The 57,671-nt window shown below is 44.4% G+C and carries 55 protein-coding genes, 5 tRNA genes and 2 pseudogenes (2 of these 62 running past the window's edge); 20 read left to right on the top strand and 42 right to left on the bottom strand.

The genetic code is table 11. The annotated features are described in order from the left end of the window. From ABK447_RS19540 to ABK447_RS19580, 9 genes are all read right to left on the bottom strand, one after another. Positions 1 to 376: the 5' portion of a rhodanese-related sulfurtransferase gene (locus ABK447_RS19540; RefSeq protein WP_007409005.1), read on the bottom strand. The gene continues 593 nt to the left of window position 1, outside the view; only the first 376 of its 969 coding nucleotides appear in the window; it begins with the start codon at positions 374 to 376; its stop codon lies off the left edge, out of view. Positions 377 to 480: 104 nt separating this feature from the next. After that, a complete protein-coding gene (locus tag ABK447_RS19545; protein WP_007409004.1) occupies positions 481 to 756 on the bottom strand; it encodes a hypothetical protein in 276 nt (91 codons plus the stop codon). A gap of 42 nt (positions 757 to 798) precedes the next feature. Beyond that, positions 799 to 1,614: a phosphatidylserine decarboxylase gene (locus tag ABK447_RS19550; RefSeq protein ID WP_094031460.1), complete on the bottom strand. Its 816-nt coding sequence runs from the start codon at positions 1,612 to 1,614 to the stop codon at positions 799 to 801. After that, positions 1,607 to 2,095, bottom strand: a complete 489-nt coding sequence (locus tag ABK447_RS19555; RefSeq protein WP_003156711.1) for a DedA family protein — start codon at positions 2,093 to 2,095, stop codon at positions 1,607 to 1,609. Before ABK447_RS19555 ends, ABK447_RS19550 begins: the two co-directional genes overlap by 8 nt. Further along, positions 2,086 to 2,619 (bottom strand): CDP-diacylglycerol--serine O-phosphatidyltransferase, encoded by a 534-nt coding sequence (pssA, locus tag ABK447_RS19560; RefSeq protein ID WP_007409002.1) that lies wholly within the window; start codon positions 2,617 to 2,619, stop codon positions 2,086 to 2,088. The genes ABK447_RS19555 and pssA overlap by 10 nt, the downstream gene beginning before the upstream one ends. Positions 2,620 to 3,095: 476 nt before the next feature. Then, complete coding sequence (purT, locus tag ABK447_RS19565; RefSeq protein WP_094031459.1) at positions 3,096 to 4,250, bottom strand: phosphoribosylglycinamide formyltransferase 2; 1,155 nt, start codon at positions 4,248 to 4,250, stop codon at positions 3,096 to 3,098. An 81-nt stretch (positions 4,251 to 4,331) separates the two neighbouring features. Next, positions 4,332 to 5,402 (bottom strand): iron-containing alcohol dehydrogenase family protein, encoded by a 1,071-nt coding sequence (locus ABK447_RS19570; protein WP_061581726.1) that lies wholly within the window; start codon positions 5,400 to 5,402, stop codon positions 4,332 to 4,334. Positions 5,403 to 5,473: 71 nt separating this feature from the next. After that, a complete protein-coding gene (locus tag ABK447_RS19575; RefSeq protein ID WP_003156718.1) occupies positions 5,474 to 5,944 on the bottom strand; it encodes a helix-turn-helix transcriptional regulator in 471 nt (156 codons plus the stop codon). Positions 5,945 to 6,208: 264 nt separating this feature from the next. After that, positions 6,209 to 6,652 (bottom strand): hypothetical protein, encoded by a 444-nt coding sequence (locus ABK447_RS19580; protein ID WP_025284165.1) that lies wholly within the window; start codon positions 6,650 to 6,652, stop codon positions 6,209 to 6,211. A 607-nt stretch (positions 6,653 to 7,259) separates the two neighbouring features. Here ABK447_RS19580 and ABK447_RS20965 point away from each other — a divergent pair. Then, a pseudogene (locus ABK447_RS20965) lies at positions 7,260 to 7,364 on the top strand (peptidoglycan-binding protein); the annotation flags it as partial. Positions 7,365 to 7,650: 286 nt separating this feature from the next. Here the strand turns inward: ABK447_RS20965 and ABK447_RS20970 are convergent. Beyond that, positions 7,651 to 7,779: a hypothetical protein gene (locus tag ABK447_RS20970; RefSeq protein ID WP_373431979.1), complete on the bottom strand. Its 129-nt coding sequence runs from the start codon at positions 7,777 to 7,779 to the stop codon at positions 7,651 to 7,653. On the opposite strand from ABK447_RS20970, the pseudogene ABK447_RS19585 reads away from it, so the two are divergent. From ABK447_RS19585 to hpaB, 3 genes and pseudogenes are all read left to right on the top strand, one after another. Then, positions 7,746 to 9,200 (top strand): annotated as a pseudogene (locus tag ABK447_RS19585) (glycoside hydrolase domain-containing protein); the annotation flags it as partial. The gene ABK447_RS20970 and the pseudogene ABK447_RS19585 sit on opposite strands and share 34 nt — an antisense overlap. A gap of 72 nt (positions 9,201 to 9,272) precedes the next feature. Then, positions 9,273 to 9,698 (top strand): hypothetical protein, encoded by a 426-nt coding sequence (locus tag ABK447_RS19590; RefSeq protein ID WP_072588752.1) that lies wholly within the window; start codon positions 9,273 to 9,275, stop codon positions 9,696 to 9,698. Between the two features lie 147 nt (positions 9,699 to 9,845). After that, a complete protein-coding gene (gene hpaB / locus ABK447_RS19595) occupies positions 9,846 to 11,291 on the top strand; it encodes a 4-hydroxyphenylacetate 3-monooxygenase, oxygenase component (RefSeq protein ID WP_025284162.1) in 1,446 nt (481 codons plus the stop codon). 55 nt (positions 11,292 to 11,346) lie between these two features. Here hpaB and ABK447_RS19600 read toward each other — a convergent pair whose 3' ends face one another. Then, complete coding sequence (locus ABK447_RS19600; RefSeq protein WP_007408994.1) at positions 11,347 to 11,589, bottom strand: DUF2651 family protein; 243 nt, start codon at positions 11,587 to 11,589, stop codon at positions 11,347 to 11,349. 334 nt (positions 11,590 to 11,923) lie between these two features. On the opposite strand from ABK447_RS19600, the gene glpT reads away from it, so the two are divergent. Together glpT and ABK447_RS19610 are read left to right on the top strand one after the other, a co-directional pair. After that, positions 11,924 to 13,258 carry a glycerol-3-phosphate transporter gene (gene glpT / locus ABK447_RS19605; protein ID WP_003156725.1) on the top strand — a complete coding sequence of 445 codons (1,335 nt, stop codon included), beginning with the start codon at positions 11,924 to 11,926 and terminating at the stop codon, positions 13,256 to 13,258. 95 nt (positions 13,259 to 13,353) lie between these two features. Beyond that, the gene (locus ABK447_RS19610) at positions 13,354 to 14,241 is read left to right on the top strand and encodes a glycerophosphodiester phosphodiesterase (protein ID WP_007408993.1); all 888 of its coding nucleotides are present in this window, start codon (positions 13,354 to 13,356) and stop codon (positions 14,239 to 14,241) included. 181 nt (positions 14,242 to 14,422) lie between these two features. On the opposite strand, the gene ABK447_RS19615 is transcribed toward ABK447_RS19610, so the two are convergent. The 3 genes from ABK447_RS19615 to ABK447_RS19625 all read right to left on the bottom strand — a co-directional run bounded on the left by ABK447_RS19615 (position 14,423) and on the right by ABK447_RS19625 (position 18,095). Continuing rightward, positions 14,423 to 14,671 (bottom strand): DUF2651 family protein, encoded by a 249-nt coding sequence (locus ABK447_RS19615; protein WP_041482172.1) that lies wholly within the window; start codon positions 14,669 to 14,671, stop codon positions 14,423 to 14,425. Between the two features lie 67 nt (positions 14,672 to 14,738). Beyond that, entirely contained in the window at positions 14,739 to 15,941 is a 1,203-nt protein-coding gene (locus tag ABK447_RS19620) for a hypothetical protein (RefSeq protein WP_099320031.1), read from the bottom strand. A gap of 534 nt (positions 15,942 to 16,475) precedes the next feature. Next, a complete protein-coding gene (locus tag ABK447_RS19625) occupies positions 16,476 to 18,095 on the bottom strand; it encodes an APC family permease (RefSeq protein WP_094031457.1) in 1,620 nt (539 codons plus the stop codon). Between the two features lie 185 nt (positions 18,096 to 18,280). Between ABK447_RS19625 and ABK447_RS19630 the strand changes: the two genes are divergently transcribed. Continuing rightward, positions 18,281 to 18,541, top strand: coding sequence for a hypothetical protein (locus tag ABK447_RS19630; protein WP_003156732.1), 261 nt, complete (start codon positions 18,281 to 18,283; stop codon positions 18,539 to 18,541). A 44-nt stretch (positions 18,542 to 18,585) separates the two neighbouring features. Here the strand turns inward: ABK447_RS19630 and ABK447_RS19635 are convergent, their stop codons facing one another. From ABK447_RS19635 to ABK447_RS19690, 12 genes are all read right to left on the bottom strand, one after another. Next, entirely contained in the window at positions 18,586 to 19,284 is a 699-nt protein-coding gene (locus tag ABK447_RS19635; protein WP_094031456.1) for a hypothetical protein, read from the bottom strand. Positions 19,285 to 19,393: 109 nt separating this feature from the next. Beyond that, positions 19,394 to 19,642, bottom strand: a complete 249-nt coding sequence (locus ABK447_RS19640) for a sigma-G-dependent sporulation-specific acid-soluble spore protein CsgA (protein WP_094031905.1) — start codon at positions 19,640 to 19,642, stop codon at positions 19,394 to 19,396. 80 nt (positions 19,643 to 19,722) lie between these two features. After that, positions 19,723 to 20,199 (bottom strand): DUF4879 domain-containing protein, encoded by a 477-nt coding sequence (locus ABK447_RS19645; RefSeq protein ID WP_007408988.1) that lies wholly within the window; start codon positions 20,197 to 20,199, stop codon positions 19,723 to 19,725. 103 nt (positions 20,200 to 20,302) lie between these two features. Then, on the bottom strand, positions 20,303 to 20,482 hold the full coding sequence (locus ABK447_RS19650) for a hypothetical protein (RefSeq protein WP_060675261.1): 180 nt from the start codon (positions 20,480 to 20,482) through the stop codon (positions 20,303 to 20,305). Between the two features lie 13 nt (positions 20,483 to 20,495). Then, positions 20,496 to 21,638: an ABC transporter permease gene (locus tag ABK447_RS19655; protein ID WP_094031455.1), complete on the bottom strand. Its 1,143-nt coding sequence runs from the start codon at positions 21,636 to 21,638 to the stop codon at positions 20,496 to 20,498. Beyond that, positions 21,635 to 22,816 (bottom strand): ABC transporter permease, encoded by a 1,182-nt coding sequence (locus ABK447_RS19660; RefSeq protein ID WP_094031454.1) that lies wholly within the window; start codon positions 22,814 to 22,816, stop codon positions 21,635 to 21,637. Before ABK447_RS19660 ends, ABK447_RS19655 begins: the two co-directional genes overlap by 4 nt. Before the next feature lie 8 nt (positions 22,817 to 22,824). After that, entirely contained in the window at positions 22,825 to 23,760 is a 936-nt protein-coding gene (locus ABK447_RS19665) for an ABC transporter ATP-binding protein (protein ID WP_094031453.1), read from the bottom strand. A 141-nt stretch (positions 23,761 to 23,901) separates the two neighbouring features. Continuing rightward, complete coding sequence (locus tag ABK447_RS19670) at positions 23,902 to 24,546, bottom strand: response regulator transcription factor (protein WP_025284154.1); 645 nt, start codon at positions 24,544 to 24,546, stop codon at positions 23,902 to 23,904. 4 nt (positions 24,547 to 24,550) lie between these two features. Beyond that, positions 24,551 to 25,681, bottom strand: a complete 1,131-nt coding sequence (locus ABK447_RS19675) for a sensor histidine kinase (RefSeq protein WP_221664228.1) — start codon at positions 25,679 to 25,681, stop codon at positions 24,551 to 24,553. 10 nt (positions 25,682 to 25,691) lie between these two features. After that, the gene (locus tag ABK447_RS19680; RefSeq protein WP_007408981.1) at positions 25,692 to 26,405 is read right to left on the bottom strand and encodes a YjjG family noncanonical pyrimidine nucleotidase; all 714 of its coding nucleotides are present in this window, start codon (positions 26,403 to 26,405) and stop codon (positions 25,692 to 25,694) included. Between the two features lie 92 nt (positions 26,406 to 26,497). Next, positions 26,498 to 27,883: an amino acid permease gene (locus ABK447_RS19685; protein WP_349909127.1), complete on the bottom strand. Its 1,386-nt coding sequence runs from the start codon at positions 27,881 to 27,883 to the stop codon at positions 26,498 to 26,500. Between the two features lie 425 nt (positions 27,884 to 28,308). Then, complete coding sequence (locus ABK447_RS19690) at positions 28,309 to 28,740, bottom strand: MarR family winged helix-turn-helix transcriptional regulator (RefSeq protein WP_011996235.1); 432 nt, start codon at positions 28,738 to 28,740, stop codon at positions 28,309 to 28,311. Positions 28,741 to 28,935: 195 nt separating this feature from the next. Here ABK447_RS19690 and ABK447_RS19695 point away from each other — a divergent pair, with 195 nt between their 5' ends. From ABK447_RS19695 to ABK447_RS19705, 3 genes are all read left to right on the top strand, one after another. After that, positions 28,936 to 29,340 (top strand): CidA/LrgA family holin-like protein, encoded by a 405-nt coding sequence (locus tag ABK447_RS19695; RefSeq protein WP_003156751.1) that lies wholly within the window; start codon positions 28,936 to 28,938, stop codon positions 29,338 to 29,340. After that, positions 29,310 to 30,002: an LrgB family protein gene (locus tag ABK447_RS19700; RefSeq protein WP_007408978.1), complete on the top strand. Its 693-nt coding sequence runs from the start codon at positions 29,310 to 29,312 to the stop codon at positions 30,000 to 30,002. The genes ABK447_RS19695 and ABK447_RS19700 overlap by 31 nt, the downstream gene beginning before the upstream one ends. Before the next feature lie 110 nt (positions 30,003 to 30,112). After that, positions 30,113 to 30,958 carry an aldo/keto reductase gene (locus tag ABK447_RS19705; RefSeq protein WP_079891478.1) on the top strand — a complete coding sequence of 282 codons (846 nt, stop codon included), beginning with the start codon at positions 30,113 to 30,115 and terminating at the stop codon, positions 30,956 to 30,958. Between the two features lie 52 nt (positions 30,959 to 31,010). On the opposite strand, the gene ABK447_RS19710 is transcribed toward ABK447_RS19705, so the two are convergent. Then, a complete protein-coding gene (locus tag ABK447_RS19710; protein ID WP_094031450.1) occupies positions 31,011 to 32,177 on the bottom strand; it encodes a DUF4885 family protein in 1,167 nt (388 codons plus the stop codon). Between the two features lie 134 nt (positions 32,178 to 32,311). Between ABK447_RS19710 and ABK447_RS19715 the strand changes: the two genes are divergently transcribed. Further along, positions 32,312 to 33,193: a hypothetical protein gene (locus tag ABK447_RS19715; protein WP_041481998.1), complete on the top strand. Its 882-nt coding sequence runs from the start codon at positions 32,312 to 32,314 to the stop codon at positions 33,191 to 33,193. A gap of 102 nt (positions 33,194 to 33,295) precedes the next feature. Here the strand turns inward: ABK447_RS19715 and ABK447_RS19720 are convergent, their stop codons facing one another. The 15 genes from ABK447_RS19720 to ABK447_RS19790 all read right to left on the bottom strand — a co-directional run bounded on the left by ABK447_RS19720 (position 33,296) and on the right by ABK447_RS19790 (position 47,355). Further along, positions 33,296 to 33,949, bottom strand: coding sequence for an ABC-2 transporter permease (locus ABK447_RS19720; protein WP_025650153.1), 654 nt, complete (start codon positions 33,947 to 33,949; stop codon positions 33,296 to 33,298). Continuing rightward, positions 33,927 to 34,799, bottom strand: a complete 873-nt coding sequence (locus ABK447_RS19725; protein ID WP_025650152.1) for an ABC transporter ATP-binding protein — start codon at positions 34,797 to 34,799, stop codon at positions 33,927 to 33,929. The genes ABK447_RS19720 and ABK447_RS19725 overlap by 23 nt, the downstream gene beginning before the upstream one ends. A 603-nt stretch (positions 34,800 to 35,402) precedes the next feature. Further along, positions 35,403 to 36,377, bottom strand: a complete 975-nt coding sequence (locus ABK447_RS19730; protein WP_025650151.1) for a TIR domain-containing protein — start codon at positions 36,375 to 36,377, stop codon at positions 35,403 to 35,405. A gap of 15 nt (positions 36,378 to 36,392) precedes the next feature. Beyond that, a complete protein-coding gene (locus ABK447_RS19735; RefSeq protein ID WP_132106656.1) occupies positions 36,393 to 38,804 on the bottom strand; it encodes an ATP-binding protein in 2,412 nt (803 codons plus the stop codon). A gap of 691 nt (positions 38,805 to 39,495) precedes the next feature. Next, a complete protein-coding gene (glmS, locus tag ABK447_RS19740) occupies positions 39,496 to 41,298 on the bottom strand; it encodes a glutamine--fructose-6-phosphate transaminase (isomerizing) (protein ID WP_007609074.1) in 1,803 nt (600 codons plus the stop codon). A gap of 431 nt (positions 41,299 to 41,729) precedes the next feature. Next, positions 41,730 to 43,076 (bottom strand): phosphoglucosamine mutase, encoded by a 1,347-nt coding sequence (glmM, locus tag ABK447_RS19745; protein ID WP_007408011.1) that lies wholly within the window; start codon positions 43,074 to 43,076, stop codon positions 41,730 to 41,732. 17 nt (positions 43,077 to 43,093) lie between these two features. Beyond that, complete coding sequence (locus tag ABK447_RS19750; RefSeq protein WP_015239058.1) at positions 43,094 to 44,533, bottom strand: YbbR-like domain-containing protein; 1,440 nt, start codon at positions 44,531 to 44,533, stop codon at positions 43,094 to 43,096. Then, positions 44,526 to 45,347 carry a diadenylate cyclase CdaA gene (cdaA, locus tag ABK447_RS19755; RefSeq protein WP_003156763.1) on the bottom strand — a complete coding sequence of 274 codons (822 nt, stop codon included), beginning with the start codon at positions 45,345 to 45,347 and terminating at the stop codon, positions 44,526 to 44,528. Before cdaA ends, ABK447_RS19750 begins: the two co-directional genes overlap by 8 nt. A gap of 165 nt (positions 45,348 to 45,512) precedes the next feature. Continuing rightward, on the bottom strand, positions 45,513 to 46,139 hold the full coding sequence (rsiW, locus tag ABK447_RS19760; RefSeq protein WP_007408013.1) for an anti-sigma-W factor RsiW: 627 nt from the start codon (positions 46,137 to 46,139) through the stop codon (positions 45,513 to 45,515). Positions 46,140 to 46,152: 13 nt separating this feature from the next. Then, positions 46,153 to 46,716 carry an RNA polymerase sigma factor SigW gene (sigW, locus tag ABK447_RS19765; protein WP_003156766.1) on the bottom strand — a complete coding sequence of 188 codons (564 nt, stop codon included), beginning with the start codon at positions 46,714 to 46,716 and terminating at the stop codon, positions 46,153 to 46,155. 230 nt (positions 46,717 to 46,946) lie between these two features. Further along, positions 46,947 to 47,018, bottom strand: a tRNA-Gln gene (locus tag ABK447_RS19770). Positions 47,019 to 47,022: 4 nt separating this feature from the next. After that, a tRNA-Tyr gene (locus ABK447_RS19775) sits at positions 47,023 to 47,107 on the bottom strand. A 19-nt stretch (positions 47,108 to 47,126) separates the two neighbouring features. Continuing rightward, positions 47,127 to 47,199, bottom strand: a tRNA-Thr gene (locus ABK447_RS19780). A gap of 5 nt (positions 47,200 to 47,204) precedes the next feature. Beyond that, positions 47,205 to 47,280 (bottom strand) — tRNA-Val (locus ABK447_RS19785). 3 nt (positions 47,281 to 47,283) lie between these two features. Further along, positions 47,284 to 47,355: transfer RNA gene (locus ABK447_RS19790), tRNA-Glu, on the bottom strand. 180 nt (positions 47,356 to 47,535) lie between these two features. Between ABK447_RS19790 and ABK447_RS19795 the strand changes: the two genes are divergently transcribed. From ABK447_RS19795 to ABK447_RS19835, 9 genes are all read left to right on the top strand, one after another. Beyond that, on the top strand, positions 47,536 to 47,988 hold the full coding sequence (locus tag ABK447_RS19795; protein WP_007408014.1) for a DUF523 domain-containing protein: 453 nt from the start codon (positions 47,536 to 47,538) through the stop codon (positions 47,986 to 47,988). An 18-nt stretch (positions 47,989 to 48,006) separates the two neighbouring features. After that, entirely contained in the window at positions 48,007 to 48,483 is a 477-nt protein-coding gene (locus tag ABK447_RS19800; RefSeq protein ID WP_053573800.1) for a GNAT family N-acetyltransferase, read from the top strand. Positions 48,484 to 48,582: 99 nt separating this feature from the next. After that, a complete protein-coding gene (murQ, locus tag ABK447_RS19805; protein ID WP_094031449.1) occupies positions 48,583 to 49,512 on the top strand; it encodes an N-acetylmuramic acid 6-phosphate etherase in 930 nt (309 codons plus the stop codon). Between the two features lie 128 nt (positions 49,513 to 49,640). Next, the gene (locus ABK447_RS19810; RefSeq protein WP_015239055.1) at positions 49,641 to 51,008 is read left to right on the top strand and encodes a PTS transporter subunit EIIC; all 1,368 of its coding nucleotides are present in this window, start codon (positions 49,641 to 49,643) and stop codon (positions 51,006 to 51,008) included. Between the two features lie 18 nt (positions 51,009 to 51,026). After that, positions 51,027 to 52,310 carry a penicillin binding protein PBP4B gene (pbp4b, locus tag ABK447_RS19815; RefSeq protein ID WP_043021528.1) on the top strand — a complete coding sequence of 428 codons (1,284 nt, stop codon included), beginning with the start codon at positions 51,027 to 51,029 and terminating at the stop codon, positions 52,308 to 52,310. Positions 52,311 to 52,356: 46 nt separating this feature from the next. Then, the gene (locus tag ABK447_RS19820; RefSeq protein WP_094031448.1) at positions 52,357 to 54,270 is read left to right on the top strand and encodes a glycoside hydrolase family 3 protein; all 1,914 of its coding nucleotides are present in this window, start codon (positions 52,357 to 52,359) and stop codon (positions 54,268 to 54,270) included. Positions 54,271 to 54,285: 15 nt separating this feature from the next. Beyond that, on the top strand, positions 54,286 to 55,530 hold the full coding sequence (locus ABK447_RS19825) for an exo-beta-N-acetylmuramidase NamZ domain-containing protein (RefSeq protein ID WP_043021530.1): 1,245 nt from the start codon (positions 54,286 to 54,288) through the stop codon (positions 55,528 to 55,530). A 137-nt stretch (positions 55,531 to 55,667) separates the two neighbouring features. After that, a complete protein-coding gene (locus ABK447_RS19830) occupies positions 55,668 to 57,263 on the top strand; it encodes an AraC family transcriptional regulator (protein WP_094031447.1) in 1,596 nt (531 codons plus the stop codon). 87 nt (positions 57,264 to 57,350) lie between these two features. Further along, positions 57,351 to 57,671, top strand: partial view of an ABC transporter substrate-binding protein gene (locus ABK447_RS19835; RefSeq protein WP_094031446.1) — the beginning only. Its footprint extends 636 nt past the window's final position; the window shows 321 of its 957 coding nt (coding positions 1–321); its start codon is at positions 57,351 to 57,353; its stop codon lies beyond the right edge, outside the window.

Consider the following 57,671-nt stretch of genomic DNA (forward strand, 5'->3'; position numbering starts at 1 on the left):
CCTGCATTTGCTCATAAAAGTCTTTCGGTTTCAAATGCTTGCCCGTCGTGACATTCGGATCAACATCATCTTCGAGACGAAGCGTCACCAATTCTTTTTTATGGCGCACAAACATTTTGCGGAATGCATGTCCGTCAGCCTCGTCAATTTTGATCGGCATGTCGGCAAAGCGCGGATCAGCTTTCAGCGCATTCATGTATTGTTCCGTCTGTTCAACCGTTCCGGACACCGTACCGTTAATGCCTTCCTCAGAAATCAAAATACGGCCTAACAGACCGAGCTCCTTACAAAACTTCAAATGCTGAGCCGTGAACTCTTCAGGCTCATCAATCTTTACATATTTATAATAAAGTAAAACTCTATATTGTTTTTCCATGATTTATACACCCTGTTCAATTATATTAATGATCGCACACTCTACTATATCATACAGGAAAACGGGCGAAAGATGAACATTTCCGTCCGGACTCTTTCTTCCAGTCACGCTTCGCCTTTTAAAACCTGCTGAAAATAAAACCGATACGTATTGCGCAAAAAGGTCTCAAGCGAAAGGCCGGCCGCGGTCTGATACTTGCCGATAATAAACGGAAAACGGTCACGGCCTTTTGCCCGCAAAAGATCGGCGCTGTCTTCAGCCAGTTCTGAGATGAGTGCCTCAACGACAGGCCGGCATGCGTCCCGCACGGCTTCAAGAATTTGCTGATCCCCTGTATGCTGGTACTGCTCTATCAGCTTTGCCAAATCCTTTTCTTCCATAATGTTCACTTCCTTACACCATATAAAAAAGAGGAGCAGCTTTTATAAAGCGGACGCCTCCTCCTGTGACTCCGCATAACCGATGATCTGGCCGACCTGTAATTCACGGCCTTCAGTCAGGTTATCCGAAGGGGTAAACATATCTTTCTCGAATACTAAAATAACGGTCGATCCAAATGAAAAATAGCCCAGCTCTTCCCCCGTCTCAAGCCTGTTTCCGGTGTTTGTCTGAACGATCGAGTTAATATTCATCGCACCTACCGGAATCATGAGCATCTGCTGGTCAGCATGGGTCAGCTCGTACACATAACGGTAATTTTTTGAGAGCACGTCTTTCCCGTACTTTAACCCCATCGTATTAACGGGATAGGAGCGTTTCCCCAGCTCGGCCAGCTTCTGATACGTGCAGCTGACGGGAGAATGGAAGCGGTGGTAATGTCTCGGGCTCAGATAAAGCACGGCAAAACACCCGCCGTTATACTTGTGATCGGCGCTTTTAAACCCCGTCAGTTCGGCGAACGAATAATCCTTCCCTTTTACCATGAAAGTTTGATTGGGTTTAATCATGCCAACCGTCTGAACGACACCGTCCACCGGGCTGACGATGGCGTTCTTCTCTTTTGCCACGGGGCGGAGATTCAAATTAATATCACGAATGAAAAATGACGCCAGTGAATCAAAGTCAGAAGCCGTACGTTCCGTTTCATTCCAGTTGATGCGATAGTGTTTGGAAAACAGCGGAATCATCGGCTTGCTCAGTTTCGATTCACAGAAGTTTTTAATGAGATAAGACGTCAATCGATTATTAGTCAGTTCAATCAATGAACGGTAAAGAACTTTAGCGGCAGTATTAAACATTGATTACTCCTATGAATTTTCCTATAGTAATAAAAATAAAACACCATAAAAACGCTCCGATGGCGGCGAAGCATAAGTAGGTTTTGAATTCCATTCTGCCGATTCCGGAAAAGTAGCAGGTCACGTGTCTGATGCCGGGGATGAAATAACCTAAAATAATGGTGTACGGCCCGTACTTCTTCATCCACCTGTCTACTTTCTCCATCCTCTTTTCCTTCAGGCCGACCCATTTCCCGAACTTATTAATAAACGGCCGGCCGGCTTTTCTGCCGATGAAGTAGCTGATAATCATCCCAAGGAGCGCTCCGATAAAGCTGATCAGAATGGAGAGCCCGTAATTCAGCACGTTTAAATGAGCGAAGTAGCCCACAAGCGTCATCATGACTTCATCCGGAATAGGCAATCCGATAATACCGAGTGTCAGCATAAGAAAAATCGCGATATATCCGTAATCGGATATTAATTGCTGAACTAATTCCATCTTCTGCTCTCCAGGTTTTCAGGCGCCTGTTTTTTAAAGTGCGGAAATTTAATGTTGCTGACCATTAAATAACCGAGCGCGATCGTTCCCGCCCCCAGAAGAAATGCGTTATTGATAAAGCTCAAAATGACAAGACACATACCCGCAAACGGAATCGGCATCCCGATAAACGTCGGCAGCTTGCTTTGTTCAATATTAAATCTGGAAAGACGGATCATCCCGCAGATACTGTAGGAAAGCGCGATTAAAATTCCGATGAACGGAATCGTATATAGTGAAACACTGTAAGCGAGCATGGACGGCGCAACGCCGAACGTCACGAGATCAGCAAAAGAGTCAAGCTCCCTTCCCATCTCCGATACCGCGTTCAGCTTACGGGCGGCCAAACCATCAAAGAAATCAAGAAACATCCCGGTGAAAATAAAAATCACCGCAGAGTGTATATTATGATACAAAAGGGAATGAATCGATAAGAGCCCGCAAATAAAATTTCCAATTGTAATCATACTAGGTATATAATTCACAGTTTACACAAACCTCCAATTAAAACCATATCAAATCGGACTGCGTATGCATAAAGGCTCCATTTTACGGAAACATAAAATGAAATTCTTTCAATGCTATCATTCAAATTCTTTTATTATACAGCATTTGGTGTTATTTGAACAATCTAATCTGGTGATTTTTGTTTTTTCGCCGTTCATATTAAGGTAAGCAATCATGGATTCCTCTATTCCGGATTACCCTGCTTAAATATTCCATGCCGCGATCCGGATTGTCCGTTCTTGATGAATGAAAAGCCGTATGATGTATTGTTATTTCCTTCTCCGTGAAATGAGAACATTACATATAACGATTGCGGACATAAAAAGTTTCATGAATTAAAAAGCCGGCACAAAACGGCCTCATACATTATCTCACAACCCCGTTTTCCAGTATATAGTCTGCCAAACAAAAAAGGCGCCTTACCATTACGGTAAAAACGCCTTTTAAGATCATTTTATGTAATTGATAAATGACTGAGTGCTTCGGCCGCTCTTTCTCTGGCTTCTTCAACGGTCTCAGCTGCAGAAAGCGCAACCGCCATACGGCGTCCAACTTTCGTGACGGGTTTACCGAATACGCGGACCTGAGTGCTTTTTACCCCCAAAGCCTTCTCCAAACCTTCAACCGCGTAATCAGCAAGCTCTTTTGGCGCCTTCAGCGGACGGCTTGCCCCCGGCGACAGCTGAGTGATTTCCGGAATCGGGAATCCCAATACCGCGCGGACATGCAGCGCAAACTCTGACAAATTTTGCGTTACAAGCGTAACGAGCCCCGTATCATGCGGACGGGGAGACACCTCGCTGAAATATACTTTATCTTCAGTAAGGAAAAGCTCCACCCCGAACAAACCGTATCCGCCGAGCTCGTCCGTTATGCTTTTCGCAATATGTTTCGCCTCTTTGATCTGCTGTTCCGTCATATGATGAGGCTGCCATGATTCAATATAGTCACCGTCTTTTTGTTCATGTCCGATCGGCGCGCAAAAGGACGTACCGTTCGCCGCGCGCACTGTCAGAAGAGTGATTTCTGATTCAAACGGAATGAATTCCTCAACGATGACCCGGCCGTTTTTCACCCGGCCGCCTTCCATCGCCATGTCCCAGCAGCTTTTCAGCCCGGAAGCCGAGCGGCACACGCTTTGCCCTTTTCCGGAAGAGCTCATCAGCGGTTTTACCACGCACGGAAAGCCGATTGTTTCCGCCGCTTCTTTAAATTCTTCATATGTATTCGCGAATTCATAGCCGGCAGTCGGAAGATGAAGCGTCTCTGCCGCAAGCCGTCTGATGCCTTCACGGTCCATCGTCAGCTTTGCCGCACGCGCATTCGGAATGACGTGAAAACCTTCTTCCTCAAGCTTCAGCAGCTCATCCGTCGCAATGGCTTCCACTTCCGGCACGATCAAGTCCGGTTTTTCTTTCTCAATGACTTCTCTGATCTGCGCTTTATCAAGCATATCAATCACATAGCTTTTGTGCGCGGCCTGCATGGCGGGAGCATGCTCATAGCTGTCAACGGCTACAGTGACAACCCCGAGCCGCTGCGCTTCAATGACGACTTCTTTCCCCAGCTCGCCTGATCCTAATAACAACATCTTCTTCGCCTGATACATGTCCTTTGGCCCCTCCCTTTCTATACCCCACTCATTATAACGGAAATATTCAAAAAATAAAGACAAGATAGATAACAAGCTCTATCCTGTCTTTTGCGCTGATTCGAGCGATTCAATCGCAGCTGACACATCCTTCTCGCGATATTGCCCCATTAAGCATAACGATTCTTCCGCCCGGCAGGCGTGAGAAGCAATGCGGCGCTTGGCTTCCTCATGGTTGTCAAGGATGCCGAGATCACAGAGACTGACGGGGAAACCGAGCCGGCGGTAAAACGGAAGCAGCTCTTCAATCTCAGGTCTCCGATTCTCAAGCGCGAGCTGCACCAATATGCCGTAAGCAACCTTCTGGCCATGCAGCACCTGATGTGTCTCCTGAAGAAAACTGAGTCCGTTGTGGACCGCATGCGCCCCTGCCATCCTGCACAAACGGCCGCCATACCCGCCGACCGTTCCCGCAAGCATAATGATCGTTTCCGCCGTATGGATGAACGGCACGGACAGCTCGCCTTTCTCCATGCTTCCGACGGCCGCTTCACTGTAACGCAATAACAGATTACGGATATATTCCGCCTGTCTCAGCCCCGCCTGCGCCATCAGCGGCGCCGCCTCCTCCGTATTTCTGATGACCGCCTCGGCCTCATACCATTTCGCCAGCGTATCACCGATCCCGCTTTTCATATATTCAATGGGAGAGGAAAGCAAAAACAGCGGATCAACAAGCGTCAAATAGCTTGAACGCTTATGATAATCAACTCTGATAAAATTGCCGCTCTCATCATATATGACACTCAACGGCGTACTTGCCGCACACGTCCCCGCAATGGAAGGAACCATCACAGCTTCAATATCAAGCCGGTCTGCCGCCGCTTTTGCCAAATCCAATATCGTGCCGCCTCCGATACCGATGATCACATCCGCGTCTTCCGCCTGCTCACAGACCTTACGCACCGCCTCAGGTGAACAGTATCCTTTATGCTGAATCACATCCCAGGAAGAACCGCCGCTGTAATCGGAGAACGCCTGATAGGATTTGATTCCGGTCACAATAACGGGTTTTCTGAATGTCTCCAGCAGCCCCGGAAGTTCTTTTGCGATTCCTTCCTTGCATATGTACTGATTCGGGCCGCTTCGGACGATATCTTCAGGCTTCATTCGAATCTCTCCTTTGGCTGGAATTTATATATATTTTCCCACTTGTCAGAAAATACATCAACCGGAGGTGCTCAGCGCTTCGCTTCTTCCGCCTCCAAAAACAGCTCATCAAGCCGCTCCAAAGCCTCTGCCTTTTCAAAACTGCTGAACCACAGATCATCATAAGAATCAAGGATGCGGTAATGGTGGGAAATCAAATGCTGCTGCAAGCGGAACTCGCCTTTTTTCTCGATGGCTTTCCACCACACCTTGCCGCCCATCGTCTTCCCCTTCGGCCTGTCAATTGTGCGGTGAGCAACCGTTTCAATGACCTCCAGCGGATCATCTCCTAATACGGATTGCAGTGTTTCACTTGATCTGAAAAGCGCGCAAACCGCCACAACATGCGGCCATTCCGCAAGCGCCCGCCCTTTCTCAATCTGCACCAGCGACTTTTTAGAAAGGCCGATCACATCCGCCATTTTCTCCTGTGTGTAGCCTCTCTCCGACCGGATTTTCTTCAGCTGGACTGAGACAAGCTCAGTCATATAATCTTGATCCATCTCAACCTCCATATTTATCAATATAGCCATTTTACACCGCGGCACGCCTTTTTTATATCAGAACATTTTCAAACGAATCAAAAGAACCCGGGATTGGCTTATCATTGAAGCGATGTACCTTCCCGCATAATCCAGAATGATGCGGTGAAATACAAACGCACGTCCGAATAGACAGGTGCGGGCTCCCTGGCGGTTGAGCTCCGGACAAAATAAAAAGCTGCCGCAGCTGCAGCAGCTAAAACTTTATAGACCGGAAGATCAGCATTATGAAGCGAATACAATCCATCTTGCACTATAATTGACACGTTTTTTCGAACCCTGATTGACCAATTTAAATCTGTATGAATCCCCTTTTTTCAACGAAGGTGTTTCAAAATAAGTCGTTCCATTTTTCTTTGCATTGGCGGTTTTGATTGTTTTCCAGGCACCTTTGCCGTTGACTTGCTTTTGGACGTATATTTTATACGTGCCCTTCCCTTTACTGTTGGATTTAAAAGTCACGGCTCTCAAGGTGTACTTTTTTGTCGTTTTAGTGAATTTAGGGTGATATGTATTGATCACATAGTTAGTGAAATACCCGCTTTTATAAGTATGAAGCCAGTCTTTAGCCTCTGCTTTTTGCGGAGAAGAAAAACCCATAAAACCAATTCCGCTGATTAAAAGAGTAAAAATAATGATGAGCGACTTAAAAATCTTTTTGCTTTTCATCGAGAAAATCCTTCCTTCCTGTAACTATTTACCCTATTTATGTTAATGACAATATAGCCAATCATAAATCCGTCCAACTAACCATTTTGACTGCAGGAAGAGATGTGAACAGCCCTTAAAATGACTATATGACTACTACTTATGATTCTTGTCATTTTTGATTAAGTGATAAAGTTACTTTAAACCGCTATTCATTTTGTTGTTTTTGTATCAATTGTCATAGCGAGGTCTTTTCCTATCAATGCCTCTCTTTCGGCGTTTGTTCTGCTGCTGTGATGGGGCTCTCCTTGGATAAACCCCTGCACCCATGACAAACTGTCATACGTTTGCCACCTATGAATGAACGCACAATACACATAATGGAGGGATTGCAATGGACGAAATGGTCCTGGAAACACAACAATGGCTGAATGAGACGTACAAAGGCAGACACGGGTACAACAAAGTGCCGGAAAACGGAAAAACGGGCTGGGATACCATTTACGGTCTGACACGGGCGCTTCAAATTGAGCTTGGTATTTCAGAACCTGCCGATAACTTCGGACCGACGACACAAAGATTGTTTAAGCCGTTGAAAAAGCAGGCTCCCGATTCTAAGCCGACAAACATGAATTACATTCTGCAAGGGGCGCTGTGGTGTAAAGGTTTTAACCCCGGCGGATTTTCAGGCGTTTTCTATGAAAATACCGAAAGCGCTGTAAAAGAGTTTCAAAAAGCGGCCGGGCTCACTAAGCAAGACGGCATCGTCACGGCACTCATTATGAAAGCCTTGCTGGATATGAGCGCTTTTCGATTAGTAGCGGGAGGCGACAAAAGAATCCGCCAAATCCAGCAGAACCTGAACCGGGATTACAATGACTACATCGGCTTGATGCCTTGTGACGGCTTATATGCCCGCGATACAAACAAGGCTCTCATTTATGCCCTGCAAAAAGAAGAAGGCATGAGCACAAGCGTCGCCAATGGATTTTTCGGAAACGGGACGACCAGCTTATGCCCTACCTTGACTCCCGGCGATTCACGGACAGGCTTTGTTTTAATTGTTCAATACGCGCTTTACTGTAATGGGGAAGCGTTTGATCCCGGTGAATTCGACGGAAAATACGGCGTCGGCGTTGTATCGGCAGTGAAAGCTTTCCAAAAGTTTATGTGCCTGCCGCAGACCGGTTATGCGGACATGCCGACGATTAAGGCTTTATTATCAAGCTCAGGCGACACAACACGGGCTGCTTCAGCTTGTGACACCGCTGCCATTTTGACGGCAGATACGGCCAAAACTTTGCGTGAGAATGGCTATAAGATCGTGGGAAGATATCTGACCGGGAATGTGCGGACAAGCAGCGGACTGACATCGAAAGCGTTGACGTCAAAAGAACTTTCCACGATTTTCAATGCCGGCTTAAGCGTGTTTCCGATTTATCAGGACGGCGGCTATAAATCTTCTTATTTTGTAAAAGACCAAGGAACGAGAGATGCGTACAGCGCTGCATCAGCCGCCCGAAGATTAGGTTTTCCGTCAGGAACGACCATTTACTTTGCGGTCGATTTCGATGCGTATGATTATGAAGTCACGGATAAAATCATCCCTTACTTTCAAGAAATCAAGTCAGCTTTTATGAAAATGCAGGCGTTCTCAACTGCGCCGAAATATGAAATCGGGGTATACGGACCGAGAAACATTTGTATCCGGACGTCAGAAGCAGGTCTGACCAAATATAGCTTTACGGCTAACATGTCGACCGGATTCAGCGGCAACCTCGGATACCCGATGCCGAAAAACTGGGCTTTTGATCAATTTTATGAAGGAACGATCGGAAGCGGAGCGGGAAAAGTCGCCATTGACAAAGACGGATACTCCGGAAAAGACTCGGGTGTAAGCAGCGTCCATCCGCCTTCTGATCCTGTGTATGATGCAAGACTGCGCACACTGACGGATATTTTAACAACCATTCCTGCTTTAGAAAATATATCGAATCTTGCGAATGCCATGTTTGAATTCGACAAGACAGAAACCATTTATGCATCACCTGAAATGGATATTCTTTTATCTACTTCACTTTTGGCAACAGTGCCAAGCGAAGGTTCTCCCAACACAGTTACCATTACAAATGGCAAACCGGGAGCTTATATTACCGGTCTGATGGGGGATTCACAAGTCTCTTTTACAGCATCACAAATTGATTCCTATCAAAACCTGCTTAACAGTCTGAGCTTGTCAGTCCGCAACGGTTATTTAGAAGTGTATGTCAATCCGGCTGCGGGATCGCTGAATATTCAATTTAAAATTTATACACCTGATATTCCGGTCGGTGACAGTGCTACAACTGGACTAACAACTACCATTACATTTAAAATAAAACAAAAGAGCTTCAGGTTGCCGGATTCCGAAAAAGTGTACTCTCCGGATTGGGATTCTGTCGTGAATACCATGGCTATTGCAGGCGCAGGAATTATTGTTATTGTAGGGATCGGTGCTCTAGTCGTTTTAGCACCTGAATTAGGAGGAGCTGCAGCCTTGTTCAGCACGGTTTTATCACTATTTCTATAATTGAACAGGCAGCTCCTTGCTCCAGGAATGCTCAATGAGTATTCTTGGAGTTATTTCTAAAGGAGGATTCGCATGAAGATTGATATGCAGACATACAAGGAAACCGTTCAAAAAATAGAAACCGATTTGATTCCGCGAAGTCAAAATGACAAAGAACTGCTTACATACTTAATGAAACAAGATTCGCTCACACTGAATCAAATGAAAATGTGTTTCACTGAACCGCCCCTCACCTTCCAACATACTGTCAAAATCGTATGTACAGTCACATTCATCACGTTATATATCTTTTTTTTCAGCACTCATTTTAATGATTTAATTGAAATGGCTCTGCAGATGGTTTTCGGCCTGGCCGGCCTTGTTTGGGTTATTGCTGTATTTCCGTTTTCAAGAAAAATCCAAGTGTCTGACCGTTTCAGACAAAAATCTGAAAACACCCGTATCACCGGAATGATAGACTTTGTCCTCGAACAACGATACAAAGACATGATCAGTTAAAAACCCCTCTGCTTAAGGGGTTTTTTTATTATGCAATCCCTTCACCCCCCTTCAAAAAGGCTCTTCCCCTTTGGAAATAACCGGAACACCCAATTTCGTTTTCAATATAATGAGGTAGTGGATCTGCAAAGAAAGAAGGGCGACATGATGGGTATCATTAATGGAAAAATGTTCATTGACCGATTAAATCAGCTTGGAAATGAGATTTGGCTTGATGGTGAAAAGATCGAGGGACAGATTTCTGAACATCCCGCATTTAAGGGCCTTCTGGAAACGAAGCGCTCTCTTTATGATTTGCAAACGAAACCGGACATGAAAGATCAAATGACTTACAGTCTTCCCGGTAAAAAAGAACGGGCCGGGCTTTCATACCTGCAGCCGAAAACGAAAGAAGACGTAAAAAGAAGAAGAAACATGTTCGAACATTGGGCCAGACACACGCACGGAATGATGGGACGAAGCCCGGATTATATGAATACCGTGCTGATGAGCTTCGCCTCCTCTGCCGCGCTTTTGAAAGACCGCGATCATTGTTTTCCGGAACATGTTCAAGCGCTGTACGAACGCGCTGCTGCACAGGATCTTTCTTTTACGCACACGTTTATCACCCCTCAGGTGAATCGTTCACAAATGGGTGTAAACGTATCGCCGACACCTATCTCGGCAAAAGTCGTCGATAAAAATGAAAAAGGCCTCATCATACACGGCGCCCGGATTTTAGCCACACAAGGCGGCCTGACGGATGAAGTGCTCGTGGTTTCTCTGCCTAAAATGTATTTTGAATCGGATGAAGCGTTCGCTTTTTCAATCCCTTCCAATACAAAGGGAGTAAAATTCATCTGCAGGGAATCTTTCGTACTCGGAAAATCATCGTTTGATTATCCGCTCAGCTCAAGATATGAAGAAATGGATTCTATCGTTGTATTTGATCACGTTTTGGTCCCTTGGGAACGCGTATTTTTTTATAATAATTACGAGGCGGCTTTTGATTTTAATATGAAAAGCTCTTTTAACGCCTTCGCATTTCATCAAGTCATCACGAGACAAATTGTAAAGACGGAGTTTCTCCTGGGCCTCGCCCAAACGCTTGTCGAAGCGATAGATGTGGGCGAATATCAGCATATTCAGGCTAAGATGGCTGAAATCATCACCGGTCTGGAAACGATGAAAGCCCTTTTGGAAAAGTCGGAGAATGATGCGGAAACAGATGAATGGGGTTATATGCGTCCGAGTGTCACTCCGCTTCGTGTGGTCAGCGCGATTTTTCCCGACATCTACCCGCGCTTCACGGAAATCATTCAGCTGATCGGGGCAAGCGGAATGGTGACTTTGCCGACTGAAAAAGCGTTCCGTTCTGACATCAGAGGAGACCTTGACCAATATTTGCAGGCGGCCGAATTGAACGCTGAGGACCGGGTAAAAGTGTTCCGCCTCGCATGGGATTTGACCATGAGCCCCTTCGGAACAAGACAGACACAATATGAGCGGTACTTCTTCGGTGACCCCGTCCGCTTAACCAGCCATCTGTACAGAAGCTATCCGAAAGAAGAACAGACCGCGGTCATCAAGGAATTCCTGCACATTCATAAATAAAACAAAGCAGAGAGCGCATCTCTGCTTATGATAGCTGGATCGGCTGCCGCCGATCCTATTTTTTATTTTGGCTGATCACCACCATCGTAATATGCGATAACGCGAAAGAGACAAGCGTATACACGACGGCCCACCCGATAAACGAGAAATTCAATACGGTAAAGGTGCATATAAGGCAAACGGCCAAAGCGGCAGCCGGCATAATGAACGCGTTTTTAAACAGGTACGTTCCGGCGACTGACAAGATGATGATACAAAGCGGCAGAACACCGAACGCAAAATCCAATTCATCAATCAACAGATGCACTCCCTTCGCTTTTCTTAGTCCGGCCTAACACATCTTATGCCTGAGTACAAAATCGAGTACTTCAAATCTTTCGCGCTCCGGCTGATTTTCCCTCCGGTTATTTATTCAAAAAAATGAAAACTTTCCTTAAAGCGTTTACATTCACGTCAGACTATGATAATTTAAGAAAGCGCTATCATACACAAGTTAATGATTTTTGGATGGAGATGAGGAGAACCAGGAAACCCCGCCCTTTCACAAGGGTGATTTCTGGTTCTTTTTGTCATTTTCAAGGAAAGGAGTCATACATACATCATGATAGACGTTCAGCAAAGGGGAGGATATGATGTTTCAATTGTTTAAGCCGGCTCCGCATATTGAGAGATTGGATGATTCAAAGACGGATGCGGCCTATAAACGGCTCAGGCTGCAAGTATTTTTGGGGATTTTCATCGGGTATGCCGGGTATTATTTGCTTCGCAAAAACTTTGCCTTCGCTATTCCTTATTTTCAGGAACAAGGGTTTTCAAAAGGGGAACTTGGCTTGGTGCTTGCGGCCGTATCAATCGCTTACGGCTTCAGTAAATTTATTATGGGGATGGTGTCTGACCGCTGCAACCCGAGATATTTCCTTGCGACGGGTCTGTTTTTGTCAGGTGTGGTAAACATTTTATTTGTTTCCATGCCGTGGGTCACGTCAAGCGTGACGATTATGTTTATTTTTATGTTTATTAACGGATGGTTTCAAGGAATGGGCTGGCCGCCTTGCGGACGGACGATGGCTCATTGGTTTTCCATCAGTGAACGCGGCACGAAAATGTCGATATGGAATGTCGCCCATAACATAGGCGGAGGTATTCTCGCCCCGCTCGTGACTCTCGGCATCGCCATGTTTGTTACTTGGAAAAGCGTGTTTTTCTTTCCGGCGATTATCGCCATCGTCATTTCATTTGTGATTGTTCTTCTCGTACGGGACACGCCGCAATCCTGCGGGCTTCCGCCGATTGAAGAATACCGGAATGACTATCCGAAACATGCGTTCAAAGACCAGGAAAAAGAGATGACGACCAAAGAAATTCTTTTCAAATACGTGCTGAATAATAAGTTTCTGTGGTATATCGCATTTGCCAATGTCTTTGTTTACTTCGTACGGTACGGTGTCGTTGACTGGGCGCCGACTTATTTGACGGAAGCGAAAGGGTTCTCTCCTGAAGATTCCAGATGGTCTTATTTCCTTTATGAATATGCGGGAATTCCGGGAACGATTTTGTGCGGCTGGATCAGCGACCGGTTTTTCAAAAGCCGCCGCGCGCCGGCAGGCGTACTGTTCATGGCCGGCGTATTTATCGCTGTATTGGTCTACTGGCTTAACCCTGCCGGTCATCCGCTCATCGATAATATCGCGCTGATCAGCATCGGCTTCTTAATCTATGGACCTGTCATGCTGATCGGGCTTCAGGCCATTGACCTTGCGCCTAAAAAAGCGGCGGGAACGGCAGCCGGCTTAACCGGGTTTTTCGGCTACATCGGAGGCTCTGCTTTCGCCAACGCCATCATGGGTTATGTCGTAGACCGCTTTGACTGGAACGGCGGCTTTATCATGCTTATCTCCTCATGCGTGCTGTCCATCGTCTTCTTGGCTATGACGTGGAATACGGGCAAGCGGGCGGAGCATGTGTAAGAAAACAACATAAAAGATTAATATTTTTGCAGTACAGCATTTACAACGATTTTCTACACTAGAGACAGATATTGATTTTTAAGGGGGAAGAAAACATGCGGAAACATAAATTGTTTGCTTTGGTATTGCTTTCATTCGGTTTATTGTCATTCATCGTCACGCCTGTATCGGCGGCGGGAAAAGGAAACCTCTTGTCTCCTGACAGAATTTTGACCATTGCCCATCGCGGTGCTTCGGGGTATGTCCCGGAGCACACGATCCTTTCTTATGAAACTGCGCAAAAAATGAAGGCTGACTATATTGAGCTGGATTTACAAATGACAAAAGACGGCAAGCTGATCGTCATGCATGATGAAAAACTGGACCGCACCACAAACGGACAAGGCTGGGTGAAGGATCATACATTAGCCGAGATTCAAAAGCTCGACGCCGGCTCTTGGTTCAATAAGGCCTATCCGGAAAAAGCAAAACCGCAATACGCCGGACTTCGCGTTCCCACACTTGATGACGTGTTAAAACGGTTCGGCAGACATGCAAACTATTATATTGAAACAAAGGCGCCCGAAACATATCCGGGTATGGAAGAAAAACTGATCGCTTCACTGAAAAAATACAAATTGGCAGGTAAGCATGCGAAACTTGGACAAGTTATCATTCAGTCTTTCAGCAGGGACAGCCTTCTGAAAATCAAACAGCTCGATCCGAAACTTCCCGCTGTCCAATTGCTTGAAGCGGAACAGATGACGTCAATGACTGACGCAGATTTAACGGACATTAAAACATATGCCGTCGGAATCGGACCGGATTACAAAGCGCTGAACGCTCAAAATGTCCGAAACATTCGCAGCCACGGCCTTCTGCTTCATCCTTACACCGTAAACAGCGAGGCGGACATGCGCCGTCTGCTGAATTGGGGCGTAACCGGTGTGTTTACCAACTATGCGGATATATTCCAAAAGGTTAAAAAAGAATACAAATCATAAAGCCAGCATGGGTTCGGGGATGATGCCGAACCCATGTTTTTTGCCCAATAATGCAAACGCCATCATGGGTTATGTAGCGGGCGGAGCATATTATTAAAAGGCTGAGACTCACCTTAATTGTAAAAAGGTATCACTGTAATGATGAATTACTTGTGATACCTTTTTAAACAAAGGAATATAATTATTTATTTCTATTATCTAGTTTCTTTCTTATACTATTTGTAATAGACGATAATACAAGTGATACTAAACCATAGACAACCACCCATCCCCAGAAGGATAGATTAAAAACAGTGAACATTAATATGACTGAAACAACTATACTGACAAGCGGCATTATATAGACTTTTTTGAAAATATAAGTGAATATAATCGATAAGACGATAATAGAAAGTGGTAAAATACCAAAAGCAAGATCTAGCTCATCCATTATTATTCTCCTTTGTGAATTTAATTTCCCTTTAAATATACTCACTCAGCTGTCTAGCGATTTATATCTAATCACCCCATACTTCTTTGTTTTTCTTAATCATAAAAAAGTCATATTCAGAAACATGGGTATTGTTAATAATTTTTTCAAGTCCTCTGATAGGAGTAGATTTTAATTTTTTTCCGTTTTTATAAGAGTAAGAATTAATCACATATTTCCCACCCTTGCTTATTTCTAACAAGAAAATTTCAGACTCATCAAAATAAGTGAATTTTGCTTGGTTTTCAAATTTTGTCGACCTATTTAACGGGATTTTTTTTCCCGGCTTCATACTTTTCAGATCGAAAGTATAAAGTATTGAATTAGCTGCCAAATGATATAAAGTGTCATTTTTCACAAAAAAGTTATTAGTGGAAAGAGGAATTGCCAGTTGAGAAATTTCATCAGGGATATGATAACTGCCTAAAGGATATGCCCCTTTAAACTTTTTATGCTTTAAATCAATTTCTGCTACTTTGAATTGTACTTTGTTTGATTTATCCGTTTGGTTATATAGTATAAAAAAGGCTGAGCTTTTTTTAACTATTATTTGTGAATAAACACTCCAATTTTCTTCATTTAATATAGGAATTGTTGTTCCTTTCCCTACTGTAACTTTATCTTTATCTATTTTAATACCCTGAAAAGTCGGTGTTTTAATTGAAGAATCTTCATTTATCACGTAAATATATTCACCGTCATTACCAGTACTTGTATAGAAACCCGGAATAATCTTTTCATGAAATCCACTGCCGTTACCCCATCTGATTAAACTATTATAATGGTTTTCACCGACTCCTTGATTATTCAAAAAATAAAAGATATTTTCTTTTCTTAAATGGCCTGATGACTGCCCATAACTTGTATGTACTTGATGTTGCATCGGGAATTTTTTAAAGTTATCGCCTATCATATAAACTTCTTTTTTGTCCTGTCTAACTATGTTTTTTTCATCTTGTGCAATGGTTCCAACCTCAATAGCATCTCCTTTTACAGCTGTTGCTGCTCCTTTTTCATCAATGTATACAGTATAACTCCCATCTTTAGGATAATCTATTGTAGCTGAATAATATATAGCTGCAATTTTATCATTCAAGAAATACTTTTCCTTTTCTTTTTCAGTTTGTTTAACATTAGAAACTGAATTAGTATATTTAAAAGTTCCAATACATATAAATATACCTATTAATACTATGACCGCAATTATAATAAGCCACTTAATCTTGTTCAAATATAATCTCTCTCCTTAAAATAATATGACTCCCTAAATAAACTTAGGGAGTGAAAATAATTCATCTAAATGTTTTAATAGTTTTTGTATAATTGGAATCTCTGATGTCTCTTGGATAGACGCCCAGTCATAATTTTCGCGTTTTCATACTTATTACCTCCTGCTATTTATTTATTCTCCTATATTTTAATTTATTATACAATTATTGTAATCTCAACTTACGTACTGTATTTATTCTATGGTTAATTATTTGTTTTGTCTCTAAAACTTTGACTTTGGAGTACAGGAAAAAGATGAAGCATGAAGAAGAAGAAACATAAAAGATTAATAGTTGCCTAACATATCTTTTACATTCATTGTTTAATATGGAAGACAGTTATTGATAAGGCGGAGAAATCATGAGAAAAAAGAATACTGTCCTTGGTTGCCTGTCGTTAGGCTTTCTCATTCATCGTCACGTCTGTATCGAACCCATGTTTTTTTGCCCGATCAAAAAACCTTGCGGGAACGTTCCCGCAAGGTTTTTATCAATCATTATTCTTTTCCGGCAGCGGCTTCCGCCTGTCCGCCTTTTAATTGATCGTTGATTGCTTTGGCGTCTTTCAAATACTCAGTCTTGAATCCGCTCTTCAGCGCCCACGCATAGAAGGCAAGGGCAACGATTGCGATCAGCCCCATATCCCAGCCGTACGGAATGATGTTCAGACCGCCGAATTTTTCACTTCCGAGCCATGAAATGACCATCATGCTGAGCAGATAGACAACCATCCAGACCCCGCCTTTAAAGTTTCTGCGGAATCCTTTCCACTTCGCTTTCGCTTGGTAGTAGAAATAAATCGGAAGGCCGATCAAAATGATAAACAGCACCTGCCCTGTTAACGGCCAGCGCGCCCAATACAGCACGAGAGACGCGAACACGAAGCCGAGCGGTGCAACCACGCTGAGGCCTTTCAGACGGAGAGGCCGGTACAAATCCGCCGCCGTCCGCCGCAGCGTCATCACCGTCACGGGACCCGTGATATAAGAAATCAGCGTCGCAACGGAAATGATTTCAGCAAGCACGCCCCATCCTCTGAATAAAAACAGAAAGATAAACGATACGACCAGGTTGAAAATCATCGCTTGGCGCGGCACGCCGTACAGCGGATGAAGCTTTCCGAAAATGCTCGGCATATATTTATTTTTTTCCATGCCGTAAATCATGCGGGACGTCGTAGCGGTATAAGTAATACCCGTTCCTGACGGAGATACGAACGCATCCGCATAAAGAATAATGACAAGCCAGTTGATATTCAATGCGATCGCCAAATCGGCAAATGGAGAGTTGAAGTTCAGGTGACTCCAGCCGTGAACGATCATGGAAGGTTCAACCGCACCGATAAATGCGATTTGCAATAGGACGTAAATGACGGTTGCGACCAGCAGCGAACCGACAACCGCAATCGGAATCGATTTGCCGGGATTTTTTGCTTCTCCGGCCATGTTAATCGGGCTTTGAAACCCGTTAAACGCAAATACGATACCTGATGTGGCCACCGCCGTCAGCACGCTCGCCCAGCCGTTCGGCGCAATGCTTGAACCGGATGTGAAGTTTTCGCCGTGAAAACCGGTAAACAGCAGCGCTCCGATTGTCAGCCCCGGAATAATGATTTTAAAGATGGTAATCAATGAATTCGCTTTTGAAAACAAGTTAACTGTCCAATAATTCAGTAAAAAGTAAATAATCAGTAATACGGATGCGAAGCCGAGCCCCTCTCCCGTAAGAGTGCCGTTGTGAACGAGATTGCTTGTCCATTTTGCCCATTCCCACGGCCATGAGCTCATGTATTGAACAGACGCAACCGCTTCCACCGGAATAACGGAAACAATCGCAATCCAGTTTGCCCATCCTGCGATAAATCCAATAAATGATCCATGAGAATATTGAGTATATTTTACCATTCCCCCGGCTTCCGGGAACATTGAACCCAATTCACTGTAAGAAAGTGCGATAAACAAAATAACGATCATACCGATAATCCAGGAAATAATTGCGGCAGGTCCCGCAATCTGAGCCGCCCGCCACGCCCCGAATAACCAGCCGGAGCCAATCATCGACCCAAGTCCGACCATCATGAGTGCAAACGTTCCCATTCTGCGATGTAATTGATTCATAAAGTTAACACCTTTCAATTAAAATATGACTCCAGCGCTATCATATATTTATAATATTATTCTGAAAATAGTTTTGTCAATCTTTATCGCATTAAAGCGGCAAGCCAAAATTAACCTTCCGATGTTTAAACAGCCGTTAAGCGGGAATAACTACTGCAAGCCAGAAATAGAAAGGAGTTTTTATCGTGAAACAAAAACTGCTCATTTCAGGACTTGCCGTGTCGACTGTCGGAGTGACTTCCTACCTGCTCAAAGATAAATCAAACCGCCAAAAGGTGATGAACTTTATCCGCAATATGAAAACATCGCTCTCCGGGAAGCAGGATATTGAATCATTCCCCGTCAACAAAGCAGGCAACCCGCATCCCGAAGATATTGAAGATAACAAAATGGTATCCGAAGGCTCCATGTACCCGGTTCAATATTATGATGACAAGAAGAAATAATCTGTTCCCGGGCTGCCCGGCCGTATCAAACGGCGGCAGCTTTTTTATGCAGACGGCGTTTGATAGAACCGCCAATATTGGCGCGAGCCTTTATCCCGCACGGTAATGCCCAGTTTGGATATTTCCGCTTTCAGTTCTTTCGCATCAGCCTTTTCCTCCTCTTTCAGCGCCTTTTCTCTCGCTTTTAAAAGAGCATTTGCCCCTGGCTCCAAATCCGGCGTGTCCGGCACCCACCGTTTGTATTCTTCTTTAAAAGGATCTTCCGTCCCCAGCCAGACATACCCATGCGCGCGAAACGCATCAGCCGCTTTTTCAACCGCCGGCTCAAGCTTCTCCCGAAAAAGCTCCTGTCCTTCAGTGCCTAATAAGACAAGATGCTTCTCATCCGTAAACACACCGGAAATGCTGTCTTTCGAAAACACGCTTTCTTCATTATATATGGTTAAGGACACCTCGCTGTCCGTCACGACCGCCGTAAGACATTCTTTAAAAACAGTCCGCGTCAGCCACACTCCCCCGATTAAGCCGATAACGGCGATGACAGCCGCAGCCTTCCATCCGTGAAAAGAAGCGATCATTTCCAGCGGCCCGATAACAGGCAGCCAATCCAATGTTACGGCCCACTTCGCAATGACCGGCAGAAACCATCCGATGACCAGCCCAAATAATGGCGGCACCAGAAAAACCAAACCTTTTTCAACCGATGACAACTCAAGAACCGTCTGTTTTTTTATTTCGTTCATGTTTCTCCTCCGTCTGTGTTTTTCACAACTATCCATTATACAAAGGGTTGGATGATTCTGTAAACTGTTTCCGAAACAATAAAAAGCCTCCCGGCCGCCGGGAGGCTTTTTAAAACAGGAGCTCATATACTTCATTCAATTCCATCGTGCGCTTCTCATCCTGCTCGTTCTCAGCATATTTGATTTCCTTTTCAAGCACCTGATTCAGCGCGTCCATTTCCAAATCATTTAGATCTTTCACAAACTCGCCCTCATTTGCATAATGCTTCACCTGAAGGTTTTTATAAATCCCTCGGCACACATCATGCTCCAAGTGGTTCGAAAGCGACTCGCGCAAATATCCGAGTGTCCTGTCCATCATGTAAGCCCTCCCTTTTCTATAGGAATAGCTTCCCGGAAAGAGAGAAAAACTATACATGAAAGCACCGGGCGGCTGTTTTAACTCTGTACCTGAATGGAGAAAAATCCGCTGCTTAACGGCGTGTACGGCCCGTTCAGCCCCGTTGCGGAGAAAGAGAACGTTCCTGAACTGACATAAGAAAGAGGAACACTGTAATATTTAATGTAGCCTGTAACGATATTGCCGTTTTTCGTATATTCATCTTCCAGCGCTTTTGACGTAAGATTTGTAATATTCGTTCCGTTGTTAAATGCCTGGATCGTGTTATTGTTCGGATACCCTTGGAAATATACGGCTAAATAACCCGTTGTACCCTTCATCGGTTTTGATGCGCTGATTTGGTTCGGCCCGATATTTTCCCATTGGTAACTCTGACCGTCAGACGTCACACCGATAATACGGATTTGTGTTAAAGCAGGAGCCGGCGCCGCAGACGCTGATGGAGCCCACAACCCGCTCACAAGCAACAAAACAGCGGCGGCCGCCGCGAATAGCATAACGAGTCTCTTTTTCATGTTTCTTCCCCCTCTTATTCTTTTCGTAGAATCCTATACTATTTTACACGATTTACAAGGAAAAAGATTACATTTCATAAAAGAGTCCGGAATATTTTGTGAACTAGATATGAAACGCTCTGGAAACGCCATTGATTATGAGAAAGATGCCGCAGATTCTTAACACGACTCTTGAACTTCTGTCATCCTTACCGAAAAAGGTTTTTCCGAGCCAGCCGATCCATAGGTTCATTGCGGCTCCAGCGAGCATTTCTATGATTCCGATGATTTCTGCCATATACAAAGCAGCCATCCTCCTAACTGTGTTTTTTCATATTACGGTTTATCAAATAGAGTGATAAGACCAATGACGCTGCACCGGCAGCAAGAAACAGGCTCAGCGGCACGATCTGCATGCTGCCTCCGCCATTGTTTTGAAATACGCCGATCGCCCATTTTTCAGGAGTAAACAACGACAGCATGCGCATGTACTCCGGAGCCGCGTCTAATGTGAAGAAAGCCCCTCCCAATAAACCCGTGACAGCTATAAAAACGGAAGCAAGCGACGTGAATTGCTTTTGGCTCTTCATGAACGGTATCACGGCCATCGTTACAGCAGTCAGCGCAAACGAGCAGGCCGCAAGCACCGCTCCCGCAGCAAAAACATGATCAGCAAAACGGATATGCAGCATGAATGTTCCGGCAGCGAGGATCACGATAATGTGGAGAAGACCGAAAAGATACGCCGCCGCAAACTTAGAGATTGCATATGCCGTATAGGAAACGGGTGTGCTCAGCAATCTGTCATATGTATGATTTTCTTGTTCATCTATAAATGATCGCAGGCTTTGGACTGCAACAAACCAGATAAACATCACTAAAAATCCGATAAGTCTGTCGGCTGCCTGTCCGCCTTCATAAACGTGATGGCGGTCAACATTGACGGCAGAATGCCCCTGAATATCCTTCAAGAGATCAGCTGCCGCCTGCTTCCCGTCGGTGTGCAGCGTGCGGGATATCACTTTTGCATCGCGGACTATTTTTTTCAGCGCGCCCGCCTGCTGCGCAATCAGCTGCTCTGTCAAAACAGCATCACCCTTTTCTTCATTCTGAATAAATGAAACGTTCAATTCATCTCCGGAAAATAATTTTTCTTCAAAATGAGAGCCGATCAGCAATCCGAAGGAAATATCCTGATGATTAACCTTTGTTTTTAATACGTCCTCCGTGACCTTCGTGACTTTTATATGGCCGGCTGTCTGAATCATTTTCATAAATTGCGCTGAATAGGCGCTCTGATCCTTATCAGCTACATATACTTCCTTCTGCTGACTGCCATCCGCAGAAAAGGAAAAGAAATATGTGAGAAGGAGCGGGGCGGAAATCGTCGCAAAGATGGCAGCCCGATTTTGCAGCATCAGTTTCAGCTGATGTCTGATCATGAATAACAGCTGCGTCATGAAACAGCCTCCTTCCGTTTAAACACCCAGATGGTCAAACATAAAAACACGGCGCCGATGGCGGCAAGCTCTGCCAAATCCGTCGAAATACCGCTCAGACCGGCATGCTGCGTGACACTGACATAGCTGTTGATCGCTTTGCCGTTCGGTATCAGCTCCTGCACGATTCTCAAACTGTCAGGCAAGCTGTCTTTTGCGATAAAGCTTCCGCCTAAAAAACTGAATCCGTATAAAATGGGAGCCGCCATGCTTGAGACGGTCTCGTGGTTTTTTGCAGTAAACCCCCAAAGAAGCACGATACTGCCGATCGCAAATGAATAAACAATCGTAACCAGCAATATTTCAAACAAATTGCCCCATTTTACCTGATACAAGATGCTGCTTGCGATGATGACGGCAGCCATTTGCATAAGGATGGCAAGCATGATTCCCAAAAGCTTACCCGCCACATACTGGATACGTAAAACAGGCATTGATTTGATTCTGAATAACGTGTGCTGCTGTCTCTCTTCCACTATCCCGTGAATGAGCGCAAACGCGGTCATAATGGAGAACATGACGACCATTGCGATTGAATAATACTGCATCGCATCAATCGGAGCCGCATGATTGCCGGCCGACTGTTTCGGAATGGTGACAGCCTGTTCACCCGAAAGGCCGCTGATGATTTTGCGGGCATCTCCCTTTGACAGATGTCCCGACTGCTTCAGCACCGCTTTTTCTTCACTGATCTCCGCTTTTACTCTGGTGACAAACGAATCGGCCATCATTTCCACAATGTCTCCGTTTACAGAGCCTTGTTGGTCCGAGATGACTTTGATACTTGTTTTTTCATTGTGTTCTGCCGCTTTTGCAAAGCCTTTCGGCACGTATACAAAAACGGAGACTTTACCGCTTTCGACAAGCTGTTTCCCTTCTTGGTAACTGCCTATGTCTTTTACACGGATGAGATCAGTTTGTTTCAGCACGTCATTCTTTAATACGTCGCCCAAAGAACTCTCCGCGTGATCCGCATTATAAAACGCGGTCTGAAATGGCTTCACTTTCGAATCGCCGTGAAAAACCGTTCCTAAAATAAAAATCATCAGTGCCGGAAACAGAATCAGTTTTATATAGAAAGACTTTGCTCCGGCCAATAACCGAAAATCTAATAAGATCAGCCTGAATAATATTTTCATGACGCCCCCTATGAATCCCGCAGCGTTTTGCCGGTGAGCCGGAGGAAAATGCTTTCCAGATTGGCTTCCTCGAAATGAATGCCTTTAATGGTGATACCGGTTTTCCTGATATCATCCGCAATATCAAGGATATTGCGATCTGCCGCAGAGACGAGCATCGTAATGGTCTGCTGGCTGACAGCAGCCTCGGCAACACCGGAAATGCGGCGGATTTTTTTAACGGCGTCATCATTCAGCCCCTCTGCATTCACGATCAGGGTATCAGAGGCTTTGGCTGACTGCTTCAATTCGTCTTTCGTCCCGCAGGCAATGATTGAGCCGTGATCCATGATCGCCGCTTTTTCACAGAGGTATTCGACCTCTTCCATGTAATGACTCGTATAGATGACGGTCATCCCTTTTTCTTGATTTAACGTCTTCACGGTTTCAAGAATATGGTGTCTGGATTGCGGATCAATTCCGACGGTCGGTTCATCTAAAATGAATAGTTTAGGTTCATTCATTAGCGCGGCCCCGATATTCACCCGTCTTTTCATGCCGCCTGAAAACTCAGATACCCTTTGATGTCGCTGTTCCTGTAATTCGATGATGTCCAGCACTTCATCAACCCGTTTACAAAGTTCCTTACCGGAAAGTCCGTACAGACCCCCGAAAAAAGCCAAATTATCCTTTGCGCTTAACGCTTGATATAAAGCGATTTCCTGCGGGACGACTCCCATCACTTTTTTTATGGCCGCAGGCTGCTCCTGTAATGAGGTTCCGTCAATGCAGATTGTTCCGCCCGTTGGCGGGAGCACGGTGCTGATCATCGACACCGTTGTTGATTTACCGGCGCCGTTTGGTCCCAGCAGACCGAATATCTCGCCTTTTTCGACGCGCAGTGATATATGATTGACAGCGGTAAAATCGCCGTACTTCTTTGTCAAATCCGTTAATTCGAGCATTCGTGCAGCACCCCTTGTGTCATGTCTGCACTTATTCTACTCTCGGCAATCCTTGTTTTCTATTCACTTTCGTACTCGATATGGGTATTACTTTCGTCATATGTTTAGTGATAAAAAGGGAGAGAGGAGGGTGAAGCGGGGTTATAGCAATTTTTGCAAATATAAGGTAAGCTCGGTTCTGTTTGACACTTCAAGTTTATCGAGGATTCTGGATACATAGTTTTTCACAGTGCCTTCAGTCAGAAATAAGTCTGCGGCAATGCGTTTATTGCTTTTGCCTTCCATAATGTGTTTCGCCACATCAAGCTCTCTCGGCGTGAGAATCTCCTTCAGCTTTGTCCGCGGCTCTTTCTGCACCGCAGGGATCTCCATATTGTTCAGCGCTTTTACGACGGAAACCGTGATTTTGGGATTCAGCATCATCTTCCCTTCATAAACGGCTTGAAGGGAGTCGATCATTTCATCCGAATCAGCATCCTTCAAGAGATAGCCGTCGGCTCCGCTTTTCAGCCCGGCAAAAATATAGTGATCATCTTCAAACGTTGTCAGAATGATGACTTTTACGGACGGATATCGCGCTTTTACCGCTTTTGTCGTTTCGATTCCGTCCATACCGGGCATTCTGATATCCATCAAAATCACATCGGTTTCAGTTTGAGAAAGCAGCCGGAGAACCTCTTCGCCGCAAGAAGCCTCTCCCGATATTTGAATTCCTTCATGAAGACTCAGAATCATTTTCAGCCCCTCTCTCACAATGGACTGGTCGTCTGCAATCATGACATTCACTTGATTATTCCTCCTTGCATGGAATCCTTATTTTCACGTCAAAACCCGTTTCCTTCCCGGAAGAGAAAACAGCCTCTCCGCCAAGTGCGGCCGCTCTTTTCTCAATTCCTTTCAGACCATTTGATTTTATGATCGTTCCGCAGGCTGAGCCGTTATTATGAATATGCGCCAATATCATGTTTCGGTTTTTTTGAATCCGGACAGAAACATATGAAGCATGTCCATGCTTTATCGCATTCGTAATCGTTTCCTGAACGGATTGATAAAGACAATGCTTCACATCCGGCTGTTCCGCTTCTATCGCCGCGTCCGTCTCCAGCTCGAAGCGTATGCCTCCCGCCTCTTGAAAATGGCTGAAAATGTCACGGAGCTCTTGCTCAAATCCCCGCCCCGGCAAAGAGCCCTGCAGCAGCATAACGGCCTGGCGAAGCTTTAAAATGGATTCTTTCGTAAGATCATGCGCCTTATGAATGATCTGCTTCACTTTGTCCGGCTGATGCCCGGCTGTCTTCCCGGCAAATTCCAAATTCATTTTCAGAGCAGCCAGATAATGACCGAGAGAATCATGCAGCTCCTGCGCAATTCTTGTTCTTTCTTTCGTAACGGCCAGTTCCTCAATCCGGTCTGAATATTCCTTCAGTGTGTCATTAGCGATCTTCAGCTCTCGGTTCAGCAATTCAACCTTCGACTTCTCCTGCAGGTTTTTCCGATATAAATAAATCACCGCAAACATGATGAAGTATGGCGGCACGATATCACTGACACCCGCTCCGCCGGCGTATAAAGCTGCGGCAAATGCGGCGGCATTCATCGTTAACAAAACAGCCGAAATCTGCTTATCAGTAATAAGCACCTCCGCCAATAAAAGCACCATTACGGCCTGTGTCCCCACACTATAGACATTGTACAAAAGAACTCCCGCGATAACGCTGCTCAGGAGAAAAGAGCCTTGATATACAGCCGGCCTTCTCTTCATATATAGCGGCCGCAGGCAGTCATTAGCCGTCAGCATAATCACGAGCACAGACAAAAAAACCTTCAGCTCCCCCCGGCCGGGAGGAAGCTGAAGAATCGCATGAAAGATTGATAGTAATGCAAAACCCCTGATCAGTAACTTCGTATGTGCAATCTTCATCGAATTCTCCTTACAAATGAGCAGCGGCTTTCCGCTCCACGTTCAGCACATCATACAGCTCATCAAGCGAATGAATCTCGTACGTCGGGATGATTCCGGACTCATTTGCTTTCTTTCCGGGATTAAACCAGCACGTATCAATTCCCGCCATCTGACCGCCTTTTATGTCCGCGCTCAGTGAATCGCCGATAATAAGTCCGCCCTCGGCAGAAAAACCGGGAATTCTCGCAAACACGTAATCAAAGTATTCCTTCATCGGCTTTTGAAAACCCGTGTCCTCAGATACAAACACATCTTTAAAGAACGGATACAGACCGGAGTCGCCCAGCCGCTTATATTGTGATCTTGAGACGCCGTTCGTCACGATGTATAAATCAAATAAAGGACTCAGCCGTTCAATCAGCTCATAAGCTCCGTCTATCATCTGGTGCCCTTCTTCTAAGTATTGGCGGTACGCCTGATTCATCAGCACGCCGTCGGCTTCGAGGCCGTATTCTTTAAACAAAAGGGCAAACCGTGTATTCACCACTTCATCGCGGGTCATTTCCCCCTCTTCAAACGCCTTCCACAGCCCTTGATTTAACGCTTTATAACGGGCTTCCACCTCTGCCGTCAGCTCCAGCTTTGAACCTTGAAACAATTTTTGAAGAGCATCGGTTTCTGAAGCGGTAAAATCCAGCAGCGTATTGTCTATATCAAATAATAACGTACGGTAATGACTCATCGATGTTTCCCCCGGTTCTGCTTTTTTTAACCAGTATACCACTCGCGGACAAGCCGAAAAAGACACCCCTGTAAGAGAGGTGTCTTTTTGAATTATACAGCGTCTTCTATTTTCGATTTTTCACCAGGCATGCGCTTGCCGATACCGAACGCATAATAGCTGACCGTCACAATCGCCAGGAAAATCACCCCGACAACCAACGAAATCCGCGTATCTTTGTTAAACCACATGCCGATCAATACCATGAGTAAGAAAGCGATCGTCAAATAGTTTGTAAACGGCGCAAAAGGCATTTTAAACGGATGCTTATCAAGCTCAGCGCCCTTCGCTCTTCTGAAACCGAGATGGCTGATTAAAATGACGAACCACGGAATCATTCCCGGCAGCACACTCGCGCTGTACACATAGACAAAAATTTTCGGAGGCGCGATGTAGTTCAGCACGACACCGATCACAAGTCCGATTAATACCGCAAGCGTACCGAATATCGGCACACCGCTCGAAGAAACTTTCTTAAAGAATTTCGGGGCCTGTCCGTTCACGCCCAATGTGTAAAGCATGCGTCCCGCACTGAATATCCCGCTGTTGCATCCGGACATCGCAGCGGTAATCACAACAAAGTTAATCAAACCGGCCGCCGCCGTAATCCCGACTTTCGCAAATGTCGAAACAAACGGACTGCCGAGTGAGTGAAGCTCATTCCACGGATATACGGTAACGATTACGAAAATCGCACCGATGTAGAAAATTAAAATCCGCCAAATAATACTCTGAATCGCGCTTCGCAGCGTTTTTTGCGGGTCCTTCGCTTCCCCTGCCGTAATCCCGATCAGTTCGACCCCTTGATAGGCCGCAACGACCAAAGACAAGGCAAAGAAAAATCCTGAAAAACCATTCGTAAAGAAACCGCCGTGCGACCATAAATTAGATAATCCGATCGCATGCCCTCCGTTACCGAAACCGAAGAAAATAATCCCGATTCCGGCCACAATCATCAGAATAATGGTGACGATTTTGATCATGGCAAACCAAAATTCAAACTCACCGAAAGATTTTACCGAAATTAAATTCGCCGCACCGAGAATGGCCATGGCGATAATGCCGGGAATCCATGCCGGCAGATCAGGAAACCAATATTTCATATACGAACCGACGGCGATAATTTCAGACATCCCGACGATCACCCATTGAAACCAGTTGCTCCACGCCGTCATATAGCCGGCTAACGGATGTATATACTTATGGCCGAACGTCGCAAACGACCCTGTACTCGGCTCTACATAGAGCATTTCGCCCATCGCACGCATGATAAAAAAGATAAAGATACCCGAGATCGCATAAGCCAGCAGGACAGACGGCCCGGTCCATCCGATCGTGCTGGATGACCCCATGAATAAACCAACACCGATCGTGCCGCCCAGCGCAATCATCTGTACATGACGCGCGCCTAAGCCTCTCTTTAATTCTTTGTTTGCCACTTCGCTTCCTCCTCTTAACAGCTCTGATATATGTGAAATAATGAAGCAGAAGGTGCACCTGTTGAACCTAACTCACTCTTCATTTCCCGCAATATTAGAAATATTCTATCTTTCTATTGTTATATAATCTCCAATTTCCTTATTCCATCATAATAAATTTCCGTGGAAAATACAATTGTTTTTTTCAGGTAAACACCTTGCACCCTAAATCAACAAACTAAAAATAAAGCGCTTTCATTTTTATTGAATTATGAATATTAAGATAATAAATGCTGCAGCCTCCGAGAAACAGGATGTCCCCTGGAGAAACATGTTCCGCCCCCTATTCAATATTATTTTTGCTAAGCAGAATGGCGTAAAGTCTTACTCTCTTCCATTCTCCCTTGTATACGCCATAATCCTGCTTAACCGGCAAAAATCATGCATTAATCGATAAATGCCTCATTCAGCCGCAGCAAAAGCCGGCCGAACTTTTCTTTTTCATCGCCTGACCAATCGTCAAGCATATGTCGGTATCGATCAAGACGCATCTTTTTATCAGCTTTTAACCTCTGTTTGCCAAGCTTCGTAATCGCAAACAGACTGACCCGCCCGTCAGAAGGATCGGAAAAACGCTGGATCAGCTCTTTCGACTCCAAGGCCGCGGCCTGGCGTGACAATGTGGAAATATCCAGCTTAAAAGATTCGGCTAATTCCTTTACACGCGCCGGTCCGAATTCATCCAGCTGCCGTAATAACAAATACGCAGCCCTTTCCAGATGTCCGATTTTACGGTCGGAGTTATCAAGATAAACAGCTCTCCTGATAAAAGTGGTGAGCTCATATTCAATTAATTCAATCGGATCTTGTTTTGACAACAGCCTCACTCCTTACAATTGACAACAGCAATATTAGTTGTATAATACAAACATATGCATATTTACTAAGAAAACATATAGAAAGATTTTGCATACATATATTTGTATAGTACAAATATATGCGCAAAAAGTAAAGAAACATATCGAAGCATCAAGAAAGGGGGAAGCTGCTCTTCTCCAAAGAACAGCATTGTCGTGAAAGTCATACGCATCATCTTGCAAATCATTATTTTATTCGCATTTTCCTTTATCGGGGGAGCCGTTCAGCAGTTCTTTCACCTGCCCATTCCCGGAAGTATCATCGGTTTGATCCTGCTGATCATATGTTTATCGGTTAAGATCATTCCCGTCAAAATGATTGAAGACGGAGCCGGATTTTTGCTGTCTTTTCTTCCGCTGTTATTCATTCCGGCCATGACGGGCGTCATCAATTACCCGTCACTGTTTTCCGCCAGCGGGGCTGCTCTGTTTCTGATCATCGTGCTGAGCACCATCGTCACAATGATCGCCGCAGGGTACGCCAGCCAGCTGTTAGAGCACAAAGCCAATCAGAGAAAGGAGAAAAAGAAGTGCAGCAAGCATGTATCGCAATCCTTATAATTTTGTTCACGGCCGCCGCCTATCTGGCTATGGTGAAATTATATGTGCGCTTTCCATATCCCTTTCTCATACCGGTTTTGACGACTACGATTTTCATTATCGCCGTGCTGCTTGTTTTTCATATTTCGTATAAAGACTATATGATCGGCGGACAATGGATCAATTCACTGCTCGGCCCCGCCGTGGTGGCTTTGGCATACCCGCTTTATAAGCAGCGCCGGGTGTTAATCAAGTATATGTTTCCGATCATCGGCGGCGTGTTGGCCGGTTTATTCTCCGGAATGGTCAGCGGCCTGCTATTTGCAGAGCTGTTCGGCATCAGCCGGAGTTTGATTTTGTCAATTATCCCAAAATCAATTACGACGCCTGTCGCCATACAGATTGCGTCCGGTATCGGCGGTGTCCCTTCCATGACAGTCGTGTTCGTCATGATCGCAGGGTTTTCCGGCGTTATCTTAGGACCGCTGCTTCTCAAGTGGATCCGCATTCGCAGCTCACTCGGGAAAGGAATTGCATTCGGGAGCGCTTCCCATGCGCTCGGCACCTCAAAAGCAATGGAGTACGGAGAATTAACGGTCTCCATGAGCTCTGTTTCCATGACGCTCTGCGCCGTGTTAGGGTCGGTCTTCGGCCCCGTCGTAGCATGGATGTTTCAAATTTAAAGCTGACGGTTCTCCGTCAGCTTTTTTCATGTGCGGATCATCTCATTTCCTTCCATTATTATGTTTCATTTGTAAGAATAATGGTAAAGTAGAAAACAAGGAGGGATTTAATGATGACTGGAGCAATTCCGCAAAAGAAACTGCTGGATGGGACAAGCATTCCCGCGATCGGCTTCGGTACATACGCTCTTAACGGAAACAACGGCGTTCATGCCATTACCAGCGCCATTGATATCGGCTACCGTCTGATTGACACCGCTTATAACTATGAAAATGAAGGATCGGTCGGAGAAGCCATCAAGAGAAGCTCTGTTCCGAGAGAACAGCTATACGTGACGTCCAAGCTGCCCGGGCGCTACCATGACTATGACAAAGCTGTACAAACCATCCAAGAATCTTTATACCGCGCCGGTCTGGACTACTATGACCTGTATCTCGTCCATTGGCCGAATCCGAAACAAGACCGCTACACGGAAGCATGGCAGGCACTGATTGATGCGAAAAAATGGGGTCTGATCCGATCCATCGGCGTCTGCAATTTCCTGCCTGAGCATATCGAACGGCTCGAACGTGAAACCGGCGTAAAGCCAGGCATCAACCAAATAGAACTGCATCCCGCTTTTAATCAGCAGCAGCAGCGCCAATGGCACGAAGAACAGGGCATCGTGACAGAATCATGGAGTCCGTTATCCCGCGCCGGCGAAGTATTGAACGATCAAAAACTCGGACGGATTGCGGACAAATACGGCAAAACCATTTCCCAAGTCATTTTACGCTGGCATATCCAGCTGGGCGCCATCCCGATTCCAAAATCAGCATCGCCCGAGCGCCAGCTTGAAAACATCTCCGTTTTTGATTTCTCCCTTGATGAAAACGACATGAGCATTATCGACTCGCTTACCCGCCCCGACGGACGCATAAACGGCCAAGACCCGGCGGAGTATGAGGAGTTTTAAGTAAACGCATAAAGAAAAGCTGACGGCATCATTTGTCAGCTTTTTTCTCAATTTATATACGCACACCCAGCTCCCGTTTCCATTCAGAAAGCCAATCTGTATCCCCAGATCCGTATTGCCTGCTTTGGCCGACATCACGCAGAGATCCGTTTTTATACTCAATGGACAGAACCAAATCAGGAATTGCATCATAACCCGTTCTCGCAAGCTTCGTGAGCCCCTGTCCGTAATGGGCGGCCGCTTCTGCCGCCGTATGTTTCAGCAAAGGATCGTGCTGCAGCGCTTCCTTATAGACGTCTAAAAGGTCGCGTCCGTCTTCTGTGACGTACTTTCCGTCCACGATCTGCAAGTCTTTCAGATGATAGCCGGTCACCTCATACATTTCCCGAACGACTTGATATTTCTCATATGTTTCCGGCGTAAACTGCGAGGAGTCATCACTCCGGCTGCGAATGATGTGCGCAAACAGCTCTTTGCTGTTTTCCCCGGAGTTTAAGACGGCTTCAATCTGCTGAGTGAGATCTTTATCGTCAGTCCCGCTCACTTTTAACAGATAATCAATCGGTGATATCGTAAATGTAAGATTCGCACCCTCCGGAATCTGAATATGATTCCGATGAAAAAGCATATCTATCTGCTGATTGACCTGCCCGCGCTGAAACACCTTTTCATTTTCTCCCTCAATCTCTCCGCTGAGCGTTTCACCCCGAAACGCCGCATCACGGAAATCATAGCTTTGGGCTTTCCCCTTAAACAGCCATTCCGTTTCATTATGATAAGCGGCCTGACGCTCCGATTCTGATAAATCACTTCTGAAATAAGGTGAATCGGCACGCTGGTATTTATCCTTAATATAATGCAAAGGATCTGGTTTTCGTTTATTGATTTCATTGATACGGCTGTATTTCTCATCAAGAATCTTGCTCGCAATATCACTCTCAGACTCATACGGATTATTAGCGTCTATTACCGTCTCTTTCCCATTATCCGTAATCGTTTTCTGATTTGCAGATTGATATAAACGGGACAGGCTGCTCCCTTTCTCAGTGACACCGCTCCTTGAATAATTCACCTGGCTCAGATCGCGGGTCCCGCCTGCCTGAATCAATAAGCTGTCCGGCCCTTTTGCCGCATCTTTCACATTTGTTTTGGAAGAATACCGCTGAAGCACTTGCTGAGCCATTACTTGATTTTTTATATAACGAGCGTTTAGGCGCATGTTTTTAACCTCCGCTTGAGATGATGTTCTAGTGTTTGTATCGGCTGTTTCCCAGTTGATTTTAACCTAAAATAACAAATGTTTACATCATGAGGGTTTTTATGTATGATGTAGTCAAAAAGGAGGAATTTTCCATGAAAAAGTATATATCTATACTATTTGTCAGTGCAATCTTATTATCAGGCGTATTGTTTGCACCTTCAGCCTCAGCCTCTGCGTCTCAAAAGAACTCATCACAAATAAGCGCCATTACAGGAAATCATTCATTTGAAACTGCCAATCCAGTAGGCTACTGGAAATATAAAAATATTGATACTGCCATATTGCCAAAAGGGGAAAAAGATTCGTATTTCACTTTCACGGCAAATAAGGGAGAAAGACTTTATGTCAGGAGTTCAACAAGAAGTGAATACAAGGGAATGGACATTGAAATTTATAATAAAAATAAAGTACTGATCAGTAAAGGCACAGAAGTGATAAATCCTGATACGGCGCTACCTTTTATCTATGCGAATACAGATGCGAAAGAAAATAACGAGACGTTCTACGTGAAAGTGTCCCGCGGCTCCTACACTGACGATATGTACTTTACACTCTCTATTTACGACCGAATCAAATCCGGCAGTGAGACCTTCTCATTCAGCGGTACAGCTGAAAATAAAGGGAACACAAGCCTCAGTCCGAATGGATCAGATTCAACTGTTCTTAGACTCGACTTAACCAAACAGACAAGCATTCCAAGAGACGCCACAGTGAAAAGAATCAACACCACCGCAACCCAAACACCAAGCCAAGGAAATACAAGCCACTACATCATGTCGGAAGAAAATAAAGTGTGGCACCGTGCACTTGCAAACAGCTCCACACAAGGGAATTACGGTATTACACTGGATGATAACCTCTCAGCGGCAAGCATCTGGAATTTTAAATACAACACACTTGCAACAGCAAAATCGACTATGAAAAATGTAAAATTGAAGATTGATTATGAGTACGATGTGACAACGCAGTTTTAATTAGAAGAACAGCCGCCCATTGGGCGGGCGGCTGTCTGCTTGGAGTTAAAGTGAATTTATGAGCCCGTGCCATGTCTTATCCTGTTATAACTTGATCAGTTGCTAAAATTCTTTTTTATGATATATAGCTGCGGCAATGAAAAATGAAATGATATATAAGATAACGCCGATCATGAGATATATAACCGGAACATATAAAGAAGGATTTATGTGCAAAAATGACAGCGGTATTTGTTCTGCTACATACCCAACGACACTTTGCAATCCAAAGGTAGCAAAAAGTCCCCCCATTGCCCCTCCAATTACAATAGCATCGGATTTTTCCGGGCCTATCATGTAGAGAAGAGGATAAACGATTGCACCGGCAAAGAGAACGATGAACGTTCCAAAAGAGACAATATTAAATATGCTGTCAATCGGTTCATCAGATCCCAGGCTGTATACAAAGAAAACACCATAAGATAGTACGGCTCCGATCACAACAATCAAAAGATAAAAGAAATAGTGGCTTTGAACAATATTTGTTCTGCTGACCGGTAAAGTCAGGACATACCTGTCATAGCCAGACTTGCTCTCATACTTTATAACCTCAAGTGCGGGCATGACGACAAACAAAATAATCAGCATAGCAACAAAACGATGCATTGAAGCATCCCCAAAATAAAAAATGACTGCTGATACCAATATGGCCAACCCCGTGTATGCAAAGAAACTTCGATAAACCAGGTAATAGTTAGTCAGTAACAGACCTCTCAATGTTTTCACTCCTCGTTAAAAAGACGCTGATTTCTTCTATGGAAATGGTGTTGGCCGTTACGCCATTCGGCAATTTCTGTTGATCCGATACAAGCACACTCCAATAAGATCCATGTTTCCTTTTTGCTAGAACGATATCTTCGTCAAGCTCAGCCAATTGGCCTTCATCAACGTCTATAACAGTATAGCTTTCAAGAACCTTATCTTTCTCTTCATTTAATAAAATTTCGCCATCTTTCATAATAATGATATGGCTGGCTATCTTCTCGACATCAGTCATAATGTGCGATGAAAGTAAAATACCGCCGTTGCTTTTACTCACAAAGCTTTTTAATTCATTTAACAGATCATCTCTTGAAGAGGGATCAAGCCCTCCCGTTGCTTCATCCAAAAGTAATAATTTTGCATTATGCGACAAAGCAACAGCTACGGATAACTTCATTGACATACCGCGCGAGAATGTATTCACTTTTTTGTCCATAGGTAAAGAGAAAGAATGAACCAACCGGTAAAAATGATCTTGGTCCCAAGCGTCGAATAGTTTCTTAAATACATGATTCAGCTGCTTTATCGTAAGGTGCGCAGGAAGATTCATCGCATCAAATACGACCCCAATATCTTCTTTGAACTTTATATGTTTATCCAGATTCTCTTTACCAAAAATTTTCACTTTACCTCTATCCTGAGAGATTAATCCTAATATCGTTTTAAATGTTGTTGACTTGCCTGCGCCGTTATCACCGATAAAACCGACAATTGATCCGGCAGGCACATTGAATGTAACATCCTTTAAAACTGCTTTATGGCCAAAAGATTTGCTGATGTTTCTGATTTCTAAAAGGTTTGACATCATTCCACTCCTATCATTGCTGTCAGGACTTTTTTAAGAATTGAACCGGATTATTGTAAAAATGTTGTTATTTTTATATCTAGTCGAGGTATTCATAATGGATCAGGAGTCGACAAATACAAAAGGGATTTTAAAGTCTTAAGCATAATGTGAAATTGTAATCGATTGATTACATTTATATAATGGACTATTCATGATGAAAATTGCTGGAGGTGATTACTTTCCGATGAGGCATGCACAAAACAATTTACTAATGATTACATTTATGGATGTTAACCGGAATGCATCTCGTATTATAAAGCAGGTGTTAATCCTTTTCAATATATAAAAGGGGATTTCTTTACAATCGCAAAGAGTATGTATTTCTCATTTCCGCATTAAAAAAACCCCTCTGGCTAATAATGCAGCTTTCGAATAAAGTTCAATTAAAAGCATTTTGCAAACGTTGATTTTATAATAGAAGAAACCCACACATTTTGAACAAAGTTTGATCAAAATGCGTGGGTTTGATTTTTGTGTGGAGTTTGGTTTTATAAAAAAGATTGATATAAAATATCAATTTCCCACTATGTATATGGCATTAACTAAATTCAAAGCAATCATTTAGTTAACACTTTGGTTAATTTCTTTTATAAAAGCTGTATAGTCAGATGCTTTTAGGTCACTTAAATTAGTATTGTTCCAATCACTTATATCAGATAAAAATTCACTGACGTTATTTGTGATACTCTTTATTCTTTTTAACTCCTGTAAAGGTTCAATCTTATTTGTATCTTGAGTTATTTTCTGAATCATTTCCGAGTATGCCTTCTCTTTCTCTTCCCAATAAGATATATATCCTATCCTTTGCTCAAAAGAATATATATTAGCTGCAATTGTAGTCGGTATCTCTGAAAGTGAAGGTACAAATTCTTTATCAGAATCTTTTAGTATAACTAATAACATTTTCTCTTTATATTCACGCGAACGCATAACTTCAGATATCTCATACATACAATTTACTGATTTTAAATATTGGTCACTAATAATACTAATAACAAAATCGTGTTTCCCAATAGTTTTCATGAAATCTTTAATACTATCTTTAAACTCAATGTTTCGAACATCTCTAGTCAAAGTATACCCCATATTTTTGAAATCATTATCAATTAAATCAGCAAACGCTACATCATTCCAACAATATGAAATAAATATCTTCTGGTTCTTCATCTGTTCAGCCACTCCACTATCACCAATTTTATAAATCGTTTTATTTACTGTTACTAATTCCTCTGCTTTATTAATAGAAATATAATATAGCCTAATGTCTTTTAAAGTAAAGTACTCACTTTTAATATTTATAATACCCTCTATCAAATTTTGAACTCTCTCCAAACCAAATCTAAAGGGAAAATTCTTTATTTCTAATCTTTTTCCATCATCTCGTATTCCAAAGACTATATCTCCACCGTTACTGTTCGAGTATGCAACAATTAATTTTGCTATTTCTTCATGACTCGCAATTGGGTGTATATATGTTGTATTCTGTCTATTATTTGTACTTATTTTGTTTTCAATATCTTTAATTGTTCTAAACACTAAAAAGTACCTCTCTTATAACTTAGTCAATGGAATTTTAGATATACCTGTTGTTTTAAGCAAATCACCTAAAGTAACCATTCGTTGTACTTCTCCATCATCCGTCCATAATTGATAGTTGACATCATCTAAAGCCTCTAATTCTTCATCATAATAAAATATTATTTTTTGATAATCACTTGGACGAATAATGATTCTAAAATCATTTCCGTTATACTTAGCCGGAAATACTGTATCAGAATACTTTTCATTCATCCATTCTTCTAAAGTTGCCGGAAGTGTATAATCTTTAAGTCTGCTTAAATACTTAAAAATATTTTCTGTACTTCTATGTAGTAATTTCTCAACATAGCGTTTCATTTCTTCGGATGAGGTAATAACATGTTTTAATTGATTGATAATATCTTCTTTACTCAGTTCAGAGTTAGTTACAATCTCCATTATTTTATCTCGATTATTAATAATTTCATCTAATTCTTCAAACTTAATGTTATTTTCCTCTATTTTTTCCGCTATTCTATATCTTCTCAGATTTTCTTCTGGAGAAGATAACATCATTCTCTTTGAATATAAATTCCCAAACCATTTTTTTGATTTTTCAGGATTTGATAGGAACCAATTAGTTAATCTATTAAATATTTTTTGGGTAGATTCATTTCTTTCTATCCTGTCAATAGTTTCCTCACTGAGAAGTTTTGATACTTTGAGCTCAATTTGATCAGAGCATATTTCATTAGTCTTAATTTTTTTGGGGTGTTCTTCGAAATAGTGTTCAAATGAAATAATATCTAGTTTCAATAACTGTCCTTCAATTTTCTCACCCAATAATGTTAAGATCTGTTTTAATTCTTGATCTATATTTTTATCAAGATAAATACAGGCGAACTGTACAAATTCATTAATTTGATTCGGTACAAATGCCGATTTTACAACTTCATCAATACCTGCATCCTTAATCCAAAGAGAAAAAAATGCATTTAACCACTCTGCATATAGAGTCTTATCATTCAAACAAGCAACTAATTTATCAATATTTGAATCTTCAAAAATATCGTTTATCCAAGAGAATCCAGCATTCTCTCCAAAAACCTCCGCCCAGCCTAAGTAAGTATCTTTAGTTGGTATCGATACTCCGTTATAATTAGATAAAACATCCCAAAGTAAGTCCTTATGTGTGCTTTTTTTTGTTTTTGGTATGCCTATTGCTACGTTACCATTATTATCCTTAAATGCTAATCGTTTCAAATCTTCCAAATGATTATGGATAGGAACAATTGGACTCTTCTCAATATGCTCTTTAATTTCTTTATAGCTATAAGCCTGAATATTTGATGAAGTAGAGGGTTTTAAAATGCAAATATTAAATTCATTTCTTGTCCTTTTACTTTCTGAACAATAATCTATTAATTCCTTGTATAAAGAGACAGCTACCTTTATTAATTCATTATTTACTGGATTGCTATCTCTAATAGCATTTCTGTCCCTTTCTACTTCAAATAATCCTGAATTAACTACTATAGGAAAACTAAATTTTTCAGTTCCTAATAGAGGAAATTCACAAAAGACCCTTGGCATGGCATCAGGAATTGGTAAGAAATATAATTTCTTGTCTTTACGTTCAATAGCACAACCAATAGTTACATTATTTTCATTTAATATTAGCAACTCTTTAATACTATCAGAAACGTTAATTTGAACAGCTTTTAGCTTGTTATTTGAACGTGAAGTTTCTACTTTCTCCTTTTTGTAACAATCACCATTGTATGTAATAGAGTTGATATTCTTATTAAAAGTTAATACATAAGGAATAGTCTCTTTTAAATCTTCTATCCCTTCCTCTACTGCTTCTTTTATGTCATCATCCTGTATTAAATAAACGAATTTTGTATCCTCATACTCTTCTTGTAATTCCTCTTGATTTCTGCTTACAAGATCTAATTGTTCTAGCATAATTTTTGTTTTATTCTTAATATCGCTATAATCATCTCCTGACCTATCAACAATGAACTCAAATTTTGTATACCTACTATCTTCTTGGCTAAACGACCCTTCAATTCGTACAACCTCTGATAATAAATGAGTCGACATAAAACCTGTTCCAAATTTTCCTGTTTTCTTTTCTTCTGAACTTTGCTTAGATGAGATTTGTGTGATTAAATCTAATAAATTTTCATACGAAAATGGCAGTCCATTATGACTAAATATGATTTGATTATTAGAGTAATCAATTTTTATATCTATTTTCTTACCTTTAGGTGTACAGTCTGATGCATTTTGAATTAGTTCCCATATCCATCTACGCCTAATAGTCTTTTTTTCTATTTCTGAAGACTCTCTTATCTTTTTCAATTCATCCCAAATTGTATTAGAACTCGCATCTAAAACTTTATTTAATAAAACCTCTTCATTAGACATAGTAATAATCAAACCTCTTTTTCCCTGTATTTTTCTGAATTCCCGGGTATTAATTTCTTTTTATTTTCGGCATTATAAGATTTGAGGAGCCTTCTATATTATTCATTTAAATATCCTTTACGAATTCTCCAACTCTCTTGATTTAAGTAAAGATGATAATATTACCTAGATCTCGAATGGGTTTAAAACTACTTCAAAAACATTAACTGATATTTCTCAGTATATTGATTTTGTACAACCTTCTAACCAATATTTATTCGTCTCCCTAAGCCTTTATCATAACAATGTGTTCTTTTGTTTTAAGAACTGTATGATGGTTTATTTCTAACTCATCTGCAACCTTTCATTGATAATATAATCTAATGATTATCTTGTATGCTAATATTATTTTCTAAATATTCAGTTAAATGTTATAATTATTGTTTTATATCAGATAGAAGGCTCCTACTATCTTCCTTATTCAATTTATTATAAACGATGAGCATCCTTATTGTAGTTAACACTTGAATGTTTAGCTCCAGTTTATGTATTTTTTAGCTCCTATACCTTTTTCAATCAATTTTTCTACTTAGTTTTCTGTTTAGACATGAAAATACCCCTTTAGATGAGTATATCTAAAGGGGTAGAACGGTGCAACTTTTTCCAGGAACAATACAAACTTTGAATTTAAAACAACATACTGTTTTCTTTCCTTGTCAAATCCTTATTCCACAGTCACACTCTTCGCAAGGTTGCGCGGTTTATCAACGTCACAGCCGCGGTGCAGTGCAGCGTAGTAAGCGATCAGCTGCAATGGCACAACAGATACCAGCGGAGCAAGCGCAGGGTTGACTTCCGGCAGGATGAATCTGTCGTCTGCGTCTTCTAAGCCTTTCAGCGAGATGATGCAAGTGTTGGCGCCGCGGGCTGCGACTTCCTTCACGTTTCCGCGGATGCTCAGGTTGACGTGTTCTTGTGTCGCCAGCGCAAATACCGGTGTTCCTTCTTCAATCAGAGCGATTGTTCCATGCTTCAGCTCGCCGCCGGCGAAGCCTTCCGCCTGGATGTAAGAAATCTCTTTCAGCTTCAGGGCGCCTTCGACACATACGAAGTAGTCAAGGCCGCGGCCGATGAAGAAAGCGTTTCTTGAAACAGTCAGGTACTCACGTGCGATCATTTCCATTTCGTCCTTCTGGTCGCAGAGGGCTTCCATGGCGTTTGCCGCAATACCTAATTCTTTGACCAAATCAAAACCGATATCAACGCCGTTGCGTTCTGCTGCAACGGACGCAACGATCGCAAGCACGGCAATCTGAGCCGTATACGCTTTTGTTGATGCAACCGCGATCTCAGGGCCTGCGTGCAGAAGCAATGTGTAATCCGCTTCACGGGAAAGCGTTGATCCCGGAACGTTTGTGATCGTCAGCGCTTTGTGACCCAGCGCTTTGACTTGAACAAGCACGGCGCGGCTGTCCGCTGTTTCTCCGCTTTGAGAAAGGAAGATAAAGAGCGGCTTCTTAGACAGAAGCGGCATGTTGTAAGAGAATTCACTCGCTACATGCACTTCAACCGGTACGTTTGCCCACATTTCAATATATTGTTTCCCGACAAGACCAGCGTGGTAGCTCGTTCCGCAAGCCACGATATAAATGCGGTCCGCTTCCGCCACGGCGTCAGCGACATCGCCGGCCACGGCCAGTCTGCCGTTTTCGTCCTGATACGTTTGGATGATTTTGCGCATAACAAGCGGCTGCTCATCCGTTTCTTTTAACATGTAGTGAGGGTATGTGCCTTTTTCGATATCACTGGCGTCAAGCTCAGCGATATAAGACGCACGTGTCATGACTTCACCGTCAAGGTTTTTAATCACGGCTTCGTCTTTTGTCACGATCACCATTTCTTTGTCCAAAAGCTCAACGTATTCATTCGTTACTTGAAGCATAGCCATCGCGTCAGATGCCACGACGTTAAACGTATCTCCAAGGCCGATTAACAGAGGGCTTTTGTTTTTTGCAACGTAAATGGTGTCTGTGTTTTCACCGTCAAATAATGCAATTGCGTAAGAGCCTTTTAACAGAGTCAGTGTTTTGCGGAACGCTTCTTCTGTACTAAGTCCTCCCGCCACAAATTGCTCGATCATTTGAACGACTACTTCAGTGTCCGTGTCGCTTTTCAGTTCAACGTTTTCAAGATATTCGCGCTTCAGCTGAACATAGTTCTCGATCACACCGTTGTGAACAAGTGTAAAGCGACCGAGTGCGCTTTGATGCGGGTGAGCGTTCAGGAAGCTTGGTTCGCCGTGAGTCGCCCAGCGTGTATGGCCGATTCCCGCTTGAGATTCAACCGTGTGATCCACCACTTCACGAAGGTCGGCGATGCGGCCTTTTTCTTTGTACACATGCACGCCCTGCTCATTCGCCACAGCGATACCGGCAGAGTCATAACCGCGGTACTCAAGCTTCTCTAATCCTTTTAACAAAATCTCTTTCGCATCAAGCTGACCGATATAACCTACAATTCCACACATATTTTCTTCCTCCTAAAGGTGCAAAAGGAGACGAAGAAAGTCAAATTACAAGGGGACTTTCAATCGTCCCCTCCCACATGTTTTTTTGGAAGATCATGTGATTTCTCTTTGTTCGGAGAGTCGCCCCTCCGGTTTGAAGAAATCCTTACGGCTGTGATCTAAATGAATCAGCCGGGAGGCATCCGCCGAAAATTCGATAACCTCCATCCTCGTCAACTAAGCCGTTTTTCGGGCGCTTAGTTCGGGCGCTGTAATTATAAAAGATGCAAACAATCCCGCCTTTCCTGCAAGTGAAAAACAAAGGCTGAACAAGCTTGATTTTACAGCATGTGCCAAGGACGGTCAATTATTTTTTGCCGCCCCGGCATCATGTTTACTATCATATTATGCTGATCGCACTTGTCTTGTTCGCTCTCTGCTTATAAACTTCGCTACTCCGCTCCCATTTCTGTCCGCACGACATCCACGATTTTTGTGACATATTCGTCACAAAGCTCTTTTGTTCTCGCTTCGGCCATCACTCGGACGAGCGGTTCGGTGCCTGACGGGCGCACTAAAATCCGGCCGTCTCCGTTCATTTCTTTTTCCACTTCAGAAATAACGGCCTTCACCTTAGCGTTTTCTTCTACCTTATATTTATCCGTCACTTTCACGTTCACTAAGAGCTGCGGGAATTTTTTCATTTCATCCGCAAGTTCTGAAAGGGTTTTGCCGGACGCCTTCAGCGTATTCACAAGCATGATCGCGGACAAAAGACCGTCGCCGGTAGTGTTGTAATCAAGGAAAATAAGGTGCCCTGACTGCTCGCCGCCGACATTATAGCCGTCTTTTTTCATCGCTTCTACGACATAGCGGTCGCCGACTGCCGTTTGAACGCTTTTGATTTCTTCTTTTTCAAGCGCTTTGTAAAAACCGAGGTTGCTCATCACAGTCGATACGACGGTATCATCCTTCAGACGGCCCTCTGATTTCAAATACTTCGCGCATATGTACATAATCTGATCACCGTCGACGATGTTTCCTTTTTCATCAACAGCAATGAGGCGGTCGCCGTCTCCGTCAAACGCAAGGCCGATATCGGCGTTTTTTTCTTTGACGAAAGCACTCAGTGCTTCCGGGTGTGTAGACCCGACGCCATCATTAATGTTTAATCCGTTCGGAGACGTCCCCATTGTAGACACGTCAGCATCGAGATCGGCAAAAAGGTGCGTCGCAATGGATGATGTCGCACCATGGGCGCAGTCAAGCGCTACATGAATGCCTGTGAAATCTTCGTCCGCCGTCTGCTTTAAAAATTGCAGATACTTTTGAACGCCTTCAAAATAATCGTTTACAAGCCCGAGGTCCGCGCCTGTCGGTCTCGGCAGCTTATCTTCCGGTTCATCCATGAGACGTTCAATCTCGGCCTCCTGCTCATCAGAAAGCTTAAAGCCGTCCCCTCCGAAAAATTTAATTCCGTTATCCTGTACGGGGTTGTGAGAAGCGGAGATCATGACGCCCGCCTCAGCATCCATGGCTTTCGTTAAATAGGATACCCCCGGCGTAGAAATAACGCCGAGGCGCATCACTTCAGCTCCGATCGATAAAAGTCCGGCGACAAGGGCTCCCTCCAGCATATGTCCGGAGATACGTGTATCACGGCCGATCAGCACTTTCGGGCGCTGCTTATCTTTGGTCAGGACATAACCGCCAAAACGCCCAACTTTAAAGGCCAGCTCTGGCGTAAGCTCGCTGTTGGCAACACCTCTTACACCATCTGTTCCAAAATACTTGCCCATTTTGTATCGCTCCTTTTTCATTCTGTTGAAGAAGAATCAGCGCTTGATCCGTCTTCATCCTGGTCTTGATTTTGATCCTGGTTTTGACTTTTATTCTGATCGCTGTCAGTATCGTCTTCCCGGTTCTTGTTCTTGTCTTTGTCTGCGTCTCCGCTTGTGCCGTTCTTATTGCCGGAATCAGCGGAGCCGCCGTCATTTTTATTTGAACTTGTGTTTTTCTTAGAAGTCAGCTTGATCTTAACCGTGTCTTTAGACAGGGACCATGTGACGTTTTGCGGGCCGTTTACTTCTAGCTTTACAGAGTGCTCTCCGTCATCCAAGTCCGAGACATTGGCATACAGTTCAATGTCCGACTTTTTCAGCGCCTTAATGTTGGCGGGAGAGCCTTTGGCCGTAATATTTATCGCCTGCGATTCAGGATCGAGAAACTCAATCTGCTGTGAGCCTCCCAGTCCGACCGTCTTGATTCCGACATTGTCAAAATCCTTTTTGTCTTCACTGTCCACTTTAACATGAAGCGTGATTTTTTCCGGTGATACCTTGGTGACACCCTTAGGAAGCGGGATATCGGCATTGATATCGGTATCTTTATCAATTTTGCCTAAATCAAGAGATACGCCGTCAATAAATTCAAGTGAATCCAGCACATCCTGCGGACCGTAAACCGTCACCTCACTCGGATTCGAGTCAATGCTCGCAACGCTCACCCCGTCCGGAAGACTTCCCTTCCTTTCGATTTTGAAAGGAAGCTTTTTGCTCGGACTGGCTACGGGAACCGTCACTTTAATGACTGACGGTTCAACATCAACAGGAAGTGCGTTGCCGTCTTTGTCATAGACGGTCACCTTCACTTCCTTTTCAATGGTCTCATTTGCATTTTCTAGGTTCACGGATGCTTTGACAAGTGAAATGTTATCAATCACATTTTTCGAACCTGTAATCTGCACGTTTTTCGGGCTGATAATCGGCTGCTGAGGGGTATATCCCTTTTTCATTTTGCTTTTATTGTAGTATTCAACTTCCACGGGAAAACTCTCAGCCGTTTTTTCCTGAATCGTAACCGTCGTGACTGACGGGTTAATGGAGATCGTCAGTCCGTCCGATACGTTTTTCGCCTTCAATTCGACCTTATGAGTCCCGGTCTTCAGCTTATTCATATCGGCGTATATCTCAAAATTCTTCGTCTGTCTCGCCTTTTTCACCGCGCTTGTCGAGCCTTTAATCGTGACATTTACGGTCTGGGGCACGCCGGTGACGACATAGTTCGCTTCATCATAGTATGCTTTTACAGGAATATCAGTAAGCGTAGCCTCGTCAGTCGTTGATGTCGGAAAAAAGGATTCCCCCGGCTTTTTCGGAGTCGGCGCCTGGTTGTTGTTAACCGCAACGTAAAGCAGCAGCGCAAAGAGCAATGCAATGATCTTTACAGCCCAGCGGTTGTTTAAGAATTTATCCATTTTTCTTGCCCCTCCAGTACCAGCGGTTAGAAGAAGTATCTCTGGCGTTTTTCTTAAACTCGGCTTCAAGCATTTCTTTCAGTGCTTCTTCCGTCAATTCTCTGTGAAGGTCTCCGTTTTTGGCCACACTGATGGCGCCCGTCTCTTCAGATACAATAATGGTTAAGCTGTCCGTCACTTCACTGATGCCGACAGCCGCTCTGTGACGCGTCCCCAGCTCCTTTGAAATAAACGGGCTTTCAGAAAGCGGCAGATAACAGGCAGCCGCCGCAATCTCGTTATTTTTCATAATGACCGCTCCATCATGCAGCGGTGTATTCGGGATGAAGATATTAATCAAAAGCTCCGAGCTGACCTGCGCATTAAGCGGGATGCCCGTCTCAATATAATCGCCCATTCCCGTATCGCGCTCAATCGCGATGAGTGCGCCGATGCGGCGTTTCGCCATGTAGCTGATCGATTTTGTAATCGCTTCAATTGTCTTATGCTGCGCTTCCTCCACGGGGGTTCCGCTCCTGGAAAAGAACCGGCCCCGTCCGAGCTGTTCAAGCGCCCGTCTCAGCTCAGGCTGGAATATAATGATGATCGCTAAAAATCCCCATGTTATCGCTTGGTCCATCAGCCACTGAAGCGTGCTGAGTCCCAAATATGAACTGGCCATCCGGACCAATACGATGACGACGATTCCTTTTAAAAGCTGAACCGCCTTCGTCCCGCGTATGACCATGATTAATTTATATATCACATACCAAACAAGGAGAATATCAACGGCATTGCCGAGGTATTGCAAAAATGGGATGTCCTCAAAAGCCATTTCCTCGTCCTCCAAGAATTCAGTCATTTCGTTTTTCTGTTATGAATTGTGCTGCATGAGCAATATGTACATCATATAGCGTGCTCATTATACCACATTTTGATTTCTCAAGTGAAATGAGCCAGCGCGGCGATGCACAAAAAAAGAGTAAAGCGATTATACGCTTTACTCATCTTCACTCGGGTCCAAAGCGCTCACGACGCCCTGGCCCGCCGATTTCAGTTCGTACCAGACCCAGTCAAACAATTGGTTAATCTCTTCAATCTGCCCGGTGACTTGTCCGGCTGAGGCCATGTATTTTTCTCCGTTGACGACGGTCACATTGCCGTCGACTTTTCCTTCAATGAACAGCTTGCCGTTTTTTACTGTGACATCGCCCTTTACGGTCTCGCCTTCAGGGACGGTGACCGTGTGATTCTGCACGACAAGGTTCGGCTGTTTGGACACACTGAAATTGTGGTCATTATGCCAGCTGTTGAAAAAACCGCCGCCCATTAAAATCACAAAAACCGCTGCGGCTGCAATCATCGGATGAGTTTTGATCCATCGTTTTACAGAAGCGCGTTTTTTCTCTTTTGGAAGATTCGCCATAACTTTGGCAGTAAAATCAGCAGGGGCCGTGACATGCGATGTGCTTCGGACGAGTGCTATGGATTTCTCCATTTCATGAAAATGCCGTTTGCAATTCCCGCATGACTGCAAATGTTGTTTTAATACGTTTTCATCTTCAGGAAGGATATCTCCATCAAGATGCTTATGCATAAGCTGCACGATCTGTTCAGGACAGCTCATTTCATCACCCCACTTAAAGATCCCTCAATTGTTTTCTAAGAGCCTCTCTGCCTCTGTGTATCCTTGTCTTGACGGTGCCGACAGGGATATTCAGAATCTCCCCGATTTCAATTAAAGAGAGTTCGTCAATATACTTTAATACAATAACCGTTCTGTACTTGTCAGGCAGCTTTAAAATCTTTTTCTGAATTGTGTCCGACAGCTCCAATGACAATACGGCGTCTTCAGGGAGAACCCCGTCCGCGGCGATCTGCGAATACATCGTCAGCCCTTCTGCTCCCGCTACTTCTGCGTCCAGATAGTAATCAGGCTTTTTCTTGCGGATGCGGTCAATGGTCAGGTTGGTCGCAATTCTGTAAAGCCACGTTGAAAACTTTCTGTTGATATCGAAACTGTCGATATTGACATACGCTCTGATAAAAGCTTCCTGCGCAATATCTTCCGCTTCGTGAACATTGCCGAGCATGCGGTAGCAAAGCTGGTAAATCTTATCTTTATAAAGGTCAACGATTTCTGCAAACGCATTTTGATCGCCTTTTTTGACTTGCTTGATTCTTTTTTTAATCAGGTTTTCCATGTTTTATCTTACCTCTGCCCTTCACCGGTCTGTATCTATACGTTGATTGTTTTAAAAGGTTTCATTTTTTTTATACATTTATTTTACCAAATTTCAGGCAGGGTGTAGATGGAAAATACAGAATATACTGCCTTAACAGCAGCTTAAAAATAGTATATCTGATGAACAATCAGAAATCGAAACAAAATGCTGATAAAAAAAAGACACCTTTATGCAAAAGGTGTCTAAGACTGGGCTAGCTGGATTCGAACCAACGCATGACGGAGTCAAAGTCCGTTGCCTTACCGCTTGGCTATAGCCCAAAAATGGTGGAGGGGGGCAGATTCGAACTGCCGAACCCTGAGGGAGCGGATTTACAGTCCGCCGCGTTTAGCCACTTCGCTACCCCTCCGTATTTTTTTGAAAAACAGTGCCGGCCAGAGGACTTGAACCCCCAACCTACTGATTACAAGTCAGTTGCTCTACCAATTGAGCTAGGCCGGCAAATATGGTGGAGGATGACGGGCTCGAACCGCCGACCCTCTGCTTGTAAGGCAGATGCTCTCCCAGCTGAGCTAATCCTCCATATGACCCGTACGGGATTCGAACCCGTGTTACCGCCGTGAAAGGGCGGTGTCTTAACCGCTTGACCAACGGGCCGTTATGTCCGCGTCGAGCTGACAAAAGTTATTATATACAGGTTGTACCCCATTTGTAAAGAGGAAAATTATTTTTTTTATTTTCAAACTTTTTTACCCGTTTTTTAACTGAAAAACTCATCCCTCCTCTCTTATTTCATTTATGATGAAAGTATCAAAATATTGAAGGGAATGGACACAGATGATCTTAGTCAGCTCTTGTCTCGGCGGTATCGAATGCAGGTATAACGGCTCTCACGCCGCTTCGGAAAAAATCCGCAGACTCGTAGAAGAAAAGAAAGCTGTTATGGTCTGCCCCGAACTTTTGGGCGGCTTCACCACTCCCCGCGAACCGGCGGAAATCATCGGCGGCACGGGCGAAGACGTGCTGAACGGAACAGCAAGAATCGTAACGGCATCAGGCGAAGACGTTACGGCTTTATATATGGACGGCGCGGAAAAAACATTAGCATACGCAAAAGAAATAGGCGCCGCCACGGTCATCCTTAAAGAAAACAGTCCGTCCTGCGGCAGCAGCTTTATCTATGACGGCACTTTCTCAGGAAAAAAAATAATCGGAGACGGCATCACTTCCGCTCTTTTAAAACGGGCAGGCTGCCGTGTTCTATCAGAAGATGAATTGGATCAATTATAAAAAAGGAGAGTAGATATCATGGATGTAGCCCTGTCCTTTTATAAACCGGAGCATGCAGACGGGCTGAACGGGTTTGTGCTGAGTGAAGAAGATAAAAAGTTCACAGCTCTCCCGAAGGATGTACTGCCGCAGGCTCTTGTCATCCGGGATCGCTACCCGACAGTCATTTTAAATGAAGACCGCCCCGTCGGTTTTTTTATTTTACATACCTCAAAAGAAACCATTGCCCCGTATTCGAATAATGTGTCTGCCATTTTGCTGAGTGCGCTGTCCTTACATGCGCCGCATCAGGGAAAAGGTTATGCCAAACAAGCGATGCTGCAGCTCCCCGCTTTTGTCGCAAATTACTTTCCTTGGTGTGATGAAATCGTGCTTGCTGTAAACCATCGCAATCATCGTGCAAAGAACCTGTACCGGTCTTCCGGTTTTATTGATAAAGGTCGTCGCAGGATCGGCCCCATCGGTGAACAGCACATTCTGCATCATTTTTTGTGAAAGCGCTTGATTATTCATCTCATCCCTGCCGATTTTTCTTGAAACATCTATTCAGAAGCCCATATACTTCAAGTATTAACGACTTGGGAGGGTACAATCATGATAGACCGGCTTAACATTCACAGATTGACCACAGAAACCAGAAATCCGCAGACCGCTTCAATCCATCAAGCAGACACGATAGAAATTCTCCGCATCATTAACGAAGAGGATTTCAAAGTGGCTGAAGCCGTTCAGCAGGTGCTGCCCGATATTCAGATTGCCGTTCAATTCGCCCATCAATCATTACGGCGAAACGGCAGGCTGATTTATGCGGGAGCGGGCACAAGCGGCAGACTCGGTGTACTGGATGCGGTTGAATGCCCGCCTACATACAGCGTAAGTCCCGACACCGTCATCGGTCTGATGGCCGGCGGAGCAGACGCCTTTTTGCAAGCGGCTGAAGGTATAGAAGACAGCGAGGAAACCGGCGCTCTCGATCTCAAAACGATTGGGCTTACCGCAGAAGACAGCGTAATCGCCATCGCGGCAAGCGGGCGCACGCCGTATGCGGCCGGTGCGCTGAAATACGCAAAAACAATCGGCGCCAAAACCGTCGCGCTCACATGCAATAAACACTCATTGATCAGCACTTATGCCGATCACAGCATTGAAGTCGTCGTCGGCCCCGAAGTGATTACAGGGTCAACACGAATGAAAGCGGCGACGGCACATAAAATGATTCTGAACATGATTTCCACGGCCGTGATGATCAAAAGCGGCAAAGTGTACGAAAATTTAATGGTGGACGTTCATGTCAGCAACGAAAAATTGAAAGAACGCGCAATCGGCATTATTCAAAGCATCACGGGCGTTCCGTACGACAAGGCAAAAGAAACGCTTGAGGCCGCAGGCAGCCATGTCAAAACGGCAATCGTCATGCTGAAGACAAATTCAGACGAAACACACGCGAAGGCACTGCTCAAAGAAGCAGACGGCTTCATTGACAAAGCCATTGAACAGCACGTTTCAAAAGAAAAAGAACGCTGATCGTTCTTTGGTGAAAAATAATGTGCTTTTACGAGCCCGCGCCGTTTTCATGATCGGCGCAGGCGCTTTTAGGACGCGTTTCAGGCACAGCTCCCCGGGAAAAATCGTACGGACAAAGGAGGATCTCCATGAGCAAAGAGGCATTTTATCAGTCACTGGCCAAAGACATCCTGGACAATTGCGGCGGTTCATCGAATATTTCAGGCTTTACCCACTGTATGACACGCCTGAGGATTACACCTTTAGATCAGGACAAAACGGATATTGAAGCGCTGAAACGGCTTGACGGGGTAATAGGCGTCGTCGAAGCCGAAACACTGCAGATCATTCTCGGTACGGGTGTCGTCAATCATGTCGCCGACGCTTTCGCAAAACTTATGTCATCCGGAAAAAACATTGATTTAAAAGAAGCCGCCTCACGGAAAAAAGCCGATCTCAACAGAAAAAACACCACACCCATCACACTGTTTCTGAGAAAAATATCAAGCATCTTCATTCCCCTTATTCCCGCACTCATTGCATCAGGTTTAATCACCGGTATTACGAAAGCCGTCATTCAGGCCGGCTGGCTCCCGAAAGAATCCCAAATCGCACTTATTTTAACGGTTATCGGTTCAGGCTTATTCGCTTACCTCGGCGTCCTTGTCGGCATCAATGCGGCGAAGGAATTCGGCGGGACACCCGCGATGGGCGGCCTTGCGGGCATATTGATCCTTAACCCTGAGATCGCCAATATCAGTTTGTTCGGAGAGAATCTGCTCCCTGGCAGGGGAGGATTAATCGGCGTTCTTTTCGCTGCGGTTTTTATCGCTTATACCGAACGGTTTATCAGAAAGTACGTCCATCAATCCATCGACATTATCGTCACGCCTACATTGTCTTTACTTATCACCGGGCTGGTGACATATGTCGTTTTTATCCCTGCAGGCGGTTTTATTTCTGATCTGATTACATCAGGTTTATTGTCGCTGCTGAATGTCGGGGGAGTGCTCTCAGGGTTTGTACTGGGAGCCGCCTTCCTGCCGCTTGTCGTCACCGGCCTGCATCAGGGCTTGACTCCCGTACATTTGGAATTAATCCGATCAATCGGAGATGACCCGCTTCTTCCGATTCTCGCGATGGGAGGCGCGGGTCAAGTAGGGGCGGCCTTCGCCATCTTTATGAAAACAAAAAAAGCCTCATTGAAAAGAGCGATCGGCGGAGGACTTCCATCCGGTCTGCTCGGAATCGGAGAGCCGCTCATCTTCGGCGTCACGCTCCCGCTCGGCCGGCCGTTTTTGACGGCGTGTTTAGGGGCGGGAATCGGCGGCGCCTTTCAAGCCCATTTTCAGGTGGCTACTTTTTCAATCGGTGTCTCCGGCCTTCCGCTCTCGTTTCTCGTACAGCCGGCTCAAATCGTTTTGTATATCATCGGTCTCTTCATCTCTTACGCGGCGGGCTTTGTCTTCACTTATGCGTTCGGATTTAAGGATGACATGGCTGCTGAATTTGAATAAACCGGGAGGGATCAGAATATGAAAACACTGACAGCCGCCATACTCACAATGGTCATCAGCCTCTCTTTTCTGCCGCAGCACAAAGCCGAAGCCCAATCCAAATTATACGACGCAGCAAAGCTCAGAAAGGTTGATCAAATGATTGAAAAAGACATCGCAGCAGGATTCCCCGGAGCCGTCCTCGTCGTCGTAAAGGACGGACGGGTGATCAAAAAGAAAGCATACGGCTACAGCAAAAAATATGACGGGAACACCCTTTTATCCCGTCCGAAAAAAATGAAAACATCAACCATGTTTGATCTAGCTTCCAATACAAAAATGTACGCGGCGAATTTTGCATTACAGCGACTCGTCAGCCAGGGAAAGCTTGATGTGTATCAAAAAGTCTCGGCTTACCTTCCTGATTTCAAAGACAGAAAAAGCGATCCGATTCAAGAAAAAGACCGCATTCGCGTCATCGATGTGCTCCAGCATCAATCCGGTTTGCCGGCAAGCTTTTATTTCTATCAGCCGGACACCGCAGGCCCTTTGTATTCACAAGAACGGGATAAAACGATCCGTTTTCTCACCCAAATCCCGCTTGAATACAAACCGGGAACAAAACACGTATACAGCGATATCGGTTACATGCTTCTCGGCTGCATCATTGAAAACATAACCGGAAAAACCCTTGATGCCTATGCGGAACAAGAATTGTACAAACCGCTGAAACTGACGCACACACTGTTCAACCCGCTGCAAAAAGGCTTTAAAGAAAAAGCATTCGCAGCTACTGAACGTTTAGGCAACACACGTGACGGAGTCATCCATTTTCCTCACATCAGGACGTATACGCTGCAGGGGGAAGTTCACGATGAAAAAGCATTTTACTCAATGGGAGGGGTGTCCGGTCACGCCGGGCTGTTTTCCAGAGCTGATGATATGGCCGTCCTTCTTCAAGTCATGCTGAACGGAGGCAGTTATAAACACGTTTCTCTCTTCAATAAAAGAACGGCCGATTTGTTCACAACGGCGGCATCCTCTGATCCGACTTTCGCTCTCGGCTGGCGGAAAAACGGCAGCCCGGATATGGAGTGGATGTTCGGCCCTTATGCAAGCAGGCAGGCATATGGCCATACGGGATGGACCGGCACCGTCACGATTATTGATCCCGCTTATAAGCTGGGGATCGCACTTTTAACCAATAAAAAGCATTCCCCCGTCGTCAGTCCCGGTGAAAACCCGAATGTTTTTGAAGGGGATCTTTTTCCGACCGGAAGCTACGGCAGCGTCATAAAAACGATTTATGAAGCCATTGAATGACAACCCATGTCTTTTGTCCAAACTATGAAGGCAGGAGGGCACCATCATGAAACTTGTCATCTCAGCTGTATTACTGTTGTTCATTGTTTTCGGCACGCATCATGTATCGACAAAACCGGACATTCCGTCACAGGCGGAACAAGCGGTATCCCGTATGACATTAGATGAAAAATTAGGGCAGATGCTCATGCCTGATTTTCGCAATTGGCAAAAAAAGGGGCAGTCATCACCTGAGGCTCTTACCCAAATGAATGACGAAGTCGCAGGGCTTATTCAAAAGTACCGGTTCGGCGGCGTTATCTTATTTGCAGAAAATGTAAAAAACACTGAACAAACGGTACGCCTGACAGATGCCTTTCAAAAGGCGAGCCCTGACATTCCGCTATTATTAAGCATTGATCAGGAGGGCGGCATCGTAACTAGACTTGGTGAGGGCACTCATTTCCCAGGCAATATGGCGCTCGGAGCCGCTAGAAAAACAGCCTACGCGTCCCAGACCGGCGCCATTATCGGGAAAGAACTGAAAGCACTGGGCATTAATACGAATTTCGCTCCCGTTCTCGATATCAATAATAATCCCGGAAACCCTGTCATCGGCGTCAGGTCGTTCAGTTCAGACCGAGATCTGACAGCTTCACTCGGCCTTGCCTCAATGAAGGCTCAGCAAAAGCAGGATGTCGCTGCCGCCGTCAAACATTTCCCGGGACACGGCGACACGGATGTCGACAGCCACTACGGCCTTCCGCTTGTCACCCACAATCAAGAAAGGCTGCGTCAGATTGAACTTTATCCGTTCCGGAAGGCCATTCAGGCCGGAGCTGATATGATCATGACAGCCCATGTGCAATTTCCCGCGTTTGACGATACAACCTATAAAAGCAAGCTGGACGGTTCAGACATCCTCGTACCCGCCACACTCTCGAAAAAAGTGATGACTCATCTTCTCCGTGGAGAAATGGGATTTAACGGCGTCATCGTTACGGATGCATTAAATATGAAAGCCATTGCCGATCATTTCGGCCAGGAAGAGGCGGTCGTCATGGCCGTAAAAGCAGGAGTCGATATTGCCCTGATGCCGGCCCAAGTGACATCGCTGCAAACGGAAAACCGCTTTGCCCGGGTTCATTCCGCTTTAAAAAAGGCGGTACAAAAAGGGGAAATTCCGCTGCAGCAAATTAACAAATCAGCGGAACGCATCATTTCCCTGAAAATAAAAAGAGGGATATATCCCTCCCCGAAAGAGAAAAATCTGAAAAAGAAGATTGCAAAAGCAAAGAAAACCGTCGGCAGCAAAAATCACCTGAAAGCGGAAAAACAAATCGCGGAAAGGTCCGTCACCGTCTTACAAAACAAAAACCGCACGCTCCCATTCAAACCGAAAAAGAACAGCCGCGTTCTCATTGCCGCTCCATATGAAGATCAAACAGCGTCAATGGAACAAACCATTCGGCAGCTCATCAAAAAGAAAAAAATCCGGCCGGTAACCATCAGTAAAATGAACTTCGCCGAGCGTACATTTCATGATGAACACAAAAAGCAGATATCTGACGCTGATTACGTGATTACAGGCTCATATGTTGTGAAAAATGATCCTGTCGTAAACGACGGCGTGATTGACGATTCCGTCACAGATCCCGGCAAGTGGACGACTGCATTTCCGCGGGCCGTCATGAAAGCCGCACAATCGAACCAAAAACCCTTTGTGCTGATGAGCCTGCGTAATCCATATGACGCTGCGAACTTTGAAGAAGCTGAAGCCCTTATCGCAGTCTACGGCTTTAAAGGATATACAGACGGACAATTTCTCCAGCCAAACATTCCGGCAGGCGTTGAAGCGATATTCGGACAGACAAAACCGCAAGGCAGGCTGCCCGCTGACATTCCTTCCGTCACGCATCCGGGAACGACACTGTATCCTTATGGTTTCGGTATCAATCTGAAGACCGGAAAACCGCTTTAAACAGGAGGACTGATCATGAAAACACAAACGGCTGCGCTTATTGCCGGATTAGTCGTCATCAGTGCTATGACGGCAGTCTCGGCGGCTTCTGACAGAAACCTTCATACCGCCAAGAAACCAAGCATCCAAACAGGCATCGACCGCCTGCTGAAAGATTATAAACAGGAACTGAAGGGAAAAAGGGTCGGGCTGATCACCAACCCGACCGGTGTGAACAATTCATTGAAAAGCAGCGTTGACGTGCTGTATGAGGCACCAGACATCCACTTGACGGCATTATTCGGACCGGAGCACGGTGTCCGCGGCGATGCTCAGGCCGGAGACAAAGTCACATCCTATATAGACGAAAAAACAGGGCTTCCCGTCTACAGCCTGTACGGGGAAACGAGGAAACCGACGCCTGACATGCTGAAAGATACAGATGTGCTGATTTTCGATATTCAGGATGTCGGAACGCGATACTACACCTACATTTATACAATGGCCTATGCCATGGAAGCGGCAAAAGAAAAAGGCATTCCTTTTTATGTATTGGACCGGCCGAATCCGCAAGGCGGACGAAATCCGGACGGCCCGGTTCTTGAACCGGATTACGCTTCATTTGTCGGACTGTATCCGATCCCGCTGAAGCACGGCATGACGATCGGTGAGCTTGCTCTTTTATTCAATAAAGAGTTTCATATCGGCGCCGACCTAACCGTCGTAAAAATGAAGCGCTGGAAGCGGACGATGACGATTGAAAATACCGGTCTGCCGTTCGTCCTCCCTTCGCCTAATATCCCGACCCCGGACAGCATATTCGCATATTCGGCGACAGGACTAATCGAAGGCACAAACGTATCCGAAGGAAGGGGCACGACAAAGCCGTTTGAACTGATCGGCGCGCCTTATATGAAAAGCACCGAGCTCGAAGAACGCCTGAACAGTCTCAAGCTTCCGGGCGTCACCTTCAGAGCCGCATCATTTATCCCCAGCTTCTCCAAGCACCAGGGCAAACTGTGCCACGGCGTACAAGTCTACGTAACAAACAGAAACACATTTGAAGCGGCAAAAACAGGGCTTTCCATTCTGAAAACCATGCATGACTTATATCCGAATGACTTTTCATTCTTGCCGACAGGCTCTTTTGACAAGCTGATCGGTAACGGCTGGGTACGCAAAAAAATAGAAAAAGGCACTTCCATTGAAGACATCACCGGCACATATCAACGCCGGCTGGACCAATTCAAAACTATAAGAAAACAATACCTCATATACTGACAACATTCGTGTTACACGTGTAACATTTTGACGCATTTCACATTTCCGCTTTTTATAGGAAAACATTCATTTATTTGGTACAATTTAAATGATAACAGTTATCATTTAAATGAATGTTTCCTAAAAGGTGGTTTCTCATGAAAAACATATTATTCTTTCAGCCCATTGATATCATCTCCGTAAAAAAAACAGCCGACCTTCTGTCAGAGCATCAGCTCACTGATTCCCCCGTATTGATCTTTCATGTGAAAGGCGAGGGACAAATTGATATCGGAACAGACAGCTTTCCGCTGCAGAAGGAAACGCTCTACATCTGTCCTTGTGATGAGACATTCAATATTGCCCCTATACCGTCAGGCGGCATCCATTTATATATCGTCAGACTCCGTGTTTTCTCCTATTCATCAGATGATGAAGCGATGCTTCCGGATAACGGGGAAGACATCTTCCACGGACTTCAGCAAATGAATTTACAAACGGTTGATCATTTGACAAGCCGGCTTCAGTCACTTTCTGAAAACGTGCGATCGGCAGATGCATTGCAGAAAATGAAATATACAGCCGACTTTCAGCAGCTGATGTACGACCTATATGCCGCAAAAGTATGCCATCAAAATAATACGAAAGCGGCGATCGAACAGACAAAACAATTCATACATGCTCAGTCCGACACAAAAATCACGCTCACCCAGCTCGCTCATATGGCGGGAATCAGTCCCAAGCATTACAGTGAAACCTTTAAAAAACTATACGGGCAGAGCGTAACTGAATATATCACAGACATCCGCATAACCAATGCGAAAAAACTGATGGCCAAAGCAAACTGCAAACTGCGGGAAATCGCTCATCAAATCGGCTACCAAGACGAATTTTATTTCAGCCGCATCTTTAAAAAACATACCGGCAGCTCACCTACAAGCTATATGAAAAAAAGGCGCACAAAAATGGCCGCGTACGGAAAAGAAACGATGGGGCATCTGATTCCTCTGCATCACGTGCCTTATGCTGCGGCGCTGCACCCGAAATGGACGGCCTATTATTACAAACAATTCTCTTCCGATATTCCGGTTCACCTGAGTGCTTTCCGCTATAATGCAAATTGGGAAGAGAACCTGCACACGCTTTCCCAAGCTGCCCCGGACATCATTTTCAGTCTTGATTCTGTCAGTGAAGAAGAAAAACAGCGCCTGAATGACATCACTGACGTTTTTTACCTTCCGGCTCAAGAGAATTGGAGAGACCAGTTTCTTCGCACCGCCGCATATTTGAATGAAGAGCAGGAAGCGCGGCACTGGCTTAAAGCTTATCAAAGTCTCGCCCATTCAGCGAAAGATGCTCTGAAACACGTGCGGCATCAGCGGTTCTTATTTGTCCGTGTATATAAAGAAAATATGTACATCGCCCATAACAACAGTATTGAGGATGTCTTCTTCGGTGATTTAGGCTTTGCCTCCGCAAAACCGGAATCTTTTGCTCCTGACGAAAAGATTTCCTTAGAAATGCTTGCGGATTGCCAGGCTGACTGCATCATGCTTTTCACTTGTAAAGAACCGGAAACGCTTCGTTATTTTCAGCGGATTCAGCAGACCGGAATATGGCAGAACCTTAGAGCCGTCAGCAATAAACGCGTGTTTCCCATATCATCTGACCCGTGGATTGAATATTCTCCAAGCGGACATCAGCGGATGATCGAGCAAAGCATTTCCATTTTATCCGAAGATCGTCCATGGTAATGCCGGAAATTATCCATGGTCTTATCCCTGTTCATTCTCTATAATTCCAATTGATAATAGTTATCAATTGAACAGGAGGAACAATAGATGAAGAAATTGGCATTCGCTTTCATGATTTTGCTTTTGGCTTTCACGGCCGCGGCTTGCGGAAGCTCAGAAACATCTGATACAGCAAGTAAAGGAAAGGACGCTTCTTCAGATAAAAAGAAAATCGAATATCTCGGAAAAACATATGAAGTCAAAGCGCCGACTGACAAAATCGCCATTACAGGCAGCGTAGAATCAATGGAAGACGCCAAATTGCTTGACGTTCATCCGGCAGGAGCAATTTCTTTCTCCGGCAAATTCCCGGAACTGTTTAAAGATATTACAGATAAATCCGTATCTACGGGAGAAAAAATGCAGCCG

The organism is Bacillus sp. hwrm1 (assembly GCF_040207805.1).
Lineage (GTDB): Bacteria > Bacillota > Bacilli > Bacillales > Bacillaceae > Bacillus > Bacillus velezensis.

Coding starts and splice junctions, on each gene's coding strand:
- ABK447_RS19545 (WP_007409004.1), bottom strand. CDS start 756: ATGGAAGAAAAGGATTTGGCAAAGCTGATAGAGCAGTACCAGCATACA.
- ABK447_RS19550 (WP_094031460.1), bottom strand. CDS start 1,614: ATGTTTAATACTGCCGCTAAAGTTCTTTACCGTTCATTGATTGAACTG.
- ABK447_RS19555 (WP_003156711.1), bottom strand. CDS start 2,095: ATGGAATTAGTTCAGCAATTAATATCCGATTACGGATATATCGCGATT.
- purT (WP_094031459.1), bottom strand. CDS start 4,250: ATGTATCAGGCGAAGAAGATGTTGTTATTAGGATCAGGCGAGCTGGGG.
- ABK447_RS19570 (WP_061581726.1), bottom strand. CDS start 5,402: ATGAAGCCTGAAGATATCGTCCGAAGCGGCCCGAATCAGTACATATGC.
- ABK447_RS19575 (WP_003156718.1), bottom strand. CDS start 5,944: ATGGATCAAGATTATATGACTGAGCTTGTCTCAGTCCAGCTGAAGAAA.
- ABK447_RS19580 (WP_025284165.1), bottom strand. CDS start 6,652: ATGAAAAGCAAAAAGATTTTTAAGTCGCTCATCATTATTTTTACTCTT.
- ABK447_RS19590 (WP_072588752.1), top strand. CDS start 9,273: ATGAAGATTGATATGCAGACATACAAGGAAACCGTTCAAAAAATAGAA.
- hpaB (WP_025284162.1), top strand. CDS start 9,846: ATGGGTATCATTAATGGAAAAATGTTCATTGACCGATTAAATCAGCTT.
- glpT (WP_003156725.1), top strand. CDS start 11,924: ATGTTTCAATTGTTTAAGCCGGCTCCGCATATTGAGAGATTGGATGAT.
- ABK447_RS19610 (WP_007408993.1), top strand. CDS start 13,354: ATGCGGAAACATAAATTGTTTGCTTTGGTATTGCTTTCATTCGGTTTA.
- ABK447_RS19615 (WP_041482172.1), bottom strand. CDS start 14,671: ATGGATGAGCTAGATCTTGCTTTTGGTATTTTACCACTTTCTATTATC.
- ABK447_RS19625 (WP_094031457.1), bottom strand. CDS start 18,095: ATGAATCAATTACATCGCAGAATGGGAACGTTTGCACTCATGATGGTC.
- ABK447_RS19635 (WP_094031456.1), bottom strand. CDS start 19,284: ATGAACGAAATAAAAAAACAGACGGTTCTTGAGTTGTCATCGGTTGAA.
- ABK447_RS19640 (WP_094031905.1), bottom strand. CDS start 19,642: ATGGACAGGACACTCGGATATTTGCGCGAGTCGCTTTCGAACCACTTG.
- ABK447_RS19645 (WP_007408988.1), bottom strand. CDS start 20,199: ATGAAAAAGAGACTCGTTATGCTATTCGCGGCGGCCGCCGCTGTTTTG.
- ABK447_RS19655 (WP_094031455.1), bottom strand. CDS start 21,638: ATGACGCAGCTGTTATTCATGATCAGACATCAGCTGAAACTGATGCTG.
- ABK447_RS19660 (WP_094031454.1), bottom strand. CDS start 22,816: ATGAAAATATTATTCAGGCTGATCTTATTAGATTTTCGGTTATTGGCC.
- ABK447_RS19665 (WP_094031453.1), bottom strand. CDS start 23,760: ATGCTCGAATTAACGGATTTGACAAAGAAGTACGGCGATTTTACCGCT.
- ABK447_RS19675 (WP_221664228.1), bottom strand. CDS start 25,681: ATGAAGATTGCACATACGAAGTTACTGATCAGGGGTTTTGCATTACTA.
- ABK447_RS19680 (WP_007408981.1), bottom strand. CDS start 26,405: ATGAGTCATTACCGTACGTTATTATTTGATATAGACAATACGCTGCTG.
- ABK447_RS19705 (WP_079891478.1), top strand. CDS start 30,113: ATGATGACTGGAGCAATTCCGCAAAAGAAACTGCTGGATGGGACAAGC.
- ABK447_RS19710 (WP_094031450.1), bottom strand. CDS start 32,177: ATGCGCCTAAACGCTCGTTATATAAAAAATCAAGTAATGGCTCAGCAA.
- ABK447_RS19715 (WP_041481998.1), top strand. CDS start 32,312: ATGAAAAAGTATATATCTATACTATTTGTCAGTGCAATCTTATTATCA.
- ABK447_RS19725 (WP_025650152.1), bottom strand. CDS start 34,799: ATGTCAAACCTTTTAGAAATCAGAAACATCAGCAAATCTTTTGGCCAT.
- glmS (WP_007609074.1), bottom strand. CDS start 41,298: ATGTGTGGAATTGTAGGTTATATCGGTCAGCTTGATGCGAAAGAGATT.
- glmM (WP_007408011.1), bottom strand. CDS start 43,076: ATGGGCAAGTATTTTGGAACAGATGGTGTAAGAGGTGTTGCCAACAGC.
- ABK447_RS19750 (WP_015239058.1), bottom strand. CDS start 44,533: ATGGATAAATTCTTAAACAACCGCTGGGCTGTAAAGATCATTGCATTG.
- cdaA (WP_003156763.1), bottom strand. CDS start 45,347: ATGGCTTTTGAGGACATCCCATTTTTGCAATACCTCGGCAATGCCGTT.
- rsiW (WP_007408013.1), bottom strand. CDS start 46,139: ATGAGCTGTCCTGAACAGATCGTGCAGCTTATGCATAAGCATCTTGAT.
- sigW (WP_003156766.1), bottom strand. CDS start 46,716: ATGGAAAACCTGATTAAAAAAAGAATCAAGCAAGTCAAAAAAGGCGAT.
- ABK447_RS19795 (WP_007408014.1), top strand. CDS start 47,536: ATGATCTTAGTCAGCTCTTGTCTCGGCGGTATCGAATGCAGGTATAAC.
- ABK447_RS19800 (WP_053573800.1), top strand. CDS start 48,007: ATGGATGTAGCCCTGTCCTTTTATAAACCGGAGCATGCAGACGGGCTG.
- murQ (WP_094031449.1), top strand. CDS start 48,583: ATGATAGACCGGCTTAACATTCACAGATTGACCACAGAAACCAGAAAT.
- ABK447_RS19810 (WP_015239055.1), top strand. CDS start 49,641: ATGAGCAAAGAGGCATTTTATCAGTCACTGGCCAAAGACATCCTGGAC.
- pbp4b (WP_043021528.1), top strand. CDS start 51,027: ATGAAAACACTGACAGCCGCCATACTCACAATGGTCATCAGCCTCTCT.
- ABK447_RS19820 (WP_094031448.1), top strand. CDS start 52,357: ATGAAACTTGTCATCTCAGCTGTATTACTGTTGTTCATTGTTTTCGGC.
- ABK447_RS19825 (WP_043021530.1), top strand. CDS start 54,286: ATGAAAACACAAACGGCTGCGCTTATTGCCGGATTAGTCGTCATCAGT.
- ABK447_RS19830 (WP_094031447.1), top strand. CDS start 55,668: ATGAAAAACATATTATTCTTTCAGCCCATTGATATCATCTCCGTAAAA.